Source organism: Pandoraea sp. PE-S2R-1 (assembly GCF_002179865.1).
Taxonomy (GTDB): Bacteria; Pseudomonadota; Gammaproteobacteria; order Burkholderiales; family Burkholderiaceae; genus Pandoraea.
Genome location: NZ_NGUR01000017.1, coordinates 1 through 57,671, shown reverse-complemented (window position 1 = coordinate 57,671; position 57,671 = coordinate 1). Strand labels below are relative to the sequence as shown.

Genomic DNA, 57,671 nt, shown 5'->3' with positions numbered 1-57,671 from the left:
CAGATAGAACATAATAACCGTCAACGACCCTTCGAGCACGAGACGCCCATGGCTTCGAATCCTCAACCGACACGCAGTCCGCCCGCCTCGGCCGGACCGGCGGCGCCGGACACGCTTCGCCACGACACGCTCCCGACCGGCACTGCCGGTGCCGCCAACGCCGCTGGCTTGCCCATCGTGTCGGCCGAGCCTGTCTTCCCGGCAGTCGACGAGCACCAGCGCGCAGCCAGACTTGCGGCCTTGCGCGCCGCCGTCCCCGACGCCCTGTGGCTCACCGACCGCGAACAGATCACGCCGTATGAGTGCGACGGTCTGGCGGCCTACCGCCGCTTGCCGCTGGCGGTGGTCCTGCCGTCGGACGAAGATCAGGTGTGCCGCATTCTGCGTGCCTGCCGCGCGCATCAGGTCCCGGTCGTGCCACGGGGCGCGGGCACCGGATTGTCGGGCGGTGCGATGCCGATTACCGACGGCATCGTGCTCTCGCTGGCGAAGTTCAAACGCATTCTCGACGTCGACGCGTACGCGCGAACAGCCACCGTCCAACCCGGCGTGCGCAACCTCGCCGTGTCGGAAGCCGCTGCGCCTTATGGCTTGTACTACGCCCCCGATCCCTCCTCGCAGATCGCCTGCACGATCGGCGGCAACGTCTCGGAAAACTCCGGCGGCGTGCACTGCCTGAAATACGGCCTCACCGTGCACAACGTGTTGCGCGTGCGTGCCGTGACGATGGATGGCGACGTCGTGGAATTCGGGTCGCATGCGCTCGATTCACCGGGCCTCGATTTGCTCTCCGTGTTTATCGGCAGCGAAGGCATGTTCTGCGTCGTGACCGAGATCACGGTCAAGCTCGTGCCGAAACCGCAAGTGGCGCAAGTCGTCATGGCGAGCTTCGACGACGTGGAGGCGGGCGGCAACGCCGTGGCCGCGATCATTGCCGCGGGCATCATCCCGGCGGGTCTCGAAATGATGGACAAGCCGGCAACGCAGGCCGTCGAAGAGTTCGTCCACGCGGGCTACGACCTGAACGCTGCGGCCATCCTGCTAAGCGAATCCGACGGCACCGCGGAAGAAGTCGCCGAAGAAATCGCCCGCGTCTCGGCGGTGCTGCGCGCCTCCGGTGCCACGCGCATTCAGGTGTCGACGTCCGAAGCCGAACGCCTGCGGTTCTGGTCAGGACGCAAGAATGCCTTCCCTGCGGCGGGCCGCATCTCGCCCGACTACTACTGCATGGACGGCACGATTCCGCGCCGCACGATCGGCACGCTGCTCAAGCGGATCGAAGCGATGGAAGTGCAATACGGCCTGCGCTGCATCAACGTCTTCCACGCAGGCGACGGCAACATGCATCCGCTGATTCTGTTCAACGGCAACGATCTCGACGAATGGCATCGCGCCGAAGCGTTCGGCAGCGACATTCTCGAAGCCTGTGTCGAACTGGGTGGCACCGTCACCGGCGAGCACGGCGTCGGTATCGAAAAGATCAACTCCATGTGCGTGCAGTTCTCGCCGGAAGAGCGCGATGCGTTCTTCGCGATCAAGCGCGCCTTCGACCCTGCCGGGTTGCTCAACGCCGACAAGGCGATCCCCACGCGCGCGCGCTGCGCCGAGTACGGCAAGATGCACGTGCGTAACGGCCTGTTGCCGCACCCTGATTTGCCGAGGTTCTGATGTCACAGGCCCCTACGATTTCCCCTCTCGCCACTGAAGCGTCGGGCGCAACGGCCGCACCGATTGCGCAAGACACGCAAGCCGCTCGCCATGCAGCGCAGGCACTCGACGTCATCCGCGCACGCGTGCTCGCGGCCACCGCTGCGGGGACACCGCTCGACATTCACGGCGGCAATACCAAGCGCTGGTACGGTCAGCCGCCATCAGGCGAGCCGCTCGACATGCGCGCCTACGCGGGCATCGTCTCGTACGATCCGGCTGAACTCGTCATCACCGCGCGCGCCGGTACGCCGCTCGCCGACATCGAAGCCGCACTCGCGCAGAAGGGCCAGATCCTGCCCTTCGAGCCGCCGCACTTCGGCCCGGGCGCGACGCTGGGCGGTTGCATCGCCGCCGGTCTGGCCGGCCCTCGCCGCCCGCACGTGGGCGCACCGCGCGACTTCGTGCTGGGCGCCGTGGTCATGAACGGACAAGGACAGGTGTTGCACTTCGGCGGACAGGTCATGAAGAACGTAGCCGGCTACGATGTTTCGCGCGTGCTCGCCGGTGCACTCGGCACCCTCGGCGTGCTGCTCGAACTCTCGATCAAGGTGCTGCCGCAACCGGTCGCCGAAGCTACGTTGCGCTATGCCATGCCGCAAGCGCAGGCCATCGATCAGCTCAATCGCTGGGGCGGCCAGCCGCTGCCGCTGATGGGTTCGGCGTGGCACGACGGCGTGCTCAGCGTGCGTCTGGGCGGCGCGGCGGCCGCCATCGATGCCGCGCGCAGCGCCATGGGCGGCGAACTGATCGACGTGATCGAAGCGCAGCAGTTCTGGCTATCGCTGCGCGAACAGACGCACCCGTTCTTCGCACGCTCACCGATTGGCGCACAAGGCGAAGCGCTCTGGCGTTTGTCGGTACCGCCGACCACGCCGCCGCTCGCGCACGGCGATGAGCAGTTGATCGAATGGGGCGGTGCGCAACGGTGGTGGATTACGCCGCGCAGCGCCGCCGAAGTGCGCGCCATTGCCGCAGCGACAGGCGGGCATGCTACGCTGTTCCGCCACGGCGACAAGTCGGCCGGTGTGTTCACCGCACAACCGGCCGCAATACAAGCCATCGGCGAGCGCTTGCAGCAAGCTTTCGATCCGAGCCGCATCTTCAACCGCCACCGGCTGTACTGCTAAAAGACGATGCAAACGAACCTCGCAGAATTCCTCCGCCACACACCGGATGGCGACGAAGCCGAAGCCATTCTTCGCAAATGCGTGCATTGCGGCTTTTGCACGGCCACGTGCCCGACTTACCAGTTGCTGGGCGACGAACTCGATGGCCCGCGCGGGCGCATCTACCTCATCAAGCAGATGGTCGAAGGCCAGCCCGTGACGCGCGAAACGCAGCGCCATCTGGACCGCTGCCTCACCTGCCGCAGTTGCGAATCGACCTGCCCGTCGGGCGTGCAATACGGTCGTCTGGCCGAAATCGGCCGCCGCCACGTCGACGCGAAAGTCGGCCGCCCGGCCAGTGAGCGCGCGCTGCGCTGGACGCTCGCCCACGTGCTGCCCAATCGCGCGCTGTTTTCACCGGCGCTGCGTCTGGGTCAGCAATTCCGCACGCTGCTCCCCCGGTCGCTGCGCGAGAAGGTGCCGCACCGTCAGCGCTCGGGCAGTTGGCCGCAGGGCAAACACGCGCGCCGCATGCTGATGCTCGAGGGCTGCGTGCAACCCGCCATGCTGCCGAACGTCAACAAGGCGACGGCGCGCGTGCTCGACGCGCTCGGCATCGAGATGGTCCGTCCGTCGTCGGCCGGCTGTTGTGGCGCAATTCGCCTGCATCTGAACTATCACGACGACGGGCTCGACGATGCGCGCCGCAACATCGACGCCTGGTGGCCCGAGATCGAAGCGGGTGCCGAGGCCATCGTGATCAACGCGTCGGGCTGCGGCGCGACCATCAAGGAATACGGCCACCTGCTGCGTCACGACGCGCAATACGCGGGCAAGGCACAGCGTGTCTCCGAGTTGGCGCGCGATCTCTCGGAAGTCATGCTCGATAACGTGGAAGCGTTGCAGCGCCGCATGCCGAACCGGAAGACCGGCAAGATTGCCTATCACCCGCCCTGCACGTTGCAGCACGGTCAGCAGCTCAAGGGCGTGGTGGAGAAGCTGCTCGCGCAGGTTGGCGTGAACGTGATGCTGCCGCAGGACAGCCACATTTGCTGCGGCTCGGCGGGGACATATTCGGTAACGCAGCCGGTGCTCTCGCATCAACTGCGCGACGCCAAGTGGAAGTCGCTCGACGCTCTCGATCCGGAACTGGTGGTATCGGCCAACGTGGGCTGCATCTGCCATTTGCAGGCGACCGCCAAGGGCGAACATTCGCGTGATCACGCGCCGGTCCAGCACTGGATCGAGTTGCTCGACCGGCTGATGACGCCGGCCCAGTGACGTCTGTCTGACGACGCTATCCCGACGACGCTCGCCTTGTGATTCCCGCCTGACCCCATCCCCACGATGTCGACCTGAGGCTGCCGATCTGATCGGCGGCCTCACCCCTAGTGATACGGCCGAGCGCCGATTATCCCCACAGCAGGGACAATCAATCCCGGCCGTGCCCGTTTATCTGGACGATCGCACTCCCTAGAATCGGGGCTAAGTCAGCACAACGTCGTGCTGACAAGCCAAACGTTGCGCTGAACAACAACCGATTCCCTCGCTGGAGCCTGTCATGATCGATACCAAAACCGCCCCGTACGCCGCGCTGTTGCTGCGCGTGTCGCTGGGCATTCTGTTCCTCGCCCACTTGTCGCTGAAAGTGTTCGTGTTCACGATCCCCGGGTTTGTCGGGTTCTTCGGCTCGCTGGGTCTGCCGCCCTTCCTGGCGTATGTCACGATGGCACTCGAACTCGTCGGCGGCCTGATGCTGATTACCGGCTTTTATGCCCGCTGGGCGACTCTGCCCCTCGCCGCACTGATGCTCGGCACCATCGTGAGCGTGCACGGTCACAACGGCTGGGCGTTCACCAACAAGGGCGGCGGCTGGGAATTCCCCGCGTTCTGGCTGGTCGCGCTGCTCGTGGTGGCCCTGCTGGGTGACGGCGCCTGGTCGGTTCGTTCGGCCGCTCGCACTCGCACCGCGTAATGCTCGTAATGCTCGTAATGCTTTGCTGGAGAAATCGTCATGTCTGCCCTGCCCACGCTGTTCGTCTCCCACGGTTCGCCATTGCTTGCGCTCGAACCCGGTCGCACCGGCCCGTTGTTGACGGCGCTGGGCCGTGCAGTCCCGCGTCCGCGTGAAATTCTCGTGATCTCGCCGCACTGGTCGACGCCGACCCCGCGCGTCGGGAATCTCGCGCAACAACGCACCATCCACGATTTCGGGGGCTTCCCGCGCGAACTGTACGGTCTGCAATATCCGGCCGCTGGCGCACCCGCCCTCGCCGAGCGCACCGTGCAGATGTTGCGCGCCGCCGACCTGCCCGCCACGACCGACGATCAATGGGGTCTCGATCACGGCGCGTGGGTGCCGTTGCGCTACCTGTTTCCCGATGCCGACGTGCCCGTCACGCAGTTGTCGCTGCAACGGCAGATGCGTCCCGAGTACCACTACCGCGTCGGCCAGTTGTTGGCCCCGCTCGCGCAAGACGGCGTGCTGATCGTCGCTTCCGGCAGCTTCACGCATAACCTGCACGAAGTGTTTCGCGCACCCTCCGAGGATCGGGCGGAAGCCCCGTATCTGGCTGAATTCGTCGCGTGGTTCACCGAGCATCTCGCCGCCATGGATCTCGACGCGCTCTTCGACTATCGCGCGCGCGCCCCGCATGCCGAGCGCGCGCATCCGACCGACGAGCATCTGCTGCCGCTCTACATGGCGCTGGGTGCTGCCGACAACGCGGCGAAACAAACGCATTTCGATACCGGAGCGACCTACGGCGCGCTGCGCATGGACGCCTTCGCGTTCGGCAATGCCGCCCCGTCACTCGCAGAGGTCACGGCACTGGCACAATAGCGGTCAACGTTCGCCGACCGATCCACCGATCGGTCCGTCACCTTCAGGAGCCCCGCCCCGGCATGAACAAACTGCGCGAGATCGAGTGTTTCATCGCCGTGGTCGAGTCTGGCAGCTTTGTGAAGGCGGCCGCCGCGCTCGGCATCTCGAAGACGGCCATCTCGCGTTACGTCGCCGATCTTGAAGCGCGGCTGGGCACGCGGCTCCTGCAACGCACGACACGCCGCCTGTCGCTCACCGAGCCCGGACAGCGTTACGTGGAGCGCTGCCGCCAGATTCTCTCCGAACTCGACGAAGCCGACGCCATGGCAGGCGAGCAGGATGGGCAGCCCGCCGGGCCGCTGCGCATCAACGCACCGCACACCTTCGGCGTGCTCCATCTGGCGCCGCTATGGCCGACGTTTCTGGCCCAACACCCGCAGGTTTCGCTCGATATCACGCTCAGCGACCGTCTGATCGATATCGTCGAAGAGGGCTACGATCTGGCCATCCGCATCACGCGGCTGCCTGACTCGTCGCTCGTGCATCGCCGGCTGGCGGGCACCCGCATGGTGCTCTGCGCGTCACCGGGCTATCTCTCCCAGCACGGCACCCCGCAGCATCCGAGTGCGCTCGCCCATCATGAAACCGTCGGCTACAGCTACTTTTCGCATCGTCGCGAGTGGCGCTTCGACGGCCCCGACGGACCGGTTTCCGTGCGAACCCATGCCCGGCTGATCGCCGACAACGGAGACACCTGCCTCGCAGCGGCCGAAGCGGGCGCTGGCGTGATTCTGCAACCGGCTTTCCTCGTGCAGGATGCGCTGCGCGAAGGCCGGCTCATTGAGTTTCTGCCCGAGTACACGCAGGGCGAGACCGGTATCTACGCGGTCTACCCGACCCGCAAATACCTGAGTGCCAAAGTGCGCGCGCTGATCGACTTCCTCGTCGAAGCCTTCGCCATGCCGGGCTGGCACGCGATCGACCGGCCCTGAGCGGCGCCCGCCACCGCTCCCTGACGCCCGGCACGCGGCCCCGACCGGGGTCACGGCAACTTGCTTGCATCCCCTGCGAAAGCCCCACGAATCGCACAGAATCACCCGGCAAAACACGGGAACTCCGTGGATATTTATTGTCCATTGCAAATGTCACTTATACTGTCGGGCCTGTCGTCTAATCTCGGATATTTTGGAAAACTTCTTACTGATCGTCGCTGCGATCCTGCTGGTGTTTCTTAACGGCTTTTTCGTGGCGGCGGAGTTCGGCCTCGTCAAACTGCGCCAGACGCGCGTTCACATCATTGCCCGCCAACGCGGTTGGCGCGGGCGTGTCCTGGCCAAGGTTCACGGCCAACTCGACACCTACCTCTCAGCGTGCCAACTCGGCATCACCCTCGCCTCGCTCGGCCTGGGCTGGATTGGCGAGCCGGCTTTCGCGCGCGTCCTCACACCGTTGTTCGCCGCCATTGGCGTCACCTCGCCCGAGCTGATTCACGGGCTGGCGTTCTTCATCGCGTTCTTCACGATCTCGTATCTGCACATCGTCGTGGGCGAACTCGCGCCGAAATCGATGGCGCTGCGCATGCCGGAAGCCGTCTCGGTGTGGACCGCTGCGCCGCTCTACGGCTTCTACTGGATGATGTACCCGGCGATCTGGGTGCTGAACCACAGTGCCAACCGCCTGCTGCGCTGGACAGGTCTCGACCCGTCGCACGGCGCCGAAGCACATTACTCTGCGGACGAAATCAAGCTGATCGTGCGCGGGGGTGCGGCGAGTGAAAAACTCTCGCGCGACGACTGGAACGTAGTGGCCTACGCCATCGATTTCAGCGATCTGACCGTATCCGACCTGATGCGTCCGATGAGCGAAGTGGCAGCGTTTCGACGCGACGCGACGTTCACCGAGAACATGGACACGGCGTACCGTCACCGCTACAGCCGCTATCCGTTCTTCGATAACGACGGCGAAACCGTGCTCGGCGTGATTCACCTGAAAGATCTGTTTCTCGCAGAACACCATGGCCAGTCGATTGCGGACCTCGGCAGCATGGCGCGGCCGGTCGAGCGCGTGAAGCCGGACATGCCCGCGCGCGAGCTGTTCCAGCGTTTTCGCCGGGGCGCACCGCACTTTGCCATCGTCGGATGGCCCGATCAGAAACCGATCGGCTTTCTCACGCTCGACAACCTGCTCTCGGCACTCGTCGGCAAGATTCGCGACGAATTCCGTCAAACGGAAGACGACTGGACGCGCATGGAAGACGGCACGCTCATCGGGCGCGGCAGCTTGCCGATCCTGACACTCGAGCGCGCGCTGGGACTGGATATCCCCAGCGAGCACGCTGAATCGGTGGGCGGCCTGATCATGGACGCCCTCGCCTATCTGCCGCGCGAAGGCCAGAAGATCGACTTCGACGGCTTCTCGGTCGTCGTCAAGAAGATGCAGGGCCCGCGCATCGTGCTCGTGCGCGTGTATCCCGACGGCGTGCGTGAAGCTGGCGAGCCCGGTGACGCGCGTGAAGCCCGTGGCAAGGCCTCCGACGCCGCCTGACGTCACCCGGCGTTACTTGAGCCCCTCAGGATTTCCCGGAATGTGGCGGTGCAACAACGGACGGGTGATGCCCGATTGATGCCCGCCATGTCCCCCGACAGACTACGCTCTATAAGTGCCAAATCCCGATCGAGGAAGGCATGCGTTGCGGGGGTATTACGTACGTCAGGCTCGTTAAGCTTGTTTTGCGTGTGACGAGCGTAGCCGTACGGCTGGGGCTGCGGCCAGGGGAGTCCCGAAGTGGACGACACGGGGAACACGGGGAAGTTGACGCTCGACGCGTTGATCGGCACCTGCTACGACGGGGTGCTCGACGAAGCGCGCTGGGACGAGGCACTGCGCGGAATCAATCGGTGGGTGGGGGGCATGGGCTTCCACTCGGTCACCTGGGACCGCTCACGCCACTGCGCGACACGCGACTCTCACACACTGGAAACCTCGCCGGAAGTCATCCGCGAGTTTCTGGAAAAGCTTGCGCCGTCCGATCCACGCGTGAGCCTGATGCTGCGCCAGCCCATCGGCCACGCGATGCGTTGCCACCATCACTTGAGCGACCGCTACGTTGCGCGCAGCGAACTGTTCAACGAATTCCTGATTCCCAACGGCGTGCGCTACACGTACGGCCTGCATCTCGAAGGCGCCGACGGCACCAGCGAGTTGCTGGCGATCTTGCGCTCGCCGGATCATGTCCCGTTTGAAGACGCGGACGCCGACCCCGAACTCGAAATTCTGACGCAGCATCTCGCGCGTGCCGCTCGCTTGCGCGCGGGTACGCGGCACCTGCAAGCGCAGGCTGCGATGGGCATGGCCGTGCTCGATCAGCTGGAACTCGCCGTCATCATCACCGACGACACGGCGCATGCCCACTATCTGAACGCGGCAGCGCACCAGTTGCTGGGAGAAACGCGGAACATCGCGATCCGCAGTGGCAAGTTCGGTGCCTTGCTGCCGAACGACGAGCGGGCGCTGCGGCGCCTGATCACGCAAGCGACGGCACCGATGCCGGTGGCCGGCAGCCATCGTCTGCACGGCGAGAATCAGCGGCACTGGGTCGTGACCGCGCTGCCGTTGCGTGAGTCTCACGCGTGCGCTGCGCCGTGGCAACGCCCGATGACCATGCTGACCATCGGCGAGCTGGACCGGCGCGTGTCGTTGAGTCCTTACACGCTGAAGGTGCTGTTCGGGTTGTCGCCCGCCGAGGCACGTCTGGCGCTGGCGTTAGCGGAGGGGACGGAATTGACGCAGTACGCGATGGACGCGAAGGTGGCCATCAACACGGCGAGAACGCAATTGCGCCACGTCTTCGACAAGACGGGGTGCCGGCGGCAAGCCGACCTGTTGCGGCTGCTGCATGCCATCCCGGCATTGCGGATTCACGCGCCGGCATGACCAGCATCGACGAGCATCAACGAGCATCGACGAGCAAACCGAAAGGGAATTTGAACGACGAGGCCGCGGATCGGGCCTCGTCGGTGTCACTCACACGAACAACACGCCATCAGGCGCGTGCGAACGCCTTGCGGTTCAGTTCGAGTTGGGTGATGAGCTTTTGCAGACGCGATTCGGCCGTGCGCGAGAGCGCGATATAGCGGCAGCCGATGTGATATTCCACGTCCTTCGGCAGCGGGACGGTGCGCAGATTGCACACCTCAAGATCGACCTGCACCGTACCGTAGTCGCGCAGTTCGACCTCGGCGTGCATGAGCATCGAGCCCTTCGGAATCTCTGCGGCCACTTCAGCACGCGTGCGCAGCCCCAAACCACCGAGCGACAGATCGAAGACGTTCAGACGCAGCGGTGCGTCTTCCGGGAACTTGACCGTGCATTGGTACGGATCGAGGATCGGCGTCTTCACGCGGAAATAGTCGCGACGCTGCAAGCGCACGAGCGATTCCGGATACGACGCATAGAACGCCGGGTAGCCTTCGTACTCGCGCTCTTCGATGTCGCCGATCGGAAAGTGCACCTGAATGCCTTCAGGCACCCCGACGAACAGCGCGCGCTTGTTGGCGAGCAGTGCGCGGTTTTCCGTCTCCACACCACCCCAGTCGAAATAGAAGCCACGGGCTTGCGGTTCGACCTTGAGCAGCCGGGTGACGAGCTGACGCTGCCCGTTGGCGAAATACACCGTCATGAAGTCGCCGCGCGTGGCCAGGTGACGTAACACGCCCCCGATTTCAAGCGGATTGCTGATGCGATACGAGTCGTGCAGTTGGGACTCGTCGTCGGTGGGCGGCGGCGTCAGCTGCGGTTCTGTCGTTTCCATACCTGATCTTCTATTTATCCCCGATACGACCGCACAAGCCGTACGAATTAAGCCTTGGGACTGGCCGGGCCGCTCTGCCTGACGGCGACGAGACGAACTCCACGGCACTCGACGACACATCACGTGGCACCACGTGATTAACGGCCATCGCCCGGAAATATTGAGTGCATCGGATTGTGAGCAAACTGCTCCCCGTACCCACACGCCACACTTGGGTGCCCGAAAGCACCTTCACCCCACTTACCTTGCTGTTCCGCGATTACGCTGCGGAATCGGCTTAGCGGTGTACCGCAGCCATCAGCGCGCCAAACCCCATGAACACGCCACCGCTGATCCGGTTGAAGGCCTTGAGCACGCGCGCTTCGCGCAAATACGGTGCAATGCGCAGACCGCCCGTGGCGTACACCAGATACCAGCTCATCTCGATGACGGCAAACGTGCCGAGCAGAATCGAGAACTGCGGCAGCTTGGCCGCGACCGGGTCGATGAACTGCGGCAGGAATGCGGCAGCGAACAGAATCGCCTTCGGGTTGCTTGCTGCGACCAGAAAGCCGGATTTGAAAAGCTTGCCGAAGCTGGAATCCTCCGCAGCGGCGGGGGCGCTCAGACTGGCAGCGTCACGGGTATCGACCGGCGAGCGCCAGCTTTTGTAGCCGAGATAGATGAGATAGGCGGCCCCGGCGTAGCGCAGGGTGTCGAACACCATCGGCCAGGCCTTGAGCACCGCGCCGAGACCGGCGGCCGAAATCGACATCATGGCGATGAGTGCGGTCATGCAACCGGCCATGGTTCCCGCAGCAGGCCGTAATCCGTGGCGCGCGCCATGCGTCATGACGAGCAGCATGTTCGGGCCCGGCGTTGCCGACACGAAGAAGACGGTGACCACGTACAGCCACCACGTTTGCAGGCTCATGATTGCCTCGGAAAAATGCTTCACACATTACGATCAGGCATTGTAGCGTCGAACCGCTGCGGTGGCATCGTTCGCGTGCACGTCCTGCGCGTTTCAGTGGCTATCGGCACTATCGACGATCCGGAAAAACAAACAGGCCCGATGACTTACGTCATCGGGCCTGTTTTTTTCCGTGGAGCGTCCCGTTACCGGGGGCGCTCACGAATACGTATCAAGCGCTATTACAGCGGCTTGATGTTCGCAGCTTGCTTGCCCTTCGGGCCAGTCTTCACTTCGAACGAAACGCGTTGGTTCTCGGCCAGCGACTTGAAGCCGTCTGCCTTGATTTCCGAGAAGTGGGCGAAGAGATCTTCACCGCCGGCGTCCGGGGTGATGAAGCCGAAGCCCTTAGCGTCGTTGAACCACTTAACAATACCGGTTTCCATGTTTTTTCCTAATAAACATAATGCCTGGGGTCGACATGACCCCTCCAGCGCTGACAATCAAGGGAAAATGAAGGACTAGAAACCAGCGAGAAGCAGGAAAACTACGTCTGACAACAACTTCGCGGCTTGACAATCTGCAATTGGTTTTATACGTGGCAAAGGCACGCTTGTCAACTGGGAATATGCTGCATATTAAGTAACAGTTTCTCGTATATAGCAGGGAATTTGCGCGTTGATCAACGATCAGAGAGGGTCTCGCAGCCCGTACAATGGGCGTTTTGCACCGTGCTCATGCCGTCGCCGCGCACTCGGACCCGCCTTTCGTGCTGCCAGAAGTGATCTTCAGGCAACTTTCGGCCACCCCCGCTCAGCCTTGCCTGCTGTGCTTCGCGACCGCCTCTGGGCCCATAACCTGCCAACGGATGGAGCCTACTCACCTCGTGCGACCGCCCCGGTTGCAACCTGAAGTACCGACGCCGCTTGCCGCGTCGCCTCACCCCATCGATTTGTGTAACAAACGCGATGTCCCTGCGGTTCGCAAATTATCGAATTGGCGCATCGGCTGGTCGCGCTGGCGTGCGCACGCCGTCAGTCTGGCCGTCTGCGCCACGCTGGCCGCCTGCGCAGGCTCGCCGACGTACGGTCCGGTCCCCGCAGGCAGTTATCGCGTGGCGTCGGGCGACACCCTCTACGGCATTGCCCGCGCCAATAACGCCAGCACGGCCGATCTGGTGCGCTGGAACGGCCTGACCGACGCCGACAAGATCGAAGTCGGTCAGGTACTACGCGTCGTGCCACCGGCCGGCTCGTCCAGCGCCCCGGCGGCGGCATCGGGTGGCGCATCATCGGGGAGCACCGCCAAACCGCGCCCGAAGGCTCAGCCCACGCCCAAGGCAGCGCCAGCGCCGGTCGCGCCGCGCACGGCAACCAACAAGATTCCGATGATCTGGCCCGCCGACGGCCCCGTGCTGTCGAATTTCAATGGCAGCAGCAACAAGGGGGTCGATATCGGCGGCAAGTCGGGTGACCCGGTCTACGCGGCAGCCGCAGGCAAGGTGGTGTACGCCGGCAGCGGCTTGCGCGGGTACGGCAATCTGGTGATGGTGCAGCACGACAACGGTTATCTGACGGCCTATGCCCACAACCGCGCCGTTCTGGTCAAGGAAGGTGCGGCCGTGACCAAGGGCCAGAAGATTGCCGAGATGGGAGACACCGACTCTCACGGCACCGTCAAACTGCACTTCGAAGTGCGTCAGAAGGGCACGCCGTTCAATCCTCGCGACTTCCTGCCGTCGCGCTGATCACGAGTCACAAGCGCTTACCGCGCACGCCACAAAACAAAAGGGCTGAGACCTGTGCAAGACAGGACTCAGCCCTTTGTTCTTAACCTCGTCACTTCAGATCGGCCAGCGCAGCCCGCTCAGGCCGACGCCAGAAACCCCTGCGACAACCCATTGGCCCGTGCATCGCGCCAATCGCGATGCGCACGCGGATCGGCCCATACCAGCAGATGCAACGCCGCCAGCCCGCGCGGATCGTTGAGCAGTTCCCACTTCTGCGTGTTCGTCAGCTTCGCCGGTCCCTTGAGCAACGCGGCTTCGACGCGTCCGGCCCGAATCGTGTCGTGCTTCGGATCGTCGTGCGTCGGCGCCACGCTCGCGGCCACCAGCGCATTGGCCATCGGGTCGACCACCGCATCCACGAAGCTCACGTACGAGCGCGCCTCATCGGTGTACTTCTCCGTCATGCGCAGTTCTTTCGGCGGCCACGATTCTTCCGGAATCAGGAACAGGCGCGCCCGCTTCAGCCCGCGTCCCAGCGACACGCGACTGGAGAATACCGACACCGGAATCGAAATCATCATCGAGCCGACGATCGGCATGAGCCACCAGATGAAATCGGGATTGAGCCAGTACACCAACGCGCCCCAGCCCATGCCGATGATCGTTTGCAGACCGTGGCGGCGAATCGCTTCACCCCAATGCGTCTCGGCGTCCTCACGCGGCGGCGATTTCCATTGAATCGCGATCCCGGTGAGCGCGGCCAGCACGAACTGCGTGTGGAACAACATGCGCACCGGCGCCAGCACGGCGGAAAACACGAGCTCGATGAACATGCTCACCGTCACCGCAAGCCAGCCGCCGAAACGCTTCGCTCCCTTCACCCAGATCAGCAGCACCGCCAGAATCTTCGGCAGGAAGAGCAGCGTGGCCGTCGCCGAGAACAACGCCAGCGCCCGCTCGGGATGCCACTCCGGCCAGACCGGGAAGAGCTGACGCGGTGCCGTGAAGTATTCCGGCACGACGAGCGTGTGCTTGGCCAGCAGGCACGTCGACAGAATCAGGAACACGAACCACAACGGCGCGGAGACATAAGCCATCGCCCCCGTCACGAATACGGCGCGGTGCACCGGGTGCATCCCCTCGGCGAGAAACAGCCGGAAGTTCATCAGGTTGCCCTGACACCAGCGGCGGTCGCGCTTGAGTTCATCGAGCAGGTTGGGCGGCATTTCTTCGTAGCTGCCCGGCAGATCGTAGGCAATCCATACGCCCCAGCCGGCACGGCGCATGAGCGCCGCCTCGACGAAGTCGTGCGAGAGAATCGCGCCCGACAACGCGCCCTTGCCCGGCAACGGCGCGAGCGCGCAGTGCTCCATGAACGGCTTGAGACGGATGATGGCGTTGTGGCCCCAGTAGTGCGACTCGCCCAACTGCCAGTAATGCAGCCCGGCAGTGAAGAGCGGACCGTACACGCGCCCGGCAAACTGCTGCAAGCGCGCATAGAACGTCTCACGCCCTGCGGCCAGCGGTGCGGTCTGGATCAACCCGGCACTCGGGTGCGATTCCATCATGCGCACGAGTTTGGTCAGGCACTCACCGCTCATCACGCTGTCGGCATCGAGCACGATCATGTAGCGGTAGTTGCTGCCCCAGCGACGGCAGAAGTCGTCGAGGTTGCCGCTCTTGCGCTTCACGCGGCGCTGACGCCGGCGATAGAAAATGCGGCCGAAACCCCCGACTTCGCGGCACAGCGCCTGCCACGCATCGACCTCGGCCGTACAGTTATCGGCCTCGTTCGAATCCGACAGGATGAAGAAGTCGAACCGCTCCAGCGAATCGGTCTTCGCGAGCGACTCATACGTCGCGCGAAGGCCCGCGAACACGCGGCCGACGTCTTCGTTACAGATCGGCATCACGATGGCGGTGCGCGCATCGGCGGCAATCGGCGCGTCGCCCGCCGCCATCTTCGAGATCATGTGGCGCTCGCCACCGACCAGCAGAACGAAGAAGCCGAAGATCGCGGTCCAGAAGCCTGCCGACACCCAGCCGAACAGCAGCACGAACAGCGCGAGTACGGCGAATTCGAGCGGATCGGCCCCGTGATACGGCAACACCGACGCCATGAAGTGCGTGGCGAGCGCCGTCTGCGCGATCATCAGCGCGAGCAGCGTCCAGCGGCGGCGACGTCCCGCCTGCGACCAGCGGCCTTTCGGATCGGGGGCGTCACGCACCAGCGGATCGGGATCTTTACGGCCCGTGATGGCGCGCCAGAGACGTCCCAGCGGATTGAGCGACCACGGACGCGGCACGAGCGACGTGCGGCGCACCGGCGGCGCAATGCGCAGCGTCTCGACACCGCGCACCTCGTTCAGGCCTGCGGCGGCCGCGAGCGAACCGCCTTCCGTGAGCGAAAGACGCGCCGGTTGCGACGCCAGCACGGCGTCGCTGTCGGATTCGATTTCGGCGATATCTGGCGCGTGCCACGCCGTCGGCGCGACGGGCGACAGCACGCCTGCCGGTGAGGCAATCGCCTGCGTTCCGGCAGCGGCTTGGGCTGGCGCTGGCGCGGTCGCGGCATCGCCCGCATCGGCATCGTTGGCTTCCATGCCCTCAACGTCCGCGGCAACATCGCTCGGCGGCACCACCGCGACCTCCTCACCATTCGCAATGCGAGCGGTGAGCAGACGCTGGATACGGGTCAGCACGTCGAGCGAATCGCCGCCGTCACGCTGTGCCTGAGCCAGCAATGCGCGGCGCTTTTCGGCGGGCAGGGGCAGTCGGTCGACGTAAAGCTCGTCGACCGGGATATCGGAGCGGTCGCTCACTCGGGGGGTAACAGGTAGCTCCACGTTTCGGATAGGGTATTGCTGCCGTTGCGCAGATAAGCGCGCATTTCGACGGGTTTCTCGGAATCGAGGCGGCGCATGCGCAGCATGACGCGATAGCCTCCCGTGACGTCATTGCGCTGCGTCTGTACTTCGAGGATCTTGCCGTTCGCGTCAGTCGTCACATTGCCTTCGACTTTGGCGTCGTCCGGCAGTTTCTTGAACGCCGGTCCTTCGAAATCGATGGCGAACAGCTGACTATCGTCTGGTTTTCCCCGGTAGCCATGTCCCCGGCGGCTTTGTGTCACCCACGCCATCGGCGGGCGCTTGTCGTTATCTTTCTGCCACGACAGCTTGTACTCGAACGCATATGGCTGCTTGGGCTTGGGCGGCGCATCCGGCACCCAATAGGCGACGATATTATCGTTCGTTTCGTCGGGCGTCGGAATCTGCACCAGCTCGACGCGGCCCTGCCCCCACTTGCCCTTGGGCTCGACCCAGGCGCTCGGGCGCGACTCGTAGTGATCTTCCAGATCCTGATAGCTGCTGAAGTCGCGATCACGCTGCAACAGGCCGAAGCCGGCCGGGTTCGACAGCGAGAACGACGAGACCAGCAAACGCTTCGGATTGACCAGCGGACGCCAGATCCATTCGCCCGTGCCCGACTGGATCGACAGGCCATCGGAGTCATGCACTTCCGGACGATAGTCCGGCGCCGGCGGTTGCTGGTTCTCGCCGAAGAAATACATGCTGGTGAGCGGCGCCAGTCCCAGCTTGGTCACGTTCTCGCGCAGGAACAACTCCGCCTTCACATCCACGGTCGTATCGACGCCCGGGCGCAGCGTGAAGCGATACGCCCCTGTCGCACGCGGCGAATCGAGCAGCGCGAAGATCGTCAGGTCCTTGGCGCCCGGTGCCGGACGCTGAATCCAGAACTCGGTGAAGCGCGGAAATTCCTCGCCGGAATTGAGCGCCGTGTCCAGCGCCAGTCCGCGCGCCGACAGGCCATAGGTCTGGTTCTTGCCCAAGGCGCGGAAATAGCTCGCGCCGAGGAACACCATGACCTCGTCCTTGTACTTGGGGGTGTTTACCGCATAGTGAATGCGAAAGCCCGCGTAGCCCAACCCGCGCAATTGCTTCGGATCGACCTTCACCGTGCCGAAATCGAACTGATCGGGCATGTAGCGCACTTCGCGCACGCTGTTGCCGATGAGTTCATTGATCTTGACCGGCCGGTCGTAATACGAGCCCTCGTGGAAGAACATCAGCTCGAACGGCAGCTTCTGTGCACGCCACAACGCCTTTTCGGGCTTGAAGCGGATGCCGCGATAGCGGTCGTACGTGAGGTTCTGAAGATCCTTGGGCAGGTTCTGATCGGTCGGCTTGTAGCGACTATTCGCGAGCGTGCGGGCTTGCTTGGCCACGTCGTCGAACGAGAAAGCGTGCGCCGCGCCCGACACCAGCGCGCAGAGACTGAGCATGCCGGCGAGCGCCAGACGCAGGGCACGGTGGGAAATCATGCGGGAAATCGTATTTGGCAGGAATTCCATCGGCAGTGGGGGTAGCGTGTAACGCGCGTACTGACCGTAGCCAGCGTGCGCTGAACGCGCAATTTTACCCGTTCATTTGCCGATTGACCAAAGCCGCACCGGCAAAACCTTCGAAGCGGGCACTCACATTACCCCAATCGTCCGCGCCGTCGCCGATTCAGCGGGGTCACTAATTTGTGACCATTTGTGACTTATACGAAAAACGGGGCGATTTTTACGTTTTATGTACAGTTTTCGTCGCTTCTTTGGCCCTTCTTTGCCACTTTCTTCGCCCCGCGCCGGTGTTTCCGATGCGATATTCCCGCGCCGCGCCCGGATGTCGCGCGATGTCACGATTTTCCGGCGTCCATCACCGATTGGCGAACGCGAGCAATCCCCCCAGCGCCATCAACGCGCCACCGATCGTACGGCGAACCGCGTGCTGACGGCGCACCATGGCCGCACGCATCCACCCCGCCGAGAAGCCCAGCGCCACCAGACTGAACCAAGCCCAGTGCGCGAGCGACATGAACGCCCCGTAGGCGAGTCCCACTTTCCAGCCCGTGCCGGCGTGCACCACCTGCGTGAACGTGCTGACGACGAACAGCGTCGTCTTCGGATTCAACGTGTTGGTGAAAAAACCGGTCCGGAAGGCGCGCCAGTGAGAATGCCCTTCCTCTGGCGAGTGTGCGGTTGATATCGACGAGTCCCCTTGCGCTGTCTCGCCTTGCTTGCTTTCTTGCGTGGCATCCGCCACCGGCGAGCGATCTCGCAGGGTGCGCCAGCCGATATAGATCAGATAGCCCGCTCCGACCCATTTGACGGCCGAGAACAGCCACGGCAGCCGCGTCATCAGTAGCCCGACGCCGACCAGTGTGTAGAAGACATGCACCTGCACGCCTGCCGCGATACCGAGTGCCGCCCATAACCCGGCACGGCGGCCGTGCTGCCAGCTCGCGCGCGTGACCATGGCGAAATCGGCACCCGGGCTGATCACGGCCAGCACGGTGATTGTCATGACGGCCAATAACTCTTGCATGATGAGAACTCACGTATCCGGGCCGGAGACCGCCCCCACGGCGATGCCATCAAAGCCCAGCAAGTGAAATTTTGCCGAACATGAGGTGCTATGAAAAACGATCCTTTCTCACGCCGATACGTGATAATTTCTCACGCATGGACCGTCCCCTGCCCCTTCATGCACTGCAAGTCTTCGATGTCGCCGCCACCGAGTTGAGCTTTGCCCGGGCGGCGCAACGGCTGTTCGTGACGCACGGCGCGGTCAGCCGCCAGATACGCACGCTCGAAGATGCGCTCGGTCTGCCGCTGTTCGAACGCCGCAACCGCGCCGTCTTTCTCACACCTGCGGGTGAGCGTCTGCACGCCACGACGCGGCAGATGTTCGAACAACTGGCACAGACGGTGGCGAACCTGCGACCGGTCGCGGCCTCGCGCACGTTGGTGGTCTCGTGTGAACCGACGCTGGCCATGCGCTGGCTGATTCCGCGTCTGGGCGCTTTTGCGCAAGCGCACCCCGACATCGCGCTGCATCTGCATTCGGCCGGCGGACCGATCGATCTGGCGAGCGCGGGCGTGGACGTCGCGATCCGGCGCAACGATTTCTTCTGGGGACATTCGCTCGTGGCCGAGCCGCTCGCCGACGAGTGGATCGGCCCGGTCGGTCTGCCAGCCGCCTTCGAGGCAGAACACCCCGCACCGTTGCACACGCGGACCCGGCCGCAGGCATGGCACGACTGGCAGCGGGCGATGAAAGGCGAAGGCCATGCACCGGCATCGGGGCGCTACGGCGCGCGGGCATCCGGTAGTCCGATACCGGCCTTCGAGCACTTTTATTTGAGTTTGCAGGCAGCAGGCGCGGGCTTGGGCGCGGCCATCGGTTCGGTGTACATGGTGAGCGATGAACTGCGCGCCGGACGCCTCATCGCACCGCACGGCTTCGTGCGCGATGGCTCGGCCTACGTGGCGCTCGCGCGCGAATCGTTCGATGCGAATCCCGCGACGCAAGCGTTGTTGACGTGGTTGCGAAGCGCGATGGCCGAGTCCGCAGCATTGTGGATCTAAGCCGTGTGAATCGAAGCAGCGTAGTCCGAAGCTCACTCGCGAGGGTCGCGTTCGCTTTCACCGTGACTGGCGGGTTTCGTCAGCCCGCTGCCACCGCCACTTCCGCCACCGACCGGCGGCACCGGCACAGGTGACGGCCCGGCGGCGGCACTCGCGGCGTCAGCCGATTGCGCCACCGCCGGCGGCGCGGCGCGCGGCAACATCCGCACGCCACGCCAGTTGCCCCACTTGTAGTAGATGAGCGCCATCACCAGCGACACCCCAAACCCCAGCGGGAAACTCCACCAGATCGCCTCCGCGCCCCACGACTTCTGCAACTGCCACGCAAACGGCAGCCGGATCACCCATTGCGAGACGAACAGGATCACCAGCGGCGCGGTGACCGCCCCTGTCGCACGCACCACCCCGAACAACACGATCGTCACGCCGAACAGCACGAACGACCACGCCACCACGGCGTTGATGTGCTGTGCCACCGAAATCGCGTAACCGTCGTCCGGCAGAAACGCGTTCATGAACTGGCGGTTGAACAGCAGGATGGCCACCACCAGCGTGCCTGTCATGACAAAATTCAACCCGACGCCGACGCGTCCGATGCGCGAGACCCGGTCCCACAACCCCGCGCCGACGTTCTGCGCCGTCATGGACGACACACCGGCACCGATGGCCAGCGCCGGCATCTGCACATACGTCCACAACTGCGACGCCACGCCGTACGCCGCCGTCGTCTGCGAACCGTAGCCGTTGACGAAACCCATCATCACCATCGCCGACGACGAGATCACCACCATTTGCAGGCCCATCGGCAGGCCCTTCACGACGATCAGCCGCAGCAGCCCCGGGTCGATCCGCAAATACCGCCAGTCCTTGCGCGGCAGCCACAGCGGATCGCGCCGGCGGTAGAGCGTATAGAGCAGCGCCGCGAGACTCACCGTCTGTGCGATAAGCGTGGCCCCGGCGGACCCCGCGATGCCTAACGGCGGCACCGGCCCCCAGCCGAAGATCAGCAATGGGTTAAGCACCACATCCAGCCCGGCCGAGAGCAGCATGAAGCGGAACGGCGTGCGCGCGTCGCCCGCGCCGCGCAACGCCATCATCACGAAGTTGTAGAAGTACATCACCGGCAGCGCGACGAAGATGATGCGCAGATAGGCGACGGCAAACGCGCGAGCGTCGCTCGGTGTGCCCAACGCGTTCAACAATTCCGGCGTGAAGATGTAGCCGAAGACCGCCACCGCCGTGGACATCAGCACGAAGAACGTCGCACTCGTGCCGACGATGCGCTGCGTGAGCACGTGATTCTTCGCACCAATCGACTGGCCGATGAGAATGGTGTTGGCCATGCTGATGCCGAACACGACACCGAGCAGGAAGAACAGCAGGATGTTGGCGTTCGACGCCGCCGTGAGCGCCGACTCGCCCAGATAGTGCCCGATCCACATCGCGTTGATCGACGCGTTGAGCGACTGGAGCACATTGCTGCCCAGCACGGGCAGAGAAAACCAGAAGAGGGTTTTGCCGATCGGTCCGCGGGTGAGGTCTTGTTCGGCCATGGGTGTCTTACTTCGTGTCGAGCTTCACGCCCGCCGCCGGTGTGGGCACCGCGCATCGGTGCGCGCGCAGGTTGTCGAGAAAGCGCTCGATCAGCGGCAGGACCTTCGCCTCGATATCGGGATGCCCGTAGCCGAAGCCCGCAAAGTTGTAGTGCGTGGCACCGTCGACCACGGCAAGCCAGTGGCAGCCCGGCGGCAGATCGGCATAAGGCGTGGTGCGCTCCTGCCACTTGCCGTCGAGCGGCGCGTCGCGCGTGCCCGTGACCAGCAGCATGGGCTTGCGGATGTCATGCCATGCCCCGGCCGGAAAGATCGGCCCGGGCCCTTGCGGCGAGAGCACCACGTAGCCATCGAAACGGTCGTCGCTGTCCAGCCCGAGCTTGTTCTTTGCGCCGGCCTCGAACATCACTGTCGCCGCCCCAGCCGCATGCCCGAAGAAGACGGTGGGGCCGGTACGGCATTGCGAGCGTCCCCAGCGCAGTGCTGCCCCTGTGTCTTCGAGACGGTCGTCATACACTTCGGGATCCGTAGGAAGCGCCAGCGAACCGTCGCGCATGCCACCGCTTCGCACGCGATCGCGTAACGCGTCGCGGCCGTTGTCTTCCTTATGCGCCATGGTGATGGCGAGCCAGCCGTATTGCGAGAGTGCGCGGCCAAGCCACGCCAGCGCGTCACGGTCGTCGCCCGCGCCGGGGCTCAGCACGGCGAGTCCGTTGCACGCCACGCTAGGACGAAACACATGCAACATGACGTTCGCGCCGTCGCTGCGCAACACGCGCTGATCGGTGCCCGTGGCGGCAGACGAAGGCGTAGCGGTAGCGGAACTTGCGGCGGAAGCTGAAGAAGATGAAGAAGCGGAAGAGGCGGCGGAAGGAGACGAAGCCGCAGAAGGCGCCGAGGCCGCTTTCGGGAAAAGCTTGCCGACGATTGAGGTATCGGCGGCCGTGGCAGTCGAGGGAAGCAGAACGGCGGTGCTCACGGCGCAGGCGGCGAACAAGGCGAGCGCGCCGAGCATCGTCCCGAGCGGTCGTCCCACTGTCCAGCGCGCCATTCCGAGCATCCGTTCTCCCCTGATTTCTGGAAGTGCAAAGTCAGGACACCGGTCTCGCGCCGAAGTCCCGCTGCGGCATCACACGATGGGTCATCTTAGCGTGAATTGCAGCGGGGCTCGCATGATTTTTGCGTGTCGGAAGCGTGTCTCGCGTGCGCAACGCGTGCGAAGCCTGACGCTTGCGGGTCGCATGACTTCGTGTGCCGCCCCGTGCGGCAACGGGACGCACAGGATGACCGGAATCACGGTAGGGAGAATCGCCGGCCGAGCGCCGACGCATAACCTTCCGGATCGAAGCGCCAGGTCAGCGCAATCAGGGCAAGGTTCACGCCGACGAGGGCAACCCACGCCGGGGTGAAACCACCGGTCAGCGCACGCACCGCGCCAGCGGCGAACGGGGCCAGCGCCGCGATGCAGAAGCCCACGCCTTGCATGAACGCCGCGAGCGCAGCCGCATGGCGGGGGTGCGCATGATGATCCAGCGCGAGGACAAGGCCGAGCGAGAACGTGCCGCCCAGTCCGAAACCAATTGCACCGATCCAGAGCCACGGCGCCGCCTCGGGGGCGAACACCAGACCGACCAGCCCGGCGAGCGTCGCCACGAGCGCCAGCGTGAGCCATCGGCGACGGTCGACATTGCGCCGCGCCAGCCACGGCAAGGCCAGCGCCGCAACGACCTGACAGGCCGTCAGCCCGGCGAGCAGCGCACCGCTTTGCGTCGCACTCATGCCCGCCTGCTGATAAAACGGCGGCAGCCACGCGACCATCGTCGTGTAGGTACAGTTGATCAGACCGAAATAGACCGCCAGTGTCCACGCACGGCGATTGCGCAGCAGATCGAGCATGGAAGGCTCACGCGTCGCGGCGCTCGTCGCAGGCTTCGCGCTCACGCGTTTCTTGCCATATTCGCCATGTTTGCCCAACAACTCGGCGTGGCGTGCCGCCAGCGCCTCCGAAACGTCGACCCCTGTCACCGCAGGAACGCCGAGCGGTGCGCGCCACCACGCGAGCGCGGCGGCACCGACCACGGCGAGCCACATCCCCAGCCCGACGCGCCAGTCGTCGGCCAGCGACGACGCCCACGGACTCGCCGCAGCGCCCAGCCCGCCGCCGCCCATAAGCGCCGCCGAATAGATGCCCATCATCGCAGTCATGCGCGCGGCGCTGTAGTTCGCTTTCACGACACCGGGGAGCAATGCCTGAATGATGGCGATGCCGATGCCCGACGCAAGCGCCGTCGCCAGCATGAGCACCGTGTCGTCGGCGACGAATCGCACGCCACACGCCAGCGCGAGCGCCGCCAGTCCGAGTAGTACGCCGCGCCGTTCGCCCAGCCGCCGGGTGAGGCTGCTGGCGGCGAAGGCGCCCGCGCCCATGGCGAGCACGGGCAATGACGTGAGCAGCGCCGCCACCGGAAAGCTCATCCCGGTGGCTTCGCGAATCTGCGGCAGCAGCGGACTGATGGACGTGAGTGTCGGGCGCAGCGTCAGGCCGACCGCGACAATCGCAAGCCAAAGCGTCATACCGCCACGCCCTCACGCACGACGACGCGTCCGTTCGCCACCACCCAGCGACGCGGCGCACGCGTGACGATGGCCTGTGCGGCGTTCAAGGCATCCACCAGCACCAGATCGGCGCGTGCGCCCACCTGCAAGCCGTAGTCCTGAAAGCCGCACACCTGCGCGCCCTGATGCGTCACGCAGTCGAGCGCCATGTCGAGCTCGTCGTCGCGGCGCAGGTTGTAGCGCAGGCCGATCATCATGGCGCGCTCCAGCATGTCGGGCGAGCCATAAGGTGTCCACGTATCGCGAATGCCGTCGTTACCGCCCGCGAGCGGCACACCGGCACGGCGGCAAGCCATCAGGGGCGGCACCACGCGTGACGGCGGCGCGGTCGTGATGAGCGACACACCGGCGTCGGCCAGGCGAGCGAGCAGCGCCTCGGCACGCGCGGCGTGCAGTTCCCCCAGACAAAACGCGTGCGAGACGACGACCTTGCCTTGCATGCCGAGTGCAGCAATGCGCTCCAGCATCAGTTCGAACGAGAACACGCCCATCTCGCCCGGCTCGTGCAAATGAATGTCGACGGGGCAGCCATGCTTGTCGGCCAGCGCAAACATCGCATCGAGCGACTTCGCCGGGTCGCGGTCGATGGCGCACGGGTCGAGCCAGCCCAGCACGTCGGCACCTCGCGCAAGCGATTCGTCGAGCAAGGCAACGGTGCCTTCGCGGTCGAGCACGCCCGATTGCGGGAACGCCACGATCTGCATGTCGAGCGTGTCGGCCAGCGTCTCGCGGGTAGCAAGCACGCCGTCGAGATGGCGCAGCCCGGCGTCGGTATCGATGTCGACGTGGGTGCGCAGTCGCGTCGTGCCGGCCGCCAGAAACGCACGGCCGAGCGCGAGCGAGGCGGCACCGGCATCATGCCCGCTGCTCGCACGCCACGACCGCTCGTTGTCGATGCGATCGATCAGGCGCGAACCGCATTCGTTCACGTACCACGGCATGCCCCACGCGGTCTTGTCCAGATGCGTGTGCGCTTCCACCAGACCGGGCATCAGCAGCGCGCCCTGCGCATCGATCGACTCGATACCGCCGGCCGCAGCGGGTGCGTCAGGCAACGACGCCCCGATGGCCGCGATCGTCGCCCGGCCGTCCGCCGTGCGTTCGATGCGCACGGCGACGCGCGACCCGTCGAGTGCGCGGGCATTGCGAATTTCCAGAGTTTCCAGTGCTGTCATGAATCAAGTTCCCTGCGCCAGTCCCGGCGCCACATTGCGAGCCCGCGTCAACACGCTGACGATCACGAACGTTACCGCGTTCACGGCCAGTGCGACGAGCCCCATGTTGATCGATGCCACCGTGTCCGGTGCGCCCGGCAGCAACGTATGCAAATTGACGTCGAGCGTCACGGCCAGCGCCAGCACCACGGCGCCCGCCCCAATCCCGGCAAACGCGCCGTACTTGTTGCCGAACGGACGCGGCAACAAACTGGCCACGAACGACGGGAACAACTGCGTGAGCAAGCTCGATGCGAACAGCGCCAGCGCGACGAACGTCGCACCACCGCGCAACACGAAGAACACAGCAACCAGCCCGAAGACCGGCAGCACGCGCTTGGCGAGCTTGGCCACGAAGGCGTCGCTGGCGTGCGGTGCAAAGCCGTCGCGATAGACGTTCTTGGCGAGCAGCGTCGACGCGTTGAGCAGAATCATCGAACCCGGCACCAGCGCGGTCAACACCCCGACGCCACCGATCACGCCGACGAACCACGGCGAGAACGTCTGCTTCACGATGCGCAGCAACGCCAGATCCGAATCGGCACCGGTGAGCCCCGGCACTTGCAGAATCGCCGCAAAGCCCACGAAGAACATGAACGCGATGACCATCTGATACAGCGGCATCAGGATGGTGTTTTTCCGCACGGCCGTCTCGCTCTTCGCCGCGTACACCGACGTGAAGACATACGGATACAGGTAATAGCCCAGCGAGGTCAGCAGAATCGTCGAGTTGTACCAGGACAGCGTGAGACCGCTCGTCGGCATTTGCAGGAAGCCCGGACGCGCCGCTTCGATACGGTCGAACATTTCGCCAAACCCGCCGAAGTAGTGCAACGGCAGATAGATGCCGAGGAACACCGCGATCACGAGAATCAGGATGTCCTTGTAAATCGCGATGCTCGCCGACCCGTGGATGCCCGACACCGTGATGTAGAGCACCATCGCGATGGCACCGCACCAGATCGCAACCGTCGGCGTAATCGTGCCGTACGACGCTTCGGACACGATGATGCCGAGCCCGCGCAACTGAATGATCAGCAACGCGCTCATGCCCAGCACGGCGACCAGTGACACCACCACGCCCAGCGCCCGCGAGCGGTACGCCGTGGCGAAGAAGTCCGAGAACGACACGCAGTTGTGACGTGTGGCGTGACGCCATGCCGCCGGCAGCATCCAGTAGCCGAGCAGATAAGCGAGCGCCCCGTAAGCGAGGATGTAGAACGCGGGCGGCCCCTTGCTGTAGGCCCAACCGCTCGCGCCCAGAAACGTGAAAGTCGAAAAGGCCTCGCCGGCCATCAACAGGAACACCAGCAGCGTGCCGAAGCCACGCCCGCCCACGGCCCATTGCTCAAGGCTCATCTTGCGGCCGCGGCGTGCGCGCAGGCCGATAAACAAGGCAAAGGCGAGAAACGCCGCAATCACGGTGAGTGCGGCATTCATGACGCGGCTCCCGGGGCCTTCTGGCCCTTGGCGGCGGACGCCGCGCTGGCACGGTCGGCCGCAGCGGCCTCGCGTGAACCGTCAAAGCGGAACATCACCACCATGACAACCGAGGTGAGCAGCAGCCAGACGATGTTCCATGTCATCAGGAACGGCAGACCGGCGAGCTGGGTGCCCACATGTTCGGCGAGCCAGCCGCCGCTGTAGAAGGCCGCGATAGGCAACGCGGCCAGGCAATGTACGAGTTTCATGACGTCTCCAGACCCAAACAAATCCAAGGGGGATGGCCGCTGTCGTGCGGCTCGATGGTTTTAGCCATAAAATGGTTAACCATTTTTGTTGACCATTATCGACAGTGCGATGCCAAAATGCAAGGTCGCGGGGGCGGCAAGGGTCAAACCGAGGGTTTTCCGCAGACGAACAAGCGAATGGAGGCGACGGGTACAATGCGCCCCACAGACACGTCTGCCGGGGCTTTGCTGGCGCACGGGTGTAAAGAATTTGCTGGCAATTCGCCGTTGAGTCCGCCGCCGGGTCTACGGCCGGGTTCGCATTTCGATTCATGAGGAGGGTTGGTTTGAGCCGCACCGCAGAGGCCCACGAGGCACCGGCAGAAGATTCCCTCAGCGCCGGGAGCGCGGGACAGCAAATCGAGGCACGGGTGTATGCCGCCATTTCGCAGGCCTTGCTCTCGGGCAAGCTGCGCCCGGGCATGCCGCTGCGCGAGCGCAACCTCGCGCAGGCGTTCGACTGCACGCGCGGGGCGGTGCGCAAGGTGCTCGCCCGGCTGGGCTTCGAAGGCAAGCTGGTGCTCGAACCCAATCGCGGCGCCTTTGTGCCGCAACCCTCGCTTGACGACATCCGCCAGACCTACCGCGCCCGGCGCGTGCTGGAAACCGGCGTGATCACGAGTGTTTGCGGTCAATTGAGCACGGCGCAACTCGCGCAGCTCGACGCGCACGTGGCTGAGGAGGCCGATTCGCATGCGCAGGGCACGCACGAGCGCTCGATCCGGCTCGCTGGCGAATTCCATCTAAAGTTGATCGACACGGCAAACAGCGCCGAGCTCGAAGCCTTTGCGCGTCAGCTGGTCGCGAAAACCGAGCTCTACAAGGCGTTGTTCGACCCGGCGGAGTTCATCCATTGCGCGCCCACCGAGCACGCGCAGTTGGTGGCCCGGCTGCGGGCAGGCGAAACGCAGGCGGCGGTGGCATTGGCGACAGCCCATCTGGACGAGCTGGAAGCGCGCGTACTCACGCGGGCGGCGGCCGCCGAGACGCCCGACTTCCACGCGATCTTTGCCGAGGCATTCGCCAACGCGGCGGTGCGCTGAGCGGCGACGCACGGGTCACGTCGCACACCCGGCGCAATCGGGGTATATTTCGCCTCAACCCGATCCCCCGATCCACCGATTCACGGATTCACGGACCACCCCGCTTGACGCAAGAAGCCCGAAGGAAGCCCATGTCCCATCTGGTAGTCCACGGCGGCCAGCCCCTGCGCGGCCGCATCACCCCCTCCGCCAACAAGAATGCCGTCCTGCCGGTGCTGTGCGCCACGCTGCTCACCGACAAGCCGGTGCGCCTCATCGGCGTGCCCGAGATCACCGACGTTCGCAAGATCCTCGACATCTTTCGCCAGCTCGGCAGCGATGTCAGCGTCGACTTCGACGCCGGTACGCTCGACGTGCATCACCTGAATACGAAGTTCGACCCGCGCACCGACCATCTGCCCGAAGAGATGCGCTCGTCGATCATGCTGGTGCCGCCGCTGCTCGCGCGTTTTGGCGTCGCGCGCATCGAAGACAACATCAAGGGCTGCACGCTGGGTGTGCGCGAAATCGATCCGCACATTGAAGTGCTGCGCCACTTCGGCGGACGCGTCGAGCGCACCGAAGGCTCGCTGCTCATCCACGCCGACAGCGCCCGCCCGGCGATTCACCACTGGCTCGACTACGCGTCGGTGACCACCACGGAAAACTTCGTGCTGTGCGCCGCCTCGGCCAACGGACGCTCGCAGTTGAACAACGCGGCGTCGGAGCCGCACGTGCAGGAGTTCTGCCGCTTCATGCAGATGCTGGGCGTGCCGATCGAAGGCGTGGGTACCTCGCAACTGGCCATCGAAGGCGTGTCGAGTTTCGGCGGCGGTGAATTCCGCTTCTCGGAAGACTTCCACGAAATCACCACGTTCCTCGCGCTCGGTGCGATTACCGGCGGCGAGATCACCGTCAAGAACACCGCCCCGGAGCAGTTCCCGCTGATCGACCGCACGTTCGCCAAATTCGGCGTGAAGGTGGAGCATCGCGACGGCTGGTCCACGGCGACGGCGCAGGGCCCGCTCAAGGTGCAGACGCCGTTCACGAAGAACATTCTGACGAAGGTGGAAGCCGCACCGTGGCCCTATTTCCCGGTCGACCTGTTGCCGATCTTCATTGCGCTGGGCGTGAAGGCCGAAGGCAGCGCCATGTTCTGGAATAAGGTCTACGACGGCGCCATGGGCTGGTCGACGGAATTGTCGAAGTTCGGCGCGCACGTGTTTCAGTCCGACCCGCATCGCCTGATCACGTTCGGCGGCATTCCGCTCTCGCCGGCGGTGGTCGAGAGTCCGTACATCATTCGGGTGGCGATTGCGCTGCTGATGGTGGCGTCGAGTATCGACGGCCAATCGACGATCAAGAATGCGTTGCCGATCAAACGCGCGCATCCGCGCTTTGTCGAGAACCTGTGCTCGGTCGGCGCCAACGTCGTGTGGACCGAACCGGAATAAGGTTTCGTCAGGGTATCGGCAGGCTTGCAAAACCGGTGTCCGGTCCCCCCCGGGGGGGCCGGGCTCGCACAGAGCAGCGCGCCAACGGCAAACGACCCCCCGATCGCCTGCACGCCGGTCATCGCTGCGGCGAACCCGACGGCTGACCTTACCTGAGTCGCTATTGCCGGACGGCACGACACCTTTGCCCGACAGCATGTGACGTTTGCCTGACGGAAAAATATTTGGCGTGCATGGCAAAACGCGCCACATCCTCCCGGTACTCCGGATCGAATGTGAAAGAATGACGGCCATCATGAGCGATCGCCCCCTGCCCTTGCCGCCGTCCGGCACAGTTCATTCCACGGCTGCTGCACGCCGTGCCGGCACTCCATGGTCCGCCTCCGCCCATGCCCGCCAGTTGTCCGGCGCGCGCGTGCTCGTGGTCGACGACAATCAGGAAGACCGCATGCTGCTGATGGATTTCCTCAGCCAGCAAGGCTGCCGGGTCTACATCGCGCAGGACGGCCGCGACGGCTACACCAAGGCGCGCACTGTGCAGCCCGATCTCATCCTGATGGATATCCGCATGCCGGTCTGCGACGGCCTCGGGGCTTGCCGCCTGCTCAAGGCCGACCCCGGCACGCGCCACATTCCCCTGATTTTCCTCACCGCCGCCGCCTTGCCGGGCGAGCGCGTCGCCGGGCTTACGGCGGGCGCGGTCGACTATGTGACCAAGCCCTACGACTTCGAAGAAGTGCGCCTGCGCCTGTCGATTCACCTCAAGGCCAATGCGCCCGCGCCGGCCGCCACGACCACTGCGGCCATGCCCGCCGCACCCGTGGCGGCGATCGCCCACGAAGCGCCGTTGCCGGTGCAGGCCCACACGCTCGATGCCGTGCTCTATCGCGCCACGCGCGCGCTGCTGCTGGGTCAGCTCGACGTCACGCCGGAACTGGCGGGACTGGCCAACGCCGTCGGCACCAACACCCGGCGGCTGAATCTGGCGTTTCGCCGTTGCGTGGGCGTGACCGTCTTCGACTTTCTGCGCGAAGAGCGCATGAAGGAAGCGCGCCGCCTGCTGACGGAGACCTCGCTCGACGTGCAGGACATCGCCAGTGCCGTCGGCTTTGCCAGCGCAGCCAACTTCGCGACCGCGTTTCGCGAGCGCTTCGGCATGCCGCCCAGCGGCTTTCGCGAGCGCGGCGCACACACCGTGCCCGATACGCTCGATACGCCCGATAGCAAAGACACGCAAGACACACGCACCGGTGATGCCGCCCCCGGGGACGCGCCGGGATCGTCGCAATGACCGCTGCGCCTGCGGGAAGTCCGGCGCAAGGATGGCGGCGGGCAGTGTGGGCCATCGTCATACTGCTCGGTTGGCTGATGCTCGCCCACGGTGCGCTCGCCACCACGCCGGTCTCAACATCGACATCGACATCGGAAGCGGCAACGGCATCGCCATCACCATCAGCCATCGATATCGCCGACGCGCCGTCGCCGCTCAAGCTCGACAAGGAACTGCGCCTGCTGGTGGACCCCTCGGCCAAGCTCGACGCGGCGCAAGCGCTCGCCGCCCCCGGCTGGCGCGACGTCACGCCCAAGATGCTCAACCCCGGCTACAGCGAGTCGGCGTTCTGGATTCGCGGGGTCATCGATAATCCCGGCAGCCAGCCGGTCACCCGCTGGCTCAGCATCGGCATCGTGCGGCTCGAAGACGTGCGCTTTTACGCGATGCCCACCGGCACCACGCAACCCACGATCACGTGGCTTGCTGGGCACACCGTGCCGCTCGCCCGGCATCCGATTCGCTCCGAGACATCCGTCTTCCCGATCTCGCTGGCCCCCGGCGAAAGCCTGACGTTCGCCGTTCGCGTGCAGACCCGCTCGTCGGTCAGCATCGTGCCGCAACTTTGGGTGCCGGACGACTTCCGGCGGATCGAATCGCGCAACGCCATGGTGGCGATGCTGCTGGCCGGCTCGATGCTGACCATTGCGCTGTACACGCTCGTACTCGGCATCGCGCGGCGCGACATCGTGTTCACCCTGCTCGCGCTCACCACGCTCACGCAGGTGGCGCAGGACATGGCGTTCCAAGGCTTCATCTACCGCTACATCCTGCCGCAGGGGGGCGAATTCATCGTCCGCGCGCCGAGTCTGTTCTCGACGCTCACGGCGGGCGTCTTCAGCGCCATGGTCGTCATCTTCTCGGGCCTCAACCGGGTGCGGCTCTGGCGGTGGGTCTACCGCGCCATGATCGCGATCATGGCGTGCATGACCGTCTGGGTGGCGTTCGGCGATCACCGCGCGGCGGCCTTCACGCATCTGCAATTGCTCAGCGTCTTCAACGTCGTCTGGGTGGTGTCGATGCTCGACGGCTGGCGGCGGGGCCTCAATAACGCGCGGCTGTGCCTGCTGTCGTTCTCGCCGGGCTGCGTGGTGTTGTTCTGGCGTCTGGCCATCATCAGAGGCCTGTTGCCGGAAGACTGGCTGGCCAACACGGCGATGGCGTGGAGCACCAACTTGTCGGTGCTGATCATGCTGTCGGTCATCGTGGCCGGCCGTTCGCGTGAGTTGGAACGCAAGCAGCGCGCTGCCCGGCAGGAAGTGCTGGAGACCCGTCGCGAAGAACAGGCGCGGCTCGCCAACGCCGTCGATTCGCGCACGCGTGAGCTACAAGCCGCACTGATCGCCGCCGACGAAGCCAGCAGCGCCAAGAGCGACTTCCTTGCGCGCATCAGCCACGATCTGCGCACGCCGCTCACGTCGATCATCGGCTTTGCCGATCTCGTTCAGGCCGGCGGGCGCGAAGACGCCGACCGGGGCCGCATCATCCGTCGCAGCGCGCATCACATGCTCGCGATGATCAACGACCTGATCGAATACGCCGGCGGTGGCGCGGCCGACGCGCTGCACGTCGCCCCTGTCTACACCCACGCCTTCATCGACGGCGTCGCGCAGGAGGGCATGAGCCTCGCGCGCAAACACGGCAATGCGTTCCTGCTCGACATTCGCGCCACGTTGCCGCCGTTGCTCACCCTCGATGCCAAACGGGTGCGGCAGGTGCTGGGCAACCTGCTCGACAATGCCGCGAAGTACACCGCCGACGGCACCATCACTCTCACGCTCTCCGCATCGCCCGACATCACGCGACGTGACTTGGTCCACGTGTGTTTCGGCGTCGAAGACTCCGGTTGCGGTATCGCGAAGGAAGACCTGTCGCGTGTGTTCGAACCGTTCGCGCGACTCGACCGTGCGCGGCGTCTTCCCGGTGTCGGGCTGGGTCTGGCCATCGTGCGGCAATGGGTCGAGCGCATGAAGGGCACGATCTCCATCGACAGCACCCCCAATGTGGGCACACGCGTGGCGTTCACGCTGCCGCTACAGATCGCGCACGAAGGCGATCTTGTGGCGCAGTCGCTCGCAGGCGCGATGCATGCACTCCCCTCGCTCGACGGCACCGGCCATCACATCTGGCTCGCAGAAGATTCCCCTGAAATCCGCCAGTTCCTGCATGACGAACTGGCCAGTCTGGGCTTCACCGTGAGCACGTTCGGCGACGGCGTCGCGCTGATTGCCGCGCTGGGCAATCCGCTTGAGACGGCCCCCGATCTGGTGCTGACGGATCACATGATGCCGAACGCCGACGGGCTGAGCGTCGCGCGCGCGGTGCGACGTTACTGGCCCGGCATGCCGGTGTTGGCCATTTCAGCGTCACCGCAGGTGGTGGCGTCGGACGGGGGCTATACCGCCTGCCTGCTCAAGCCGATCGAACTCGCCGACCTGCGCAACACGCTCGCACGTTTGCTCGACCTGCAACGCGATGACGTCCGGGCCCCGGCGCATGACGAGGCCAATGCCGTCATCGTGCGTCCGCCGCCTGAACACCTGCAACAAGCCCGTCAGCTGATCGCGCTCGGCGCCATCACCGATCTGATGGACTGGGCCTGCGGATTGAGCGAACAGGCACCGCAGTTCGACGGCTTCGCGCGTCAGGTGCATCAACTGGCCCAGCGCGGCGATCTGGCCAGTCTCGAAGCGTTGTGCGAAGCGTGATGCGCAACCGCGCCAGACGGTAGTCGGTAGACATCGCGACAAATGAAAAACGGCACGCCGGGTAGCGTGCCGTTTTCGTTTCTTGCCGATCGCGACGTGTCGCGAACCTTCAGTCCTTGAGCGGCTTGTGCGCGGTCTCGCGCGCAGCAAACAGCGCAATCGCCGTAATCGCGAGCGCCGCCGTCACGTAGAGCGACACCGACACCGTCGTCCCGAACTCCTTGTACAGACTCACGATGATCAGCGGCGCGAAGCCCCCGCCGAGAATGCCCGCGAGCGTGTAAGCCAGCGACGACCCGGCGTAGCGCACGCGTGTCGGGAATTGCTCGGTGACAAACGCCGCCTGCGGCCCGTACATGATCGCGTGAATCACCAGCCCGATCACCACCGACAACACGATCAGCGCGGGGCTCGCCGTATCGAGCAGCACGAAGAACCCATACGCCCAGATCACCGCACACAACACACCGAAGCCATACACCGGACGACGGCCGAGTTTGTCGGAAAGCGCGCCGAACAGCGGCACCGTCAGCGCGTTGAAGGCCGTACCGATCAGCACCGCAGTGAGCGCGAGCGGGCGCGACAGGTGCAGCGTGCCGGTCACGTACGTCAGCGTGAAGACGACCATCAGCGCATAGAGCACGTCCGAACCGATGCGCGAACCGCCGGCGACCAGCAGATTGCGCCAGTGCGAGCGGAACACGTCGGCAATCGGCATTTCCGCCTGACGATCCGAGTGCGCCATCGCTTCGAACATCGGCGTTTCTTCCACCCCGCGACGCACCCACAGGCCGAAGGCCACCAGCACCAGGCTCAGCAGGAACGGCACGCGCCAGCCCCACGAGAGGAAGTCTTCCGGCGAGATCGCCAGCGTGATGAGTGCAATCAACCCCGTCGCCAGCAACGTGCCGAACGACGGTCCGACCTGCGTCCATGACGCGTTCAGACCGCGCTTGCGCTGATCGCCATGTTCCACCGACAGCAGCACGGCACCGGCCCACTCGCCGCCGAGCGCCACGCCCTGCACGAAGCGCAGCGCCACCAGCAGCACCGGGCTCCAGATGCCGATCGACGCATACGTCGGCAGCAACCCCATCAGGCCCGTTGTCAGCCCCATCACCACGAGTGTGAGCACGAGTACGGCGCGGCGGCCGATCTTGTCGCCGAGGTTGCCGAAGACCATGCCGCCCAGCGGGCGCGACACATAACCGACCGCATACGTCGACAACGCGAGAATCGTGCCTGCGAGCGGATCGACCGACGGGAAGAACAGGTGGTTGAAGACCAGCGCGGCGAGCGTGTTGTAGACCGTGAAGTCATACCATTCGAGCGTGGTGCCGACCATGCTGGCCGTGGCGAGACGGCCTTTTTTCGACCGTTGCTTGCGCGCCTCGGCAGCGGCGGTGTCAGCGTCGTTGCCACGGGTGTCGCGAGCGTCCGTGTAAGTTGTCATGTGTGTCTCCGGGAGGGGGCGGATCGGGGCGTGAGATCGCGTGAGGTGGCGCGGGGAGAATCAGTCGTCACCGGCACCGAGGCGCCAGAGCATCGCGAAACGTGTGACGTCGGCAGCCGGCACGCCGTACGTGGCGGCGAGCGCCTCGGCAGCAGCACGCACGGCTTCAGCGTCGCTACCTTCGATGAGCACGACCGCATCGGCGGGCGGCAGCGGCGCGTCTTTGGCGGTGAGCGAGACCGACAGACGCGGCACCGTGACTTGCAGCGTGGCGCGCACGATGCCGTCGGCTTGTGCCAGCTCAGTCAGTTGCGACGCGAGACGGGCGTGCGACTTGGCGACGGTGGCCTCGTCGAGCACAAAGGCGGCAAGTTGACCGCCCTGCCCTTCACCGGCTTCCACGTCGAGTGTGCCGACGCGGCGCTGCGTGCCCTGCATGCGGGCGAAGTTGCGCAGCGACCATTCCGTCTGGTGGTTGAAGGCTTGCGCGTAGGGCTCGCTGGTGAACACACCGGCGTCCTGCGTGCAGTACAGCGCGAGATACGGGCGCGGCGTGTCGTGCAGCGCCTTGAAGCGGCGTGCAAACCGGAAACCCGGAATCGCCACGCGCTCCTGCATGTGCTCCCGGTCGTACCAGCGGTTGAAGTCCGCTTCGAAAGCCGGGTCGATATTCGTCCAGATGCAGAGTTGGGCGCGCGGGGCAGTGGCAGTCATGAGGCAATTTCCATCGGTTTCGACAATCGGGGGCCGGCCGGCGCATCGCATCGCTGCATGCGCATGGCTCGACCGTTGTTCCGAGTGTGCAAAACCGGGGAAAAGGCGTCCAACAAGAAATCAAATTTGCCGTAACAGCAAATTCTTATGACCCTCGGATGACCTGCCCATTAGTCAGCCATTAGTCACCCATTAGTCACGCATGGGCCGCCGATGGCCGCGCGCAGGCGCGCCGGACAAAGCCGGGCGGCCGCCGGGGTCATCAGGACTCCGCGTCGCCCCAGGCCGGGGCCGTCATGGCGGCGGCGGGCGGAATGGCGATATCCGGCCCCATGTTGAGCGCGAACTCGCTCGCGGTGCGTTGCGCAAGGCGGGCGACGTTCTCGGCGAGCAGTGCGCCGGTGCGAAATGAGCCGACCAGCGGCAGATTGGGGAAATTGGCGTTCACGCGCAGCAAATGCAGGCTGTGCTCGCCCAGTTCGCGCTGAATGATGGCGGGCGGCAGCATCGCAACGCCGAAGCCGTCGACCACCAGCCGGATGATCGCCGCCACCGAGGTCATGCAGTGCACCCGCACCGGCCGCTCGGCTGCGACGGAGAACATCCGCTCCAGCGTCTTGTGCGGCCCCGAATTGCGCGAGAAGCTCACCAGCGAATAGGCCGCGAGGTCGGCCACATCGAGCGTCTCGCCTTTCAGGTTGAGCTTGGGGCTGGCGACCCAGCGCATCGGAAACTCGGCCAGCGGCAGGTTATCGATGCCGGTGCCGTGCTGCATGTCGGTCTGCAACACCAGATCGAGCGAACCCGCTTCGAGTTGCTTGCACAGGTTGATGGTCGTCTCGCTGGTGACCTCGATCTCGAGTTGCGGATACTCCCGGTGAATCCGGGCCGCCAGATCGGGGAACCAGCTGTGCACGATCGACTCCACAACGCCGATCTTGAGCACGCCCGGCGGCATGTCGGGGTCGGAGAGCTCGCGCTTCATCTCCTGACCCAGCATGACGATGCGCTCGGCATACGCCAGCGCCTTCTGGCCGGCGGCCGTCAGCGTGACCTCGCGCGCGCTGCGATCGAACAAGCGCACGCCGAAACTCTGTTCTAGCGACGCGATCCGGCTCGAGACGCCCGCCTGCGTGGTGTGCAGCCGTTCGGCGGTCAGGCGGAAATTGCGCAACTTGGCGAGCCAGACGAAGGTTTCGAGAAAGCGAAGGTTCATGCAGCGTGGCGAAGACGGGTGTCCGGGAGCGAAATCATGGAGGGCGCCACAGGAAGGCGCCGCAATTTGCGACGTCGACCCGCGTATCTGCCCATTTTAGTGGAACACAAATCCACACGCCGCCTCGGTGCCGCGTAATCCCGCTCAGGGCGATCAAGCCGCTCAAGCCGCTCAAGCCGGGCAACCGTCGCTTGTTACGTCCCGCGTTCCGGCGATGTTTCGTTTCCGTAACGTTTTAGCAAGATTACGACGGGGGCGGTTGCCCTTCCCACCGCGTCACGCCTTACAAATCAAATAGTTAAGATTTTCGAGACGCATGGCATGAGATTTGCTGAATTCAGGTAACGGCCCGTCGAGGCCGGAGGGCCGATTCCCTGGAGACTGTCATGTCATCAGCCCATTTTCGCCGTCCGCATCCGACCGTGGAACTCGCGCGTTGCGTGTTCCGCCAGCACTACATTCGCATCATGCAGGCCGATCGGCCCGGCAATTACGCCGTGCTGGTGGATGTCTGGCCGATGGACGGCCGAACGTTCGCCAGTATCGATCAGGCCAAGCTCGCGGCGATGCTGTTCATCCGCGACATGGAAAACGACTGACTGACCGACCAAGTGACCGGGCGACCGGGTCCACCTGAGTCAACTTGAGTCCACGTAAGGAAGCCCGCGCCGGAACGTCCGGTGCGGCCAACGAGACGAGACCGACATGAAACACCACCACACACGCCAGGCCGCCGTCCACAGCCATGCCCTGTCCGCCGTGCCGAAAATGGCGGCGCGCCAGGAAGTCGTGCTCGACCCGGCAATCGATCCCTTTGCCCGTATCGCCGTCGAGGCCTACGCCGAAGCCTGCGCGCAGGAGCAGCCCTGGCTCGCGGAGGCGCTGCAACGCCAATATCAGTTGGCGGGCGGTACGCCATCGAGCGCCGCAGCCATGTGGCGCGTGTTTCACGCAGCGCAACGGCAGGCCCGCGAGGGCGATTCCTACGACGAAGCCGCATGGACCCACGTCGCGCTGCACCTGTGCGGCGTGCTTGGGGCAATGAACCTCTGAGTCAAGACGGGGCAGGCCTCGGCGAGACGGCTTGTTGCGCCTTCACAAACCGGGGCACGTAAAGGCCGGTTCCCACCGCCATTTCTGGCATACTTCGTGCAGTTTTATTTGACGAAGTCTGCCAGGTATCCAATGAGCAAGGCCCATGCGCCGACCCGCAATCCCGGTCGGCATCTGTTTGCCACGATTGTCGGCATCCTCATTCTGCTGTTCCCGGCTGCCGCGCTGGTCGTTCCGCGTGGCGGGAATACCGTGGTGTTCCTCATCGTCGCCTGTGGCGCAGCCGCGCTTTTCGCGATGCGCAAGTGCCCCAGGGGGCGCCCCGACATCCCGGCAGGCCCATACTTCAATGTCTTCGTCGCCTCGCTGTGTCTGCCGATCGTCGCGATCGTTTTCGTCGAATTGCTGCACCGCGACGTGGTCGCCAATACGCTCGATTCCCCGGCTCGCTTTCTGCTCGCCGTGCTGGTCTTTCTCGGGCTGCGCCATATTGCATCGATTATTCCCCGGTGGATCGATCTGACCTTCGGACTGGGCGCCATCTCGGCGGCCTTCATGGCGCTGTATTCGACGGCTGAAACGCTCGCCCCTCGTGCGGAAAGCACGTTTCTCAACCCCATTCACTTTGGCGATATCGCGCTGCTGCTCGGCGTGCTCTCGGTCGTGTCGATTCATTGGCTTGCCCGTGACCGGTTCTGGCTCGTCATCTTCAAGCTGATCGGGGGGGCCGCCGGATGCTACGCATCGTGGGCGAGTCAGTCACGCGGGGGCTGGGTAGCATTACCCGTTTTGCTTGTCATTTGGCTGCTTTGCCGACCGCATTCGGCCAACCTGAAGCGCCGGGCCGTCATTGCAGGGGTGGCCGTCGTGCTAGTGGCCAGCAGCTTCCTCTCGAGCACCGTCAGAGACCGATTCAACAACATTCACTCGGATCTTGCGAGTCTGAGCGCCGGCCAGGCCGATACGTCCATCGGCATCCGGCTCGAATTGTGGAAGACGGCCGTGAAGCTCATCCGCGAGAATCCGTGGACGGGGCTCGGGGCACACGGATACCGGAACGCGATGCCCGCAATGGCAGCGGCAGGCGATCTCACCCCGATGGCGGCCGATTACGGCAAGGGCGAGGTTCACAACCAGATCCTCGCGTACTTCGCCGATTACGGGCTGCTCGGGCTGCTGGCGATCCTCGGCGTGTATCTTGGCCCGGCCTACTTCTTCATTCGCGTCGGCGCCTTGCAACCGCGCAGACGCGAGCAACGGGCTGCGCTCATGGGGTTGATGACTGCCGTGTCGTTTGCCGTGTTCGGCCTGACGGTCGAGACCTTCAACCTGAAGGTCACTGTGGCTTTCTACGCCACGATGCTGGCGCTTTTGGCCGCGCTTGCCTATCCTGACAGCCCACGCGACACCGCTGTTGCGGCCGAACGTTCCTAACCCGAGGCCGTAGTCCCTCCATGCTAAGCATTCTGATCCCGACCTGGAATAACCTGCCGTTCCTCAAGCTGTGTATCGACAGCGTGCGACGGCACTCGGGCGATGCCCACGAGATTCTGGTCCACGTCAACGACGGCAGCGACGGCACACTTGCCTGGGTGCGTGAGCAAGGCTTGCGCCACACGCACAGCACCGGCAACGTCGGCGTTTGTCTCGCGCTCAACCAGCTCGCCCCGCTGGCGTCGCACGATCAGTTGTTGTTCCTGAACGACGACATGTTCGTGACGCCCGGCTGGGACACCGCGCTCATCGAGGCCGCCCGTGCGCTCGACACGCCGGTCTACTACCTGTCGTCGGTGATGATCGAGCCCAACGCGGGCGTGAGCAAACAAGTCGTCTCGCAGGACTTCGGCACCACGACCGAAACCTTCGACGAAGCCGCGCTGCTAGCGTTCGCGAAGTCACTCGGGCGCGACGATGTCAATGGTGTGCCCACGCAACCCACGCTGGTGAGCCGCAGTCTCTGGCATCTGGTCGGGGGCTACAGCATCGAGTTCGGACCGGGTATGAGCAGCGACGACGACTTCCTGATGAAGCTCTGGCTGGTCGGCTGCCGCACCTTCCGGATCGTCGGCAAGAGCGTGGTCTATCACTTCGGCTGCCGCTCGACGGGCCGTGTGATCAAGAATCGCGGCAGCCGCGAGTTTCTGATGAAGTGGGGAATGACGCAGGCGGAGTTCAAGCGTGATTATCTCGATCACGCCGGTACACCGGCAGGCGATGCGCTGCCCAATGTACCGCTGCCCAGCGGCAAGAGCCGCATCAAGCGCGCGTTGCACGGTGGCAAGCCCTATCCGCTGGAAGATCTGGCGCGTTGGGACAAGAACGTCCCGAGCCATCTGAAGTTCGACAAGTCCTGAGCCTCACGCCATTCATGGCGGCCTGACGGTCCGGTATTTCCGTCAGCAGGCAAGACACACTCACCCACGCGGCCGGCTGATATGCCGGCCGTGGTCATTTCGGGCAGCGCGGGCCGTTCAGCGTATCAGGACGGCGCTGCCGCGCTCACTCATTGCCGTGGATGCCGGATGCGGGCCCAGGCGTGTTCCAGGCGCTGCACGGCGCTGTTGTCGGGGTGCCGCGTCCACCACACGCCCAACTCCCACACCATGCCCGCGAGCAGCGCAATGACGGCCAGCGCGCCGATCGTGTACCAGATCTCTCCGAACGAGGTTCCCATGTTCGTCTCCCAGAAATGCTTCACGCACCGTCAGCGACGGTGCGTGATTGCATTCTAGGCGACACATGCCGGCTTGCCCGCCGGGTCTGCCCTAGGACCAGATCCGCCCTAAGCCCGTTTGGCGTCGTCGTTGGGTCAGAGTTGTCCCATCGCAAGCTGCACGGCAAGGCTGCTGACCGACACCGCCGCCCACACCCCGAGACCCAGCAGAATCGGCCGGATGCCGGTCGACGCCATGCGGCGCAGGTTCGACGACAGGCCGATGGCCGTCAGTGCCACGATGATCAGGAATTCAGCCGCGTCGTGAATCCAGGGTTGCAAGACCGGCGGCACCAGACCGGCGGTACGGATGCCCGAGGCCACCAGAAAGCCCAGGATGAACCACGGGAAGATGCGGGCAAGGCTGAAGTTACCGGCACCCGAGCGCTTGGCGCGATAGGCGACGATGGCGGCCAGCGTCAGACAGATCGGGATGATCAGCGTGGCGCGGGTCAGCTTGACGATCGTGGCGTAGTCACCGGCTTCCTTGCTGTAGCTGTACCCGGCGGCGACCACCGACGACGTGTCGTTGATGGCGGTACCGGCCCACATGCCAAAGCCCAGATCCGAGAGGTGGAGCATGTGCCCGAGCATCGGGAACAGCACCACGGCGGCGATGTTGAACAGAAAGATGGTCGAAATGGCGAAGGCGGTTTCGTGGTCGTCCGGCTTGACGATCGGGGTGACAGCCGCGATGGCCGACCCGCCGCAAATCGCCGTGCCGATACCGATCAGCAGCTTGAGTTTGCCGCCGACGCCCAGCATGCGGCCGAGCCCCCATGCCGACAGACCGGCGGCGGTAATCGTCACGGCCGTGACAGCCAGTGAGTCAAGACCGGTGTGCGCCACCTGCGACAAGCTCAGACCGAAGCCCAACGCGATGATCGACCACTGCAACACGTACTTCGAAGCGAACTTGATGCCGGCTTCGTAGCGTGCGCCGGGGGCGAAGATATTGCGCACCAGAATGCCCAGCAGAATGCCGAACACCGGGCCACCGACGAGCGGCATCTGGCGGCCGAGCAGCAGGGCGACAAAGGCAATGACTGTCGAGAGAACGAGGCCGGCCCACGGGTTGTGTTGATCCGGCACCAGCGTATCCGGGCGGGATGCCGAAGCGGGACGGGCGTCGTGGGTTCTCGTTGTCATGGCTGCACTCCTCTTGAATGCTTGCCAGTCTAAGAAAACCGCTTCAATAATAAAAATCGTTATATCGGATACGATATATAAATATTCCCGATATTTATGGAAATCCCGGCTAACTCGCTGAATTCGTTAGGTTTTCCGCAGCGGGTTGCGGCAAATGCCACCAGCAGGTGACTCGCAGGGGTCTGCGCTACACTCTCCGAAGCCTGCTTTGCGTGACATCCAGAACCCAAAAAACCCGGAGACCCGCCTCATGTCGCAAGCTACCGATACCCGGACGCACCACGCCGACTGGTATTTCGATTTCTCATCGCCCTTCGCCTATCTCCAGTTCGAGCGCTTCGACACGCTGCCCCGCTCGCTCACCATCGAACTCAAACCCATCGTGCTCGGGGCGATCCTCGTCCATGTGCAGACGCAGGGACCAGCCGAGATTCCGGCCAAGCGCATCTTCACGTATCGCATGGCGCAATTTCGCGCGGAGCAGGATGGGATTGCGTTTCGTATGCCGCCCGTTCACCCTTTCCACCCGATTCGCGTCTTGCGGTTGGCCGTCGCGCTCGGGGCCACGCACGAGGTGGTTCGCACGATTTTTCGCTTTATCTGGGCGGAAGGGCGCGATGTCACCGATAAGGCGGGTTGGCGCGATCTGAGTGAACGGCTGGGGCTGTCACCGGAAGACGCGGCGGCGCGCACCGACGCCGCCGAGGTCAAGGCCGGGTTGCGCGCGAACACCGAGGCGGCGATTGCAGCCGGGGTCTTCGGCGTGCCGACGTTTGCCTGCGACGGCGAGTTGTACTGGGGAGACGACGCCACGGTCCTGCTCAAACACTGTCTGGCGCATCCGGAGTGGCTGCATTCGCCGGAAGTCGAGCGGTTGCAGCAAATCACGGTCGGCGTCAGGCGCGAGCGCTGATCGAAGCGCTATCGCTTGCCGCTCAGTGCCCGCTGCGAGGTAGCGCGAAGGTGAGTACGCCGCCTTACTTGCCGGTGCCCAGCACCAGCGGCAGCGGTACCGCATCGGCCATCGCCGCGTAGCCGGCATCGCTCGGATGGGTGCCGTCGCCGCTGTCGAGCCGCGGCAGCATTCGCGTCGGTTGCCCCGGATCGCGCAACGCCGCGTCGAAATCGATCACGCCATCGAACGCCCCGCCCGTGCGCACCCACGTATTGACCGCTTCACGCACGGCTTCCCGCTCGGGGGGCAGCTTGCCGGGCGGAATCGTGGTGCCCAGAATCCGCACCCCTCGGGCACGCGCCGCGGCAATCAGCGTCTGATAGCCCGCGATCATCTCGGGGGCGCTCACGATCACGTGCGGCACGTCGCAGTCGAGACCGGCGTGCGGCGGCACGTAGCCGAAGTTAATGTCGTTGATCCCAATCTGCACGACCACCGTGCGCACACCCGGCTGCTCCAGCGCGTCGCGCCTGAAGCGAGCCACCAGCCGCTCGCCGTAGCACGCCGAATCGTGCAGCAGGCGGTTACCGCTGATGCCGAGATTCAGCACTGAGATATCGCGCCGGCCGGCGGCTTCGAGGCGGCGCGCCAGCACATCCGGCCAGCGATGGTTGGCATTGATCGAGCTGCGCATGCCGTCGGTGATCGAGTCGCCGATGGTGACGATGGCGTGTGCAGGTGTTGCTGGCACGACGCTCACGCCGGCCAGCCACAGGGTGTTGGTGAACTTGGTACGAAACGCCGTCGGCGCTTCGCTATCGACGAAATCGCCGGCCCCGCTCAGAAACGCCGTCTGTTGGGCAATCTTGTGCCACGTGGTCGGCGTTTGCGCCTCACGGGTGAACAGGCTGATGGCCAGCGGCGCCCCCGCCCGAACCGTGATGGCGACCGGGTCGCTCTCAAGCGATGCGCCCGGCGCAATCTTCGCGACCGGCTGACCGCCGAAGGTCAGCGCGCGCAAAGTCGACACATCGATCGCCGCCCCACGCACGGATGCCGCCACGCTTGCCCGCTCGATCACGAGCGGCTGCGTGCCATAGGCATTGGTGAAGCGCACCCGCACTTCACCACCGGACAGGCTCGGATAAATGACTTGCCGCACTGTGCGGCCGCCAACGGCCGGCGCGCGGTTGAACGACGGCGCGGCAGGATGCTGCGCCACCGCCTGAGGTGCCGTGGCCCATGTGCCGACACGCGTGTTCTGCGCAATCGCGGGCGACGCGCATAGCGTCAGGGCGGCCGTTGCCGCGAGAACGTTGAGCGTGGAGACCATGGGGCGTGCGCGCAGTGAGGGCACGCACAAGACAGCGCGAACGCGGTGCAGACCGTCTTTGAGAGAAAACCGGGGCATCGGCGGTATCGGGAACATCAAGACATCAGGGGACATCGGGGGCATCGATGACAGCGGCGCAGCCATGATCAAACTCAGCCACGGCCCGTCGACGACAGCCGCCATTGTGCCTGATTGTGGCCGTTGGCAACGCCTTAGCAAGGACTTACATTGCCTTACCGCCGCGCCGCCGAAGCCACTTCATCCGGTCGACGCGGCTGCCGTGACGAGCCGCCAAGCCTTGGCCGGCGGCCCCGGCGCGTGCGCCGCGCCCCGAGGAAGCGACTTGTCGACGTGATTTGTCGACGTGAATCAGCGCGTCGAAATAACGATGGCAACGCGCCGGTTCTGTGCCCGTCCGCTGGCCGTGCTGTTGTCCGCGACCGGATTGCGCTTGCCCGCACCGACGGCCTGAATCCCCCCGCGTTGCATCCCGGCATCGACCAAGACAGCGGCGACGGCATCGGCTCGGCGGCCCGAGAGTTGTTCGTTGTAGGTATCGCTGCCCACCGAGTCGGTGTAACCGTACACGCGCACCTCCGCGAGACCGACCTTCACGAGCGTCTGACCGATACGCATGACCGTCTGGCGCGCGGCGTCGCGCAGCACAAATTTATCGGTATCGAACAGCACGGTGTCGGACAAGCCGAACTCCCAGCCTTCATCCGTTTGCACAAAGCCCTCGGACTTGAGTGCGGCGATCTGCTCCGCCGTGAGCCCGTGCACCGGCGTGGTCTGGCAGCCGGCAAGCGCACCGACGCCGATCAGACAGGTCAGAAGGATCAGGCGGCGGCTGAACGTGCTCAAACGGTTGAGGTGTCGCGTGAAGTGGCGCGAAATGAAACGCGCGGCGCCTTCGAAACCGGCATGAACCGGTGAAGTGCCCGGGCGCGATTGTGTGGTGTCAACTGCGAAGTTCAAGGTGATTCCCCATTGCGGTGTGTAATCCGGTCGTCGTTATCTTTATGGTGCTGCTTATTTTTCTGGTTGCTGCGGGTACTGCGGGTACTGCGTGTATTGCGGGTACTGCGGGTACTGCGGGTACTGCGGGTACTGCGGATATTGCTTTGTTCTGATCATCTTAGGTGCTGCGCGCCGCCTTATCCCTTGGGGCTTTCCGCAACATGCCAGGTGCCGACACCGGCACGCTTGGCCTGATACATCGCGGCGTCGGCCGCGCGCAACAGCGCCGGGGCGTCCGGCGCGTGCGTCGGGTACAGCGCCACGCCGATGCTCATCGACGTGACGATCTCGCCGCCACCGGGCAGCGCAATCGGCTTTTCCATCGCGACCAGCAGGCTCTGCGCGAGGCGCACGGCGTTCGACGTCTGGCGCACGCCGGGCAGCATTACGGCAAATTCGTCACCGCCCAGACGCGCCACCAGATCGCCCTCACGCAGCGGCTGCCGCAGACGCTCGGCAATCGCCACCAGAACGGCATCCCCGGCATCGTGGCCTTGGTGATCGTTGATTTCCTTGAACCGGTCGCTGTCCAGATACAGCAGCGCGACATGTGTGCCCAGTTCGTGAGCATCGACCAGCGCCTGCGCAAGCCGCGATTCAAAATAAGCCCGATTCGGCAAGCCGGTCAGTTGATCGTGATTGGCCTGATGGGCGAGCGTCGCATTCTGCGCGCGCAAGTGGTTCTGCCAGCCCTCGAATTCATCGAGCAGCGCGTTGAAGTCGTCGCCCAGTTCCTTGAGTTCGGCAATGGGCGTCGCCGCCACGCGTTGATGAAACGCACGCTCGCGACGCACCGCGTGCGCGACTTCGGCAAGCGCCCGCAACGGTTTGACGATATCGCGGTGCATGCGCTTGGCCAACACGGTCGCCACGGCAAACGTCACCAGCAAACACGCCAGCACGCCGCCCACACCACTCAATAGGAATACGAAGAATTGATGCCCCTGCCCCTGCACTTCGATATGACCGACGACATCGCCGTCGTGCCGGATCGGCAGCGTCACCGGCCCCGGCAATGCCACATCGGCCACGGCACGCTCCAACGTGGCGAGCGCACCGCCGTCAGGCCGCCGCCACAGCGCGAACTGTGCGCCACGCGCATCGAGCACGCGCACCTGCACGACATCCTCTTCATGGGCGATGAGGGCAATGGCTTCCTGCGCCGCTACGCGGTCACCGAACACCACCGCCGCTTCGACGGTGTAGGCAAGCGAGCGGCCTAGCAGCAGCAAATTGTTCTCGGCATAGACACGCAACGCGATCCACGCCACCAGCGTCAGCGAGACGGCGGCGAGTACCACGGCGGAGACGGCGAGGCGCAAGTGGGTGCGTCGCAAAACACCTTGCAGCGATGGCCGGCGGCGATGCCGTGCCGGTGCATCGGCAGCACCCGCAGGTGCGGACAACGGCCGGTCATGCGAGGCACCGTTGACGTGAGTGTCGGCGGCCGCATGCCCCGGCATCTCGGCCGACGACAGTCCGGCGAGGGGGGCTTGCGGCATGAACGGTGCGTCGGGCGCGCCGGTCGGTGGGGGGATGGGGGGGCGTTGGATCGTCATGGTGTCCCCGGCTTGCGCGCCAGCTTCAGCACATTGGGGTGGACACGAACGCCGCTGCGCGCGACGGTGTCGAGGTTGATGTCGAAGGTCACACGATCGGCGTCGATGTTCAGGCAGAACATCGTGCCGAGCGTGCACGAGTCATTGCGCTCGCTGATCGTGAGCATTGGATGGCCAGCGATACTGCTCAACACTTGCCGGCGTTCGGCGTCGCTCACGGCACCGAGATAGAGGGCGTCGCACGAGGTGGCAACCGCAGGGTCGCCCACCGGCAGGCGTTGTGCCTCGACCGGCAGGCCCGCGCTCGGCAACGGGCCGGCGAGCAGGTCTCGCGCATAGTCGGTGTTGCCGCTCACGCACAGCCGCACCTTGGCTGGCGTGGTGGGCCAGCGGGTGAAACTGATGATGCCCAGCACCACCTGCCGTACGTTGGCTTCGCGCGTGCCTGCCGTCGAGGGTGCGGCCGGTGCTGCGGTGGCACCGGACGCAACACCGCCGCCCGGCGCTTGCGCAGCAGCAGACCCCATGGCGAGCCACCACAGGCATAGAAAAAATAGCGCGACACGCACACGTGCAAACCGGGGTACCTGCTGTGGGTGCCTGTCCCTCGATGCCGTGCTGCCTGCCAACGCGCAGACGCAATACAACACTGTAGTCCTTAACAATTGCGAATCATCGAATGTCGATCCCGCGGTGTGCCGCCAGCCCCCATTCGAGTCAGGCCGCATCATACCGAAGCCCCGTGTGTGAGGCCATATGAACGAGCGGGCAGGTAAGGTTTCCTTCACCGGCCTCGTTGGCACACCCCTCCCATTTTCGACAGGTCACCCGCACCTGCCGACATCGCACAGCATGCACGCGCGAACCGGTTTCCGAAAGCCCCGCCGCCTCCGCATTTTCCCTTGCACACGCGCGCTTTTACCGTGGCAGAATGATGCACATAACCTTTTGAAAAACAAGGTAAATCGGGCGACAAAGATCGCTCGAAAATCAAGAGATTCGCGACGCCAGGGAGGTGTTGCATGCTGCTGTGGAAGTTTGTCATTCCCGGTGCTCGACAGGCGCGATCATGAACGATCCGGTGCCGCGCCCCGTGCCCGACGTACAGGCCGAGTTGAGCCGCGCTGCGCTCGACAGCGCCCCCTATGCCATGTTCGTTTGCAACGACGACGGCATGATCGAGCGCATGAACGCGGCGTTCACCCGCCTGACGGGCTACCTGCCCGAGCACCTTCTCGGTCAACGCAGCTTCCTCTCTCTGCTCGATCCCTCGGAACTCGCGCGCCGCCGCCTCCCGGCCCTGGCAAGTCTGTCCCCCAACGAAGACGTGCCTTACGACGACGAGTGGCATCTGCTCACGCACGTGCGCAGTTGGCTGCCGATTCGTCTGGCGCTGTCGTGTGTGGAGCACGCGCCGGGCGAGCGCCGCTGGGTCGGCATCGTGCTCGATCTCTCGCAACAGGTGCAGGTCGCCTCGCGGCTCTGGTATGTCACTCACCACGACCCCGTCACCCGCCTGCCGAACCAGACCCTGCTGAACGAGCGGCTCGAACTCGCCATCCATCGCTGCGCCCGGCAACAGGTCGGGCTGACGGTGCTGCTTGTCGAACTCGATCACCTTCGCAAGCTGCGCAGCACGTTCGGCCCGCCCACCGCTGAACTCGCACTGCGTATCGCCGCCGAGCGGCTGCGCGAAGCGAGCGGCCCGGAAGACGCCCTGGCGTGCCTCGGCAGCAGCCAGTTCGTCATCGTGACAAACGAAACCGGTGACGCGGCGCGCTTGCTGGCCTCGCGCATTCAAACGCGTCTCGCCCAATGGGCCGACGTCGACCAAAACCCGGTCGCCCTCGACGCCAGCATCGGCGCGGTGAGCTATCCCGAACATGGCAACACGCCGGAGACGCTGTTGCGGCGCGCCCACCTTGCGCTCGCCGAGGCCAGTGCCAGTGGCGGCGGCATGCGCTTTTTCAGCAGTGAAATGGATGCGCAGGCGCGCAGACGCAACGAGCTGGAGAGCCTGCTGCGTGTGGCCGTGAACGAACAGGCGCATTCGCAGTTGCATCTGGTATATCAACCGCAGGTCAGTCTGGCGGATGGCGAGATTCGCAGCGCGGAAACGCTGCTGCGCTGGCGCAGTCCGGTGCGCGGGGCCGTCGGGCCAGCGGAGTTCATCCCCATTGCGGAGACGTCCGGGCTGATTCTGCCGCTGGGTGAATGGGTGATTCAGACCGCGTGCCGGGAAGCGAGCCGATTGCTGCGGCGCTGCGGCCATTTGCCGCGCATCTCCGTGAACGTGTCGGCGCAGCAGTTTGCCCGGCAGGACGTCGTGGGCATGGTCGAGCGCGCACTGCTCGCGCATGCGCTGGAGCCCCGGCATCTGGAAATTGAGATCACGGAAACGGTGCTGCTGGGGGATTCGAGCGCCGCCGTCGGTACCCTGCGGGCACTGCATGACATGGGCGTGGAGATTGCCGTCGACGATTTCGGCACCGGCTACGCGAGCCTCGCCTACCTCACGCGCTTTCCCATCGACCGGCTGAAGATCGATCAGACTTTTGTGCGCGACATGCTCGTGCATCCGCCGAGCCTTGCCATCGTGAACGCGGTCATCGCCATGGCGCACTCGCTTGGACTTCGCGTGACGGCCGAAGGCGTCGAGACGCAGGCACAAGCGCAACGGTTGAAAGAGCTGGGCTGCGACGAAGGGCAGGGATATTGGTTTGCACGGCCCATCGATATGCACGGGCTGTATCACATCGTGGCACCGCTAGGCAGCGGTGCACGCCGCTGAAGCGCTTTCCTTTGCGCACTCACATGGCATAGTTGATTTGCCATTTTTTGGCACTTCCTGACAGGACATTGGCTCTCTAAGCTGAAGTCCTTTCCGGAGAATTCGCCATGTTCAACGTTCCGAAACTCTCGCGTACAGCGCGCGTGCCTCGCTCGCCACGCACTAGCCACGTGGCGCCGCTGATGACACACCGCACCACCGGTGTCCTCGCGGCGTTGGGTATCGCTGCGGCCGGTCTGGCCATGACACCCCCCGCACAACGCGCCCTCCCCGGCTGGCTCGATACGTTCTGCACGCTGGCGGCGCGCGCCAACGACGCGCTCACCACGCAGGTGGCATCAGCCACGGGGAGCGCAACGCCAACCGCCATGGCAAACGCATCGACCGGCAACGGTGCTGCGGCGCGCCCCGCCACCAAGGTCACCCCGTTGTCGTGCGAACCCTTGGCCAACGCCCCCGGCAAATCGGTCACGACCGCAATAGTGGAATTTCCGCCGCTCGCCTTCTCGCCGCCCCATCGTCATCCGGGCGCTGTCACCGCCGTCGTGATCGAAGGCACGATCCGTTCGCAACTCAATGCCGACGCACCGGTCACCTACCGGGCAAATCAAACGTGGTTCGAGCCGCCCGGCACCCTGCATACGATGACCGAAAACCCAGACCCGGTGCACCCTGCCCGCCTGCTCGCCTTCTTCGTGACCGAAGAGAACTGCGGCCCGCTGACCATCTACGAGCCGGCTGCCCAGCCTTCGTGATCCGCTTGCCTGATCAGCCGCCGACACCGCTCTCGCGAGGCGCTTTCAGCGCTCGCGTAGCGCACAGCATCACGGCCGCGAGACCGCACAGGAAGTACGTACCACCGAGCGTCTGCGCCATGCCCGAGAGCGTGAGCCCCGCGCCGATCAGCAGGTAGTAATACAGCCCGAGCACTGCGCCTCCGGTGCCCAGACGGTCACGATAGCGCGCCAGTGCGCTGCTCAGAATGTTGGGAATCGCCAGCCCGAACGCGACGACCAGCAGCATGACCGGCACGAGGAACCACAACGTTTCGGAAAGCAGCAGAATGGCGGCGCCACTGATCGTCGCCAGCACGCTGGCCGTCATCACAATGCGTTGCGGCGCAACGTCGCGTGCCAGCAATCGCTTGTTGAGACTTGCGCCAATGCCGGAGCCGAGCGCGAGCGCCAGTCCCGAGTAGCCGAACAGCGTCGTGCTGACACCAAGCCGCTCGAACATGAACGGCGCGAGGCTGTAGTACGAAAAGAGGCAGGTATTGAACAGCGCGACGAGCGCCGCCGAGCGCCAGATATCGAAGTCGCGCAGCATCACCCACAACGTCGCAAACAAGGGCACCTTCGTGACTTGCGGCGGGCGCGTTTCCGGCAAGCGCATCACACTCCAGCCGAGCAACACGACCGCCAGCACCGCGAGTCCACCGAACACCCCGACATAGCCATGCCAGCCCGCGAGCACCGCCCCCGAGAACATCCCGATGGCCGGGCTCACCGCGAGCGCCATGCCCACCATCGAAAACACCTGCCCCAACGCTGGCCCCTGATACCGGTCGCGCAAGATCGTTTGTGTCGCCACCGATCCGACCGCTGCCCCGAATGCCGACGTCACGCGAGCGGCAAGCAAGGCGCCGAAGGTATCGACGAACAGCGCCGCGACGCACGCCAGCGCATAGATCGCAAGACCGAACAGCATGGTCGGACGGCGGCCGATCACATCGCACATACGCCCCCAGACGACCACGCCGATGGCGAACGCGAAAAAGTAGACCGAGAGCGTGCTGGCGGCGGCAGCAGGCCCCACGCCGAATGCCTCGCCGATATCGACGAGCGCCGGGCTGTAGATCGTCTCCGCGATCTGCGGAAACATAAGGAGCGCGATGGGTAACGCCATCTCACGCCGGGTAGGCAAAGTCATGGAAAGCTCCGGGAAAGTGAAGGCAGCATCTTGCGGGGACGTGGTCTGACGTATTATTGGTATTCCGCCGATTTATCCATCAAATCGGACATTCATTGCACCGGCCCCGTCATGGCATGGCTTGACCCTCAGGCAACATTCGATGCGGACGCGATGCAGCGCAGCGCGATCGGCATCGCGTCGACGCTCGGCAATCACGATTCCGGGGCCCATCAACACCGCATGGGGCAGTGGCTGTTCACGCAGCACGGCTGTGTTCGCATCACGCTGGCACATCAGTTGTGCCTGCTGCCGCCCACCCGCGCCGCATGGATTCCCCCCGGGGTGCCGCATCGCGCAGTGACGGGCACACCGGTGGAATACCGTTCGATCTTTCTCGGCGAGCCGTGGATCGACACGCTGCCCGCGCAAATCGAAGTCATCGAGGTGGGCGCGCTGCTGCGTGAAGTGTTCGAGCGCATCGCCTTCGCCGCGTGGGACACCGACTGGTCGACCGGCACCGCCAGCCACTTGCTGGCCTTGTGTCTGGCCGAGACCGCCACCGCTCAGCGCCAACCGTTGCTGTTACCGCTGCCGACCGACCGGCGCCTCGCCCCATTGTTTGCGCATCCGGAACAATTGCCGCCCGCCCTGGCCGATCTGGAACGCACCGTCGGCGCCAGCGTCAGGACCATCGGGCGGATCTTCCAGCGCGAGACCGGCATGAGCTATCAGCAGTGGCGTCAGCAATGGCGGCTGATTCGTGCGGTGGAGGGGTTATCGAGCGGCAGAACGCTCGCGTGGGTCGCGCATTCGCTCGGCTTCGCCAGCGAAAGCGCGTTCATCGCATTCTTCAAAGGGATAACAGGCAAGACACCGGGGCAGCTGCGTCAGGAAGTCGCCCGACGAGACGTCACACACGGGCGCTAATGTCGAACCGGGGTCGGCAAACGCCGGCAAACGCCAGCAAATGTCACCCGTGCGCGCACACCCGGCGCGCCTTGCAAATTGCGCACCCGGCGCTGCTTTTTTCATGCAACCCGCGTGTCAAGACTCGCGTGCAAGTTTAGAACGCGGTAAGGTACGTCGCGAAGGGAATCACCCCAAACGTCGTTGCAACGAGGAATGTCTCAATGAAAACCAAAGCCGCCATTGCCTGGGAAGCCGGCAAGCCCCTGACCATCGAGGAAGTTGATCTGGAAGGGCCGCGCGCTGGCGAGGTGCTGATCGAGGTCAAGGCCACCGGCATCTGCCATACGGACTACTACACGCTTTCGGGGGCTGACCCGGAAGGTATCTTCCCCGCGATTCTCGGCCATGAAGGCGCGGGCGTCGTGGTCGACGTCGGCCCCGGCGTGACCACGCTCAAGAAAGACGATCACGTCATTCCGCTGTACACGCCCGAGTGCCGTCAGTGCAAGTTCTGCCTGTCGCGCAAGACCAACCTGTGTCAGGCGATCCGCAGCACGCAGGGCCGCGGCCTGATGCCGGACGCCACGTCGCGCTTCTCGCTCGACGGCAAGCCCATCTTCCACTACATGGGCACCTCCACGTTCTCGAACTACATCGTCGTGCCCGAAATCGCCGTGGCGAAAGTGCGCTCCGACGCGCCGTTCGACAAGGTCTGCTACATCGGCTGCGGCGTGACCACCGGCGTGGGTGCCGTGGTGTACTCGGCGAAAGTCGAAGCGGGCGCGAACGTCGTGGTGTTCGGTCTCGGTGGCATCGGCCTGAACGTGATTCAGGGCGCCAAGATGGTCGGTGCCGACAAGATCATCGGCGTCGACATCAACCCGGGCCGCGTGGAACTCGCGAAGAAGTTCGGCATGACGCACTTCATCAACCCGAACGAAGTCGAGAACGTGGTCGACACCATCGTGCAACTGACCGATGGCGGCGCCGACTACTCGTTCGAGTGCATCGGTAACGTCACGACCATGCGTCAGGCGCTCGAATGCTGCCACAAGGGCTGGGGCCAGTCGTTCATCATCGGCGTGGCCGCGGCGGGTCAGGAAATCAGCACGCGTCCGTTCCAACTGGTGACGGGCCGCGAGTGGAAGGGCTCGGCCTTCGGCGGCGCACGCGGCCGCACCGACGTGCCGAAGATCGTCGACTGGTACATGGAAGGGAAGATCAACATCGACGATCTCATCACGCACACGCTGCGCCTCGACCAGATCAACGAAGGCTTCGATCTGATGAAGCGCGGCGAGTCAATCCGCTCGGTCGTGCTGTACTGATCGACGCGAACAACGCCATCGACAGGGCCCCCGCCCCATCGTGACCCGCCCCGGCGAGGCAAGCGCCGCGTCACCCGATCCGGCGCTCGCACCGGATCACCCGCTCGCACCGCCTGCGGCGGGTGAGTCCAGCGGACCGCTCGCCCGGGCGCGGCGGCGGCGGCATCGCATCCGCCTTGCTGTCTTTCTGACGATGCTCGTCGCGGGGCTCGTTTTCACTACCTATAGTCTCGTTCGCGATGTCGGCCGCACCGGCGAGCACTCGATGGCGCTGCTGCCGTTCGCGCTGCTGGTCATCGCGCTCGTGATTGCCCTCGGCTTCGAGTTCGTCAACGGCTTTCACGATACGGCCAACGCGGTCGCCACCGTCATCTACACCAACTCGCTGCCCCCCAGCATCGCGGTGATGTGGTCGGGCCTGTTCAACTTTCTCGGGGTGTTGCTTTCCAGCGGCGCAGTCGCGTTCAGCATCGTCTCGTTGCTGCCGGTTGAACTGATTCTGCAAGTGGGTTCGTCGGCGGGCTTCGCCATGGTGTTCGCGCTGCTCATCGCCGCCATCGTGTGGAATCTGGCTACGTGGTGGCTGGGCCTGCCCGCCTCGTCGTCGCACACGCTGATTGGCTCGATCGTCGGTGTCGGCATTGCCAATGCACTCATGCGCGGACGCGACGTGACCAGCGGCGCGGGCGGCATCGACTGGGGGCAGGTCACCACCGTCGGATACTCGCTGCTGCTCTCCCCGATCATCGGTTTCGGCTGCGCTGCGGCGCTCTTTGTCGCTCTGAAGTTTTGCGTGCGCAACCCGGCGCTTTATGAATCGCCGAAACCGCGCACGCCGCCGCCATGGTGGATTCGCGGCTTGCTGATCCTCACCTGCACCGGGGTGTCGTTCGCGCACGGGTCCAACGACGGTCAGAAGGGCATGGGGCTCATCATGCTGATTCTGGTCGGCACTGTGCCCATGGCCTACGCGCTCAACCACGCCATGCCGGACGCACAGGTCGCTCAGTTTGTCGCCACGGCCCAGACCGCACAGCGCTCGCTGGCCGCCCATCCGCCGCTGCCCGACGGCGTCGCGACCGCGATCACGGCAACAGCGCCGCCTCGCGACGCTCTCACCGCCTTCGTGCGCACCGAGACCCTCACGGCCGATGTCGTGCCTGCGTTGTCGGTCCTCACCGGCGACATCGCGCAGGAAGTCGCCAGCCACGGCTCGTTTGCTCGCATGCCCGCCACCTCGGTGACCAATGTGCGCAACGACATGTACCTCGCCGCTGAATCGATTCGTCTGCTTGAACGGCGGAGCGACACGGCAATTGCCCCCGACACGGCGCGTGCACTGCACGCGTTCCGCACGCAACTCGACGAGGCGACGAAATACATCCCGTTCTGGGTGAAAGTGGCCGTGGCGATTGCGTTGGGGCTGGGCACGATGGTCGGCTGGCGGCGCATTGTCGTGACCGTGGGCGAGCGCATCGGCAAGAAGCACCTGACCTACGCCCAAGGGGCATCGGCCGAGTTGGTGGCGATGGCGACCATCGGCGCGGCCGATCTCTACGGGTTGCCCGTGTCGACCACGCACGTACTGTCGTCGGGGGTGGCCGGCACCATGACCATCAACGGCTCGGGCTTGCAGTGGGACACCATCCGGAATTTGTTACTGGCGTGGGCCCTGACCCTGCCCGCCGCGATCGTGCTCGCCGGCGGGCTCTACTGGGCGTTCCGGCAGGTATTCTGAGGCGCAGCGGGTTGATGGGCGTGGCACGGCAGGCGCCGAAAATGCCGTCCCATTTTGTAAGCCCTGTAATGCGCACAAACATTGCCGCCCGGTTTCGACACGCGTGACAGCAAACCAAGTGGGCACTCTGCCAGTCGAACTGAGTACAACATTACGAAGCGTGTCGTCCGGCGCGCATTTCGCCTGACGCCGGACACACGGTTACGACAGGGAGAATGCAATGAACAAAAGCTTCTTGCCGCTCGTCATCACGGGCGCCGCAACGGTCGTCACACTCGCGGCATTGCCCGGCGTGGCGTCGGCGCAAGCGAGTCAGGCCGTCATCAATTCCCCGGCCAACGTGCGGGCCGGCCCAGCGAGCGACTACCCGGTCGTCTCGCAGGCTGGTCCGGGCATGCCGGTGACGGTGTACGGCTGTTTGTCCGATTACACGTGGTGCGACATTGGCCTGCCCGGCTCGCGCGGCTGGATCTACGCGGCGCTGCTGAGCTATCCGTATCAGGGCAGTCCGGTGCCCGTACTGAATTACGGCACGATGATCGGTCTGCCGATCGTGACGTTCTCCATCGGCGCGTATTGGGGCAACTATTACCGCGGCCGGCCTTGGTACAACGATCAGCGCTACTGGCACCGCCCGCCGCCGCGCCCGCGTCCGCCGCAATGGGGCGGCGGGCCGGGACCGCGTCCGCCGGGCGGCCATTACCCGGGTCCGGGCCCGCGCCCGCCCGGTCACGGCCATGGCGCCGGCCCCGGACCCCGCCCACCGGGACACGGGGCCGGTCCCGGCCCACGCCCGCCCGGTCACGGTGCCGGCCCGGGTCCGGGTCGTCCTCCCGGTCACGGGGCGGGCCCCGGCCCACGGCCTCCCGGCGGGGGTGGTGGACACGGTCCGCGCCCGCCCGGCGGCGGCGGTGGGGGTCACGGCGGTGGTAATGGGGGCGGCCACGGCGGCGGTGGCGGAGGCCACGGTGGTGGCGGCGGCGGGCGTCCGGGCGGTGATCGCTGATGCCCGAACCGGCACCCGGAGTACGTGACCCTAATTCAGTGGCCACTGCACGCGTTTTGGGAAAAACGCTTAAAATGTGAGCATTGCCGGCCAGGCGGAGGCGCCGATCAGGCGCCGATGGCCGGCCCGCAGGACAGCGAGCCCTTAGCAACGCAAGCGCGCAACTGACACACCGGTGCCCCGGCGCCGGTGTTTTGCTAGCCAGCTTAACGGGCACCCGTCACATTGCAGACCACTTAGCAGATCTCTCAGACGTGCCGTCGCAGCCTCACCGCGCGACGTTCACGGCAGTCCGGCAAGATCCTCCGTAAGTCTCGATCGTGTTCGTCCCGCCCCGGCGTGCCTTTGCACGTCGCGGTTGCCTATCGCCATGCCGCGTCCGGTATGCACCACCCGTGCTTACCGTGAGCGGCCCTCGTCATCCGTGGCCGACGCCTGATGGGCAGCCACGCACCAGACAGCGATCAGGCATGAGCGGCGCTTGCCCTCCCTGCGGCCAATCCGTCAGGCATGGGAACGAGCGGCCACAAGCCCAGGGTGCCCTTGCAGCCAGGTCGCGGGACATTGTTGCCCGCGGGATTTCTCCATGGCGCGCGTCACGCGTGCGTCAGAGACATACGTTGCAGGAACCTTTTGCAGGTCATGAGTCTTTTTCGAACCAAAAACATCGAGAACATGCTGGCGGCAAGCCGCACCGGCAGTCTCCGCAAGGTGCTCGGCCCCATCGATCTGGTCCTGATGGGTATCGGCGCCATCATCGGCACCGGCATTTTCGTTCTCACCGGCACGGGCGCGCTCACCGCTGGCCCGGCCCTCACCGTCTCGTTCATGATCGCGGCCACGGCTTGCGGCTTTGCCGCGCTGTGCTACGCCGAGTTCGCGTCCACGATTCCCGTCTCCGGCTCGATCTATACGTATAGCTATGCAACGCTCGGCGAAATCGTCGCGTGGATCATCGGCTGGGATCTGATGCTCGAATACGGTCTGGCCTCATCGGCCGTGTCGGTCGGCTGGTCGGGTTACTTCCAGTCGCTCGCAGCCGGCTTCGGCCTGCACCTGCCCGCCGTCATCACGGCAGCACCGGGCAGCGTGCCGGGCGTGACCACCTTCATCAACCTGCCCGCCGTCGTCATCATGCTGCTGGTCACGTGGGTGCTGTCGTACGGCGTGCGCGAGTCGGCGCGGATCAACAACCTGATGGTCGCGATCAAGATCGGCGTGGTGCTGCTCTTCATCGCCGTGGGCGTATGGCACGTGAAGCCGGCCAACTGGACGCCGTTCATGCCGTTCGGCACCAGCGGCATGTTCAACGCTGCGGCACTCGTGTTCTTCGCGTTCATCGGCTTCGACGCGGTCACCTCCGCCGCCGAAGAAGTGCGTAACCCGGGGCGCGATCTGCCGATCGGCATCATCGGCTCGCTGATCGTATGCACGCTGCTGTATGTGGCGGTCGCCGCCATCATGACCGGCATCGTGCCGTTCGCACAGTTCGCAGGCGTGGATCACCCGGTATCGCTGGCGCTGCAATATGCGGGGCAGAACTGGGTCGCGGGCTTCGTCGATCTGGGCGCGATTCTCGGCATGACGACCGTGATTCTGGTGATGACCTACGGTCAGACCCGCATCACTTACGCGATGTCGCGCGACGGCCTGCTGCCGCCGATGCTCTCGCGCATCCACCCGACGCACAAGACGCCGTTTGCGGGCACGTGGATCATCGGCGTGGTGTTCGCCGTCATCGCCGGGTTCGTG

Annotated in this window: 48 protein-coding genes; 26 read left to right on the top strand and 22 right to left on the bottom strand. The window is 64.8% G+C overall.

All coding sequences use genetic code 11. The features are described from left to right. Positions 1–48 precede the first annotated feature (48 nt). From CDV44_RS24180 to CDV44_RS24145, 8 genes are all read left to right on the top strand, one after another. Positions 49–1,668 (top strand): FAD-linked oxidase C-terminal domain-containing protein, encoded by a 1,620-nt coding sequence (locus CDV44_RS24180; RefSeq protein ID WP_249277701.1) that lies wholly within the window; start codon positions 49–51, stop codon positions 1,666–1,668. After that, complete coding sequence (gene glcE / locus CDV44_RS24175; protein WP_087691243.1) at positions 1,668–2,837, top strand: glycolate oxidase subunit GlcE; 1,170 nt, start codon at positions 1,668–1,670, stop codon at positions 2,835–2,837. The genes CDV44_RS24180 and glcE overlap by 1 nt, the downstream gene beginning before the upstream one ends. Positions 2,838–2,843: 6 nt before the next feature. Further along, positions 2,844–4,097: a glycolate oxidase subunit GlcF gene (gene glcF, locus CDV44_RS24170; RefSeq protein WP_087691242.1), complete on the top strand. Its 1,254-nt coding sequence runs from the start codon at positions 2,844–2,846 to the stop codon at positions 4,095–4,097. Positions 4,098–4,377: 280 nt separating this feature from the next. Next, on the top strand, positions 4,378–4,791 hold the full coding sequence (locus CDV44_RS24165; protein ID WP_087691241.1) for a DoxX family protein: 414 nt from the start codon (positions 4,378–4,380) through the stop codon (positions 4,789–4,791). Between the two features lie 39 nt (positions 4,792–4,830). Next, a complete protein-coding gene (locus tag CDV44_RS24160; protein WP_087691240.1) occupies positions 4,831–5,658 on the top strand; it encodes a dioxygenase in 828 nt (275 codons plus the stop codon). Between the two features lie 62 nt (positions 5,659–5,720). Continuing rightward, complete coding sequence (locus CDV44_RS24155) at positions 5,721–6,632, top strand: LysR family transcriptional regulator (protein WP_087691239.1); 912 nt, start codon at positions 5,721–5,723, stop codon at positions 6,630–6,632. A gap of 193 nt (positions 6,633–6,825) precedes the next feature. Then, a complete protein-coding gene (locus CDV44_RS24150; RefSeq protein ID WP_087691238.1) occupies positions 6,826–8,184 on the top strand; it encodes a hemolysin family protein in 1,359 nt (452 codons plus the stop codon). A gap of 240 nt (positions 8,185–8,424) precedes the next feature. Beyond that, the gene (locus CDV44_RS24145; RefSeq protein ID WP_087691237.1) at positions 8,425–9,573 is read left to right on the top strand and encodes a hypothetical protein; all 1,149 of its coding nucleotides are present in this window, start codon (positions 8,425–8,427) and stop codon (positions 9,571–9,573) included. Between the two features lie 109 nt (positions 9,574–9,682). Here CDV44_RS24145 and CDV44_RS24140 read toward each other — a convergent pair whose 3' ends face one another. The 3 genes from CDV44_RS24140 to CDV44_RS24130 form a co-directional block, all read right to left on the bottom strand. Continuing rightward, positions 9,683–10,450, bottom strand: coding sequence for a flagellar brake protein (locus CDV44_RS24140; RefSeq protein ID WP_058375975.1), 768 nt, complete (start codon positions 10,448–10,450; stop codon positions 9,683–9,685). Between the two features lie 277 nt (positions 10,451–10,727). Further along, positions 10,728–11,363, bottom strand: coding sequence for a LysE family translocator (locus CDV44_RS24135; RefSeq protein ID WP_087691236.1), 636 nt, complete (start codon positions 11,361–11,363; stop codon positions 10,728–10,730). Between the two features lie 221 nt (positions 11,364–11,584). Then, positions 11,585–11,788 carry a cold-shock protein gene (locus CDV44_RS24130; protein WP_087691235.1) on the bottom strand — a complete coding sequence of 68 codons (204 nt, stop codon included), beginning with the start codon at positions 11,786–11,788 and terminating at the stop codon, positions 11,585–11,587. Between the two features lie 557 nt (positions 11,789–12,345). On the opposite strand from CDV44_RS24130, the gene CDV44_RS24125 reads away from it, so the two are divergent. Then, complete coding sequence (locus tag CDV44_RS24125; protein ID WP_369597106.1) at positions 12,346–13,089, top strand: peptidoglycan DD-metalloendopeptidase family protein; 744 nt, start codon at positions 12,346–12,348, stop codon at positions 13,087–13,089. 119 nt (positions 13,090–13,208) lie between these two features. Here the strand turns inward: CDV44_RS24125 and mdoH are convergent, their stop codons facing one another. The 3 genes from mdoH to CDV44_RS24110 all read right to left on the bottom strand — a co-directional run bounded on the left by mdoH (position 13,209) and on the right by CDV44_RS24110 (position 18,461). Further along, the gene (gene mdoH, locus CDV44_RS24120; protein WP_087691510.1) at positions 13,209–15,674 is read right to left on the bottom strand and encodes a glucans biosynthesis glucosyltransferase MdoH; all 2,466 of its coding nucleotides are present in this window, start codon (positions 15,672–15,674) and stop codon (positions 13,209–13,211) included. 215 nt (positions 15,675–15,889) lie between these two features. Continuing rightward, a complete protein-coding gene (locus CDV44_RS24115; protein WP_087691233.1) occupies positions 15,890–17,413 on the bottom strand; it encodes a glucan biosynthesis protein G in 1,524 nt (507 codons plus the stop codon). A gap of 379 nt (positions 17,414–17,792) precedes the next feature. Further along, positions 17,793–18,461, bottom strand: coding sequence for a LysE family translocator (locus tag CDV44_RS24110; protein WP_087691232.1), 669 nt, complete (start codon positions 18,459–18,461; stop codon positions 17,793–17,795). 137 nt (positions 18,462–18,598) lie between these two features. On the opposite strand from CDV44_RS24110, the gene CDV44_RS24105 reads away from it, so the two are divergent. Then, entirely contained in the window at positions 18,599–19,504 is a 906-nt protein-coding gene (locus CDV44_RS24105) for a LysR substrate-binding domain-containing protein (RefSeq protein ID WP_087691231.1), read from the top strand. Between the two features lie 32 nt (positions 19,505–19,536). Here CDV44_RS24105 and CDV44_RS24100 read toward each other — a convergent pair whose 3' ends face one another. The 6 genes from CDV44_RS24100 to CDV44_RS24075 all read right to left on the bottom strand — a co-directional run bounded on the left by CDV44_RS24100 (position 19,537) and on the right by CDV44_RS24075 (position 26,578). Continuing rightward, on the bottom strand, positions 19,537–21,057 hold the full coding sequence (locus tag CDV44_RS24100; protein ID WP_087691230.1) for an MATE family efflux transporter: 1,521 nt from the start codon (positions 21,055–21,057) through the stop codon (positions 19,537–19,539). A 7-nt stretch (positions 21,058–21,064) separates the two neighbouring features. Next, positions 21,065–22,108 carry an alpha/beta hydrolase gene (locus CDV44_RS24095; RefSeq protein ID WP_141118801.1) on the bottom strand — a complete coding sequence of 348 codons (1,044 nt, stop codon included), beginning with the start codon at positions 22,106–22,108 and terminating at the stop codon, positions 21,065–21,067. A 242-nt stretch (positions 22,109–22,350) separates the two neighbouring features. Then, a complete protein-coding gene (locus CDV44_RS24090; RefSeq protein ID WP_087691228.1) occupies positions 22,351–23,631 on the bottom strand; it encodes an MFS transporter in 1,281 nt (426 codons plus the stop codon). Further along, positions 23,628–24,848, bottom strand: coding sequence for an amidohydrolase family protein (locus CDV44_RS24085; RefSeq protein ID WP_087691227.1), 1,221 nt, complete (start codon positions 24,846–24,848; stop codon positions 23,628–23,630). The genes CDV44_RS24090 and CDV44_RS24085 overlap by 4 nt, the downstream gene beginning before the upstream one ends. A gap of 3 nt (positions 24,849–24,851) precedes the next feature. Further along, a complete protein-coding gene (locus tag CDV44_RS24080; RefSeq protein ID WP_058375984.1) occupies positions 24,852–26,327 on the bottom strand; it encodes a sodium:solute symporter in 1,476 nt (491 codons plus the stop codon). Then, positions 26,324–26,578 (bottom strand): DUF3311 domain-containing protein, encoded by a 255-nt coding sequence (locus tag CDV44_RS24075; protein WP_087691226.1) that lies wholly within the window; start codon positions 26,576–26,578, stop codon positions 26,324–26,326. The genes CDV44_RS24080 and CDV44_RS24075 overlap by 4 nt, the downstream gene beginning before the upstream one ends. Positions 26,579–26,904: 326 nt before the next feature. On the opposite strand from CDV44_RS24075, the gene CDV44_RS24070 reads away from it, so the two are divergent. The 4 genes from CDV44_RS24070 to CDV44_RS24055 all read left to right on the top strand — a co-directional run bounded on the left by CDV44_RS24070 (position 26,905) and on the right by CDV44_RS24055 (position 33,131). Further along, positions 26,905–27,660 (top strand): GntR family transcriptional regulator, encoded by a 756-nt coding sequence (locus tag CDV44_RS24070; protein ID WP_249277700.1) that lies wholly within the window; start codon positions 26,905–26,907, stop codon positions 27,658–27,660. 131 nt (positions 27,661–27,791) lie between these two features. Next, a complete protein-coding gene (locus tag CDV44_RS24065; RefSeq protein WP_087691224.1) occupies positions 27,792–29,093 on the top strand; it encodes a UDP-N-acetylglucosamine 1-carboxyvinyltransferase in 1,302 nt (433 codons plus the stop codon). A gap of 448 nt (positions 29,094–29,541) precedes the next feature. Further along, positions 29,542–30,384: a helix-turn-helix domain-containing protein gene (locus tag CDV44_RS24060; protein ID WP_249277725.1), complete on the top strand. Its 843-nt coding sequence runs from the start codon at positions 29,542–29,544 to the stop codon at positions 30,382–30,384. Then, on the top strand, positions 30,381–33,131 hold the full coding sequence (locus CDV44_RS24055) for an ATP-binding protein (RefSeq protein ID WP_249277699.1): 2,751 nt from the start codon (positions 30,381–30,383) through the stop codon (positions 33,129–33,131). The genes CDV44_RS24060 and CDV44_RS24055 overlap by 4 nt, the downstream gene beginning before the upstream one ends. A 109-nt stretch (positions 33,132–33,240) precedes the next feature. Here CDV44_RS24055 and CDV44_RS24050 read toward each other — a convergent pair whose 3' ends face one another. The 3 genes from CDV44_RS24050 to CDV44_RS24040 form a co-directional block, all read right to left on the bottom strand. Further along, entirely contained in the window at positions 33,241–34,584 is a 1,344-nt protein-coding gene (locus CDV44_RS24050) for an MFS transporter (protein WP_087691222.1), read from the bottom strand. Between the two features lie 60 nt (positions 34,585–34,644). Further along, the gene (locus tag CDV44_RS24045; protein WP_087691221.1) at positions 34,645–35,298 is read right to left on the bottom strand and encodes a DUF4286 family protein; all 654 of its coding nucleotides are present in this window, start codon (positions 35,296–35,298) and stop codon (positions 34,645–34,647) included. 262 nt (positions 35,299–35,560) lie between these two features. Then, complete coding sequence (locus tag CDV44_RS24040) at positions 35,561–36,514, bottom strand: LysR family transcriptional regulator (protein WP_087691220.1); 954 nt, start codon at positions 36,512–36,514, stop codon at positions 35,561–35,563. 386 nt (positions 36,515–36,900) lie between these two features. Here CDV44_RS24040 and CDV44_RS24035 point away from each other — a divergent pair, with 386 nt between their 5' ends. From CDV44_RS24035 to CDV44_RS24020, 4 genes are all read left to right on the top strand, one after another. Further along, positions 36,901–37,113 carry a hypothetical protein gene (locus CDV44_RS24035; RefSeq protein ID WP_087691219.1) on the top strand — a complete coding sequence of 71 codons (213 nt, stop codon included), beginning with the start codon at positions 36,901–36,903 and terminating at the stop codon, positions 37,111–37,113. Positions 37,114–37,219: 106 nt separating this feature from the next. After that, entirely contained in the window at positions 37,220–37,567 is a 348-nt protein-coding gene (locus CDV44_RS24030) for a hypothetical protein (protein WP_087691218.1), read from the top strand. A gap of 132 nt (positions 37,568–37,699) precedes the next feature. After that, the gene (locus CDV44_RS24025) at positions 37,700–39,001 is read left to right on the top strand and encodes an O-antigen ligase (protein WP_087691217.1); all 1,302 of its coding nucleotides are present in this window, start codon (positions 37,700–37,702) and stop codon (positions 38,999–39,001) included. A 20-nt stretch (positions 39,002–39,021) separates the two neighbouring features. Further along, entirely contained in the window at positions 39,022–39,921 is a 900-nt protein-coding gene (locus CDV44_RS24020) for a glycosyltransferase family 2 protein (RefSeq protein ID WP_087691216.1), read from the top strand. 149 nt (positions 39,922–40,070) lie between these two features. On the opposite strand, the gene CDV44_RS28110 is transcribed toward CDV44_RS24020, so the two are convergent. Both CDV44_RS28110 and CDV44_RS24015 read right to left on the bottom strand, forming a co-directional pair. Beyond that, positions 40,071–40,241: a hypothetical protein gene (locus CDV44_RS28110; protein ID WP_170936092.1), complete on the bottom strand. Its 171-nt coding sequence runs from the start codon at positions 40,239–40,241 to the stop codon at positions 40,071–40,073. Between the two features lie 135 nt (positions 40,242–40,376). Continuing rightward, positions 40,377–41,429 carry a YeiH family protein gene (locus tag CDV44_RS24015; protein ID WP_058375992.1) on the bottom strand — a complete coding sequence of 351 codons (1,053 nt, stop codon included), beginning with the start codon at positions 41,427–41,429 and terminating at the stop codon, positions 40,377–40,379. A gap of 250 nt (positions 41,430–41,679) precedes the next feature. On the opposite strand from CDV44_RS24015, the gene CDV44_RS24010 reads away from it, so the two are divergent. Continuing rightward, positions 41,680–42,342 carry a 2-hydroxychromene-2-carboxylate isomerase gene (locus CDV44_RS24010; RefSeq protein ID WP_087691215.1) on the top strand — a complete coding sequence of 221 codons (663 nt, stop codon included), beginning with the start codon at positions 41,680–41,682 and terminating at the stop codon, positions 42,340–42,342. A gap of 64 nt (positions 42,343–42,406) precedes the next feature. Here the strand turns inward: CDV44_RS24010 and CDV44_RS24005 are convergent, their stop codons facing one another. The 4 genes from CDV44_RS24005 to CDV44_RS23990 all read right to left on the bottom strand — a co-directional run bounded on the left by CDV44_RS24005 (position 42,407) and on the right by CDV44_RS23990 (position 46,763). Beyond that, the gene (locus CDV44_RS24005; RefSeq protein ID WP_371328816.1) at positions 42,407–43,672 is read right to left on the bottom strand and encodes an SGNH/GDSL hydrolase family protein; all 1,266 of its coding nucleotides are present in this window, start codon (positions 43,670–43,672) and stop codon (positions 42,407–42,409) included. Positions 43,673–44,026: 354 nt separating this feature from the next. Further along, positions 44,027–44,635 (bottom strand): OmpA family protein, encoded by a 609-nt coding sequence (locus CDV44_RS24000; RefSeq protein ID WP_369597105.1) that lies wholly within the window; start codon positions 44,633–44,635, stop codon positions 44,027–44,029. A gap of 179 nt (positions 44,636–44,814) precedes the next feature. Then, complete coding sequence (locus CDV44_RS23995; protein WP_249277697.1) at positions 44,815–46,179, bottom strand: diguanylate cyclase domain-containing protein; 1,365 nt, start codon at positions 46,177–46,179, stop codon at positions 44,815–44,817. 53 nt (positions 46,180–46,232) lie between these two features. Further along, positions 46,233–46,763 carry a YfiR family protein gene (locus CDV44_RS23990; RefSeq protein ID WP_087691214.1) on the bottom strand — a complete coding sequence of 177 codons (531 nt, stop codon included), beginning with the start codon at positions 46,761–46,763 and terminating at the stop codon, positions 46,233–46,235. A gap of 542 nt (positions 46,764–47,305) precedes the next feature. Here CDV44_RS23990 and CDV44_RS23985 point away from each other — a divergent pair. Then, positions 47,306–49,027, top strand: coding sequence for a bifunctional diguanylate cyclase/phosphodiesterase (locus tag CDV44_RS23985; RefSeq protein ID WP_087691213.1), 1,722 nt, complete (start codon positions 47,306–47,308; stop codon positions 49,025–49,027). Positions 49,028–49,134: 107 nt separating this feature from the next. Then, positions 49,135–49,782, top strand: coding sequence for a cupin domain-containing protein (locus CDV44_RS23980; protein ID WP_249277696.1), 648 nt, complete (start codon positions 49,135–49,137; stop codon positions 49,780–49,782). Between the two features lie 13 nt (positions 49,783–49,795). On the opposite strand, the gene CDV44_RS23975 is transcribed toward CDV44_RS23980, so the two are convergent. Then, positions 49,796–50,956 carry a multidrug effflux MFS transporter gene (locus CDV44_RS23975; RefSeq protein ID WP_087691212.1) on the bottom strand — a complete coding sequence of 387 codons (1,161 nt, stop codon included), beginning with the start codon at positions 50,954–50,956 and terminating at the stop codon, positions 49,796–49,798. 111 nt (positions 50,957–51,067) lie between these two features. Between CDV44_RS23975 and CDV44_RS23970 the strand changes: the two genes are divergently transcribed. From CDV44_RS23970 to CDV44_RS23950, 5 genes are all read left to right on the top strand, one after another. Further along, positions 51,068–51,865, top strand: a complete 798-nt coding sequence (locus CDV44_RS23970; protein WP_087691211.1) for a helix-turn-helix domain-containing protein — start codon at positions 51,068–51,070, stop codon at positions 51,863–51,865. Positions 51,866–52,068: 203 nt separating this feature from the next. Further along, complete coding sequence (locus tag CDV44_RS23965; protein WP_087691210.1) at positions 52,069–53,175, top strand: S-(hydroxymethyl)glutathione dehydrogenase/class III alcohol dehydrogenase; 1,107 nt, start codon at positions 52,069–52,071, stop codon at positions 53,173–53,175. Positions 53,176–53,344: 169 nt separating this feature from the next. Continuing rightward, positions 53,345–54,913 carry an inorganic phosphate transporter gene (locus tag CDV44_RS23960; RefSeq protein ID WP_249277724.1) on the top strand — a complete coding sequence of 523 codons (1,569 nt, stop codon included), beginning with the start codon at positions 53,345–53,347 and terminating at the stop codon, positions 54,911–54,913. Between the two features lie 220 nt (positions 54,914–55,133). Continuing rightward, the gene (locus CDV44_RS23955; RefSeq protein ID WP_087691209.1) at positions 55,134–55,919 is read left to right on the top strand and encodes an SH3 domain-containing protein; all 786 of its coding nucleotides are present in this window, start codon (positions 55,134–55,136) and stop codon (positions 55,917–55,919) included. Positions 55,920–56,561: 642 nt separating this feature from the next. After that, on the top strand, positions 56,562–57,671 hold a 1,110-nt coding region (locus tag CDV44_RS23950; RefSeq protein ID WP_087691208.1), incomplete at its 3' end, for an amino acid permease.

What these genes read in the sequence shown, in the direction of transcription:
- CDV44_RS24045 (WP_087691221.1), bottom strand. Translation starts at nt 35,298, where the DNA reads ATGACTGCCACTGCCCCGCGCGCCCAACTCTGCATCTGGACGAATATC.
- CDV44_RS24130 (WP_087691235.1), bottom strand. Translation starts at nt 11,788, where the DNA reads ATGGAAACCGGTATTGTTAAGTGGTTCAACGACGCTAAGGGCTTCGGC.
- CDV44_RS24065 (WP_087691224.1), top strand. Translation starts at nt 27,792, where the DNA reads ATGTCCCATCTGGTAGTCCACGGCGGCCAGCCCCTGCGCGGCCGCATC.
- CDV44_RS24105 (WP_087691231.1), top strand. Translation starts at nt 18,599, where the DNA reads ATGGACCGTCCCCTGCCCCTTCATGCACTGCAAGTCTTCGATGTCGCC.
- CDV44_RS23980 (WP_249277696.1), top strand. Translation starts at nt 49,135, where the DNA reads ATGTTCAACGTTCCGAAACTCTCGCGTACAGCGCGCGTGCCTCGCTCG.
- CDV44_RS23965 (WP_087691210.1), top strand. Translation starts at nt 52,069, where the DNA reads ATGAAAACCAAAGCCGCCATTGCCTGGGAAGCCGGCAAGCCCCTGACC.
- CDV44_RS23985 (WP_087691213.1), top strand. Translation starts at nt 47,306, where the DNA reads ATGAACGATCCGGTGCCGCGCCCCGTGCCCGACGTACAGGCCGAGTTG.
- CDV44_RS24010 (WP_087691215.1), top strand. Translation starts at nt 41,680, where the DNA reads ATGTCGCAAGCTACCGATACCCGGACGCACCACGCCGACTGGTATTTC.
- CDV44_RS24080 (WP_058375984.1), bottom strand. Translation starts at nt 26,327, where the DNA reads ATGAATGCCGCACTCACCGTGATTGCGGCGTTTCTCGCCTTTGCCTTG.
- CDV44_RS24020 (WP_087691216.1), top strand. Translation starts at nt 39,022, where the DNA reads ATGCTAAGCATTCTGATCCCGACCTGGAATAACCTGCCGTTCCTCAAG.
- CDV44_RS24055 (WP_249277699.1), top strand. Translation starts at nt 30,381, where the DNA reads ATGACCGCTGCGCCTGCGGGAAGTCCGGCGCAAGGATGGCGGCGGGCA.
- CDV44_RS24085 (WP_087691227.1), bottom strand. Translation starts at nt 24,848, where the DNA reads ATGACAGCACTGGAAACTCTGGAAATTCGCAATGCCCGCGCACTCGAC.
- CDV44_RS24135 (WP_087691236.1), bottom strand. Translation starts at nt 11,363, where the DNA reads ATGAGCCTGCAAACGTGGTGGCTGTACGTGGTCACCGTCTTCTTCGTG.
- CDV44_RS24115 (WP_087691233.1), bottom strand. Translation starts at nt 17,413, where the DNA reads ATGATTTCCCACCGTGCCCTGCGTCTGGCGCTCGCCGGCATGCTCAGT.
- CDV44_RS24090 (WP_087691228.1), bottom strand. Translation starts at nt 23,631, where the DNA reads ATGACGCTTTGGCTTGCGATTGTCGCGGTCGGCCTGACGCTGCGCCCG.
- CDV44_RS24180 (WP_249277701.1), top strand. Translation starts at nt 49, where the DNA reads ATGGCTTCGAATCCTCAACCGACACGCAGTCCGCCCGCCTCGGCCGGA.
- glcE (WP_087691243.1), top strand. Translation starts at nt 1,668, where the DNA reads ATGTCACAGGCCCCTACGATTTCCCCTCTCGCCACTGAAGCGTCGGGC.
- CDV44_RS24100 (WP_087691230.1), bottom strand. Translation starts at nt 21,057, where the DNA reads ATGGCCGAACAAGACCTCACCCGCGGACCGATCGGCAAAACCCTCTTC.
- CDV44_RS24035 (WP_087691219.1), top strand. Translation starts at nt 36,901, where the DNA reads ATGTCATCAGCCCATTTTCGCCGTCCGCATCCGACCGTGGAACTCGCG.
- CDV44_RS23990 (WP_087691214.1), bottom strand. Translation starts at nt 46,763, where the DNA reads ATGGGGTCTGCTGCTGCGCAAGCGCCGGGCGGCGGTGTTGCGTCCGGT.
- CDV44_RS24160 (WP_087691240.1), top strand. Translation starts at nt 4,831, where the DNA reads ATGTCTGCCCTGCCCACGCTGTTCGTCTCCCACGGTTCGCCATTGCTT.
- CDV44_RS28110 (WP_170936092.1), bottom strand. Translation starts at nt 40,241, where the DNA reads ATGGGAACCTCGTTCGGAGAGATCTGGTACACGATCGGCGCGCTGGCC.
- mdoH (WP_087691510.1), bottom strand. Translation starts at nt 15,674, where the DNA reads ATGGAAGCCAACGATGCCGATGCGGGCGATGCCGCGACCGCGCCAGCG.
- CDV44_RS24015 (WP_058375992.1), bottom strand. Translation starts at nt 41,429, where the DNA reads ATGACAACGAGAACCCACGACGCCCGTCCCGCTTCGGCATCCCGCCCG.
- CDV44_RS24075 (WP_087691226.1), bottom strand. Translation starts at nt 26,578, where the DNA reads ATGAAACTCGTACATTGCCTGGCCGCGTTGCCTATCGCGGCCTTCTAC.
- CDV44_RS24165 (WP_087691241.1), top strand. Translation starts at nt 4,378, where the DNA reads ATGATCGATACCAAAACCGCCCCGTACGCCGCGCTGTTGCTGCGCGTG.
- CDV44_RS24040 (WP_087691220.1), bottom strand. Translation starts at nt 36,514, where the DNA reads ATGAACCTTCGCTTTCTCGAAACCTTCGTCTGGCTCGCCAAGTTGCGC.
- CDV44_RS24060 (WP_249277725.1), top strand. Translation starts at nt 29,542, where the DNA reads ATGCTGCTGATGGATTTCCTCAGCCAGCAAGGCTGCCGGGTCTACATC.
- CDV44_RS24095 (WP_141118801.1), bottom strand. Translation starts at nt 22,108, where the DNA reads ATGGCGCGCTGGACAGTGGGACGACCGCTCGGGACGATGCTCGGCGCG.
- CDV44_RS23955 (WP_087691209.1), top strand. Translation starts at nt 55,134, where the DNA reads ATGAACAAAAGCTTCTTGCCGCTCGTCATCACGGGCGCCGCAACGGTC.
- CDV44_RS24025 (WP_087691217.1), top strand. Translation starts at nt 37,700, where the DNA reads ATGAGCAAGGCCCATGCGCCGACCCGCAATCCCGGTCGGCATCTGTTT.
- CDV44_RS24050 (WP_087691222.1), bottom strand. Translation starts at nt 34,584, where the DNA reads ATGACAACTTACACGGACGCTCGCGACACCCGTGGCAACGACGCTGAC.
- CDV44_RS24155 (WP_087691239.1), top strand. Translation starts at nt 5,721, where the DNA reads ATGAACAAACTGCGCGAGATCGAGTGTTTCATCGCCGTGGTCGAGTCT.
- CDV44_RS23970 (WP_087691211.1), top strand. Translation starts at nt 51,068, where the DNA reads ATGGCATGGCTTGACCCTCAGGCAACATTCGATGCGGACGCGATGCAG.
- CDV44_RS24140 (WP_058375975.1), bottom strand. Translation starts at nt 10,450, where the DNA reads ATGGAAACGACAGAACCGCAGCTGACGCCGCCGCCCACCGACGACGAG.
- CDV44_RS24030 (WP_087691218.1), top strand. Translation starts at nt 37,220, where the DNA reads ATGAAACACCACCACACACGCCAGGCCGCCGTCCACAGCCATGCCCTG.
- CDV44_RS23995 (WP_249277697.1), bottom strand. Translation starts at nt 46,179, where the DNA reads ATGCCGCAAGCCCCCCTCGCCGGACTGTCGTCGGCCGAGATGCCGGGG.
- glcF (WP_087691242.1), top strand. Translation starts at nt 2,844, where the DNA reads ATGCAAACGAACCTCGCAGAATTCCTCCGCCACACACCGGATGGCGAC.
- CDV44_RS23975 (WP_087691212.1), bottom strand. Translation starts at nt 50,956, where the DNA reads ATGACTTTGCCTACCCGGCGTGAGATGGCGTTACCCATCGCGCTCCTT.
- CDV44_RS24110 (WP_087691232.1), bottom strand. Translation starts at nt 18,461, where the DNA reads ATGCAAGAGTTATTGGCCGTCATGACAATCACCGTGCTGGCCGTGATC.